General features: G+C 71.8%; 56 protein-coding genes, 1 tRNA gene and 1 pseudogene. 47 read left to right on the forward strand and 11 right to left on the reverse strand.

Annotated features, from left to right (window positions below; genetic code table 11):
* Positions 1–295: 295 nt before the first annotated feature.
* The 7 genes from TBIS_RS02035 (at position 296) to TBIS_RS02065 (ending at position 6,750) form a co-directional block, all read left to right on the forward strand.
* Positions 296–1,483, forward strand: coding sequence for a branched-chain amino acid ABC transporter substrate-binding protein (locus tag TBIS_RS02035; RefSeq protein WP_241019829.1), 1,188 nt, complete (start codon positions 296–298; stop codon positions 1,481–1,483).
* Between the two features lie 118 nt (positions 1,484–1,601).
* Positions 1,602–2,495 carry a branched-chain amino acid ABC transporter permease gene (locus TBIS_RS02040; RefSeq protein ID WP_013130666.1) on the forward strand — a complete coding sequence of 298 codons (894 nt, stop codon included), beginning with the start codon at positions 1,602–1,604 and terminating at the stop codon, positions 2,493–2,495.
* Positions 2,492–3,475 carry a branched-chain amino acid ABC transporter permease gene (locus TBIS_RS02045; protein WP_013130667.1) on the forward strand — a complete coding sequence of 328 codons (984 nt, stop codon included), beginning with the start codon at positions 2,492–2,494 and terminating at the stop codon, positions 3,473–3,475. Before TBIS_RS02040 ends, TBIS_RS02045 begins: the two co-directional genes overlap by 4 nt.
* Positions 3,472–4,293, forward strand: a complete 822-nt coding sequence (locus TBIS_RS02050; protein WP_013130668.1) for an ABC transporter ATP-binding protein — start codon at positions 3,472–3,474, stop codon at positions 4,291–4,293. The genes TBIS_RS02045 and TBIS_RS02050 overlap by 4 nt, the downstream gene beginning before the upstream one ends.
* The gene (locus tag TBIS_RS02055; protein WP_013130669.1) at positions 4,280–4,993 is read left to right on the forward strand and encodes an ABC transporter ATP-binding protein; all 714 of its coding nucleotides are present in this window, start codon (positions 4,280–4,282) and stop codon (positions 4,991–4,993) included. Before TBIS_RS02050 ends, TBIS_RS02055 begins: the two co-directional genes overlap by 14 nt.
* A 305-nt stretch (positions 4,994–5,298) precedes the next feature.
* Positions 5,299–6,306 (forward strand): sporulation protein, encoded by a 1,008-nt coding sequence (locus TBIS_RS02060; protein ID WP_013130670.1) that lies wholly within the window; start codon positions 5,299–5,301, stop codon positions 6,304–6,306.
* Positions 6,307–6,375: 69 nt separating this feature from the next.
* On the forward strand, positions 6,376–6,750 hold the full coding sequence (locus TBIS_RS02065) for a CBS domain-containing protein (protein WP_013130671.1): 375 nt from the start codon (positions 6,376–6,378) through the stop codon (positions 6,748–6,750).
* A 606-nt stretch (positions 6,751–7,356) separates the two neighbouring features.
* Here the strand turns inward: TBIS_RS02065 and TBIS_RS02070 are convergent.
* Entirely contained in the window at positions 7,357–7,995 is a 639-nt protein-coding gene (locus tag TBIS_RS02070) for a TetR/AcrR family transcriptional regulator (protein ID WP_013130673.1), read from the reverse strand.
* 139 nt (positions 7,996–8,134) lie between these two features.
* Here TBIS_RS02070 and TBIS_RS02075 point away from each other — a divergent pair, with 139 nt between their 5' ends.
* The 20 genes and pseudogenes from TBIS_RS02075 (at position 8,135) to TBIS_RS02165 (ending at position 31,011) form a co-directional block, all read left to right on the forward strand.
* Positions 8,135–8,890 carry an enoyl-CoA hydratase/isomerase family protein gene (locus tag TBIS_RS02075; RefSeq protein ID WP_013130674.1) on the forward strand — a complete coding sequence of 252 codons (756 nt, stop codon included), beginning with the start codon at positions 8,135–8,137 and terminating at the stop codon, positions 8,888–8,890.
* A gap of 20 nt (positions 8,891–8,910) precedes the next feature.
* Positions 8,911–11,322: an NHL repeat-containing protein gene (locus TBIS_RS02080; protein ID WP_013130675.1), complete on the forward strand. Its 2,412-nt coding sequence runs from the start codon at positions 8,911–8,913 to the stop codon at positions 11,320–11,322.
* 12 nt (positions 11,323–11,334) lie between these two features.
* Positions 11,335–13,197: an AMP-binding protein gene (locus TBIS_RS02085; RefSeq protein ID WP_013130676.1), complete on the forward strand. Its 1,863-nt coding sequence runs from the start codon at positions 11,335–11,337 to the stop codon at positions 13,195–13,197.
* Complete coding sequence (locus tag TBIS_RS02090) at positions 13,194–13,583, forward strand: hotdog family protein (RefSeq protein ID WP_013130677.1); 390 nt, start codon at positions 13,194–13,196, stop codon at positions 13,581–13,583. Before TBIS_RS02085 ends, TBIS_RS02090 begins: the two co-directional genes overlap by 4 nt.
* A 189-nt stretch (positions 13,584–13,772) precedes the next feature.
* Positions 13,773–14,954: a substrate-binding domain-containing protein gene (locus TBIS_RS02095; RefSeq protein ID WP_013130678.1), complete on the forward strand. Its 1,182-nt coding sequence runs from the start codon at positions 13,773–13,775 to the stop codon at positions 14,952–14,954.
* Positions 14,951–15,703: an ABC transporter ATP-binding protein gene (locus tag TBIS_RS02100; RefSeq protein WP_013130679.1), complete on the forward strand. Its 753-nt coding sequence runs from the start codon at positions 14,951–14,953 to the stop codon at positions 15,701–15,703. The genes TBIS_RS02095 and TBIS_RS02100 overlap by 4 nt, the downstream gene beginning before the upstream one ends.
* Positions 15,700–16,422, forward strand: a complete 723-nt coding sequence (locus TBIS_RS02105) for an ABC transporter ATP-binding protein (RefSeq protein ID WP_013130680.1) — start codon at positions 15,700–15,702, stop codon at positions 16,420–16,422. The genes TBIS_RS02100 and TBIS_RS02105 overlap by 4 nt, the downstream gene beginning before the upstream one ends.
* Positions 16,419–17,285 (forward strand): branched-chain amino acid ABC transporter permease, encoded by an 867-nt coding sequence (locus tag TBIS_RS02110; protein WP_013130681.1) that lies wholly within the window; start codon positions 16,419–16,421, stop codon positions 17,283–17,285. The genes TBIS_RS02105 and TBIS_RS02110 overlap by 4 nt, the downstream gene beginning before the upstream one ends.
* A complete protein-coding gene (locus TBIS_RS02115; RefSeq protein WP_013130682.1) occupies positions 17,282–18,340 on the forward strand; it encodes a branched-chain amino acid ABC transporter permease in 1,059 nt (352 codons plus the stop codon). Before TBIS_RS02110 ends, TBIS_RS02115 begins: the two co-directional genes overlap by 4 nt.
* Positions 18,337–19,353 carry a 3-oxoacyl-ACP synthase gene (locus tag TBIS_RS02120; RefSeq protein ID WP_013130683.1) on the forward strand — a complete coding sequence of 339 codons (1,017 nt, stop codon included), beginning with the start codon at positions 18,337–18,339 and terminating at the stop codon, positions 19,351–19,353. The genes TBIS_RS02115 and TBIS_RS02120 overlap by 4 nt, the downstream gene beginning before the upstream one ends.
* A 526-nt stretch (positions 19,354–19,879) precedes the next feature.
* Positions 19,880–20,308, forward strand: a complete 429-nt coding sequence (locus TBIS_RS02125; RefSeq protein ID WP_013130684.1) for an archease — start codon at positions 19,880–19,882, stop codon at positions 20,306–20,308.
* Between the two features lie 169 nt (positions 20,309–20,477).
* Entirely contained in the window at positions 20,478–20,969 is a 492-nt protein-coding gene (locus TBIS_RS02130; protein WP_013130685.1) for an SRPBCC family protein, read from the forward strand.
* Between the two features lie 122 nt (positions 20,970–21,091).
* Positions 21,092–21,269: pseudogene (locus TBIS_RS18455) on the forward strand (MerR family DNA-binding transcriptional regulator); the annotation flags it as partial.
* Positions 21,270–21,937: 668 nt separating this feature from the next.
* Positions 21,938–23,284 carry a purine-cytosine permease family protein gene (locus TBIS_RS02135; RefSeq protein ID WP_013130687.1) on the forward strand — a complete coding sequence of 449 codons (1,347 nt, stop codon included), beginning with the start codon at positions 21,938–21,940 and terminating at the stop codon, positions 23,282–23,284.
* 26 nt (positions 23,285–23,310) lie between these two features.
* Positions 23,311–24,870 (forward strand): hydantoinase/oxoprolinase N-terminal domain-containing protein, encoded by a 1,560-nt coding sequence (locus TBIS_RS02140; protein ID WP_013130688.1) that lies wholly within the window; start codon positions 23,311–23,313, stop codon positions 24,868–24,870.
* The gene (locus tag TBIS_RS02145; protein ID WP_013130689.1) at positions 24,863–25,951 is read left to right on the forward strand and encodes a DUF917 domain-containing protein; all 1,089 of its coding nucleotides are present in this window, start codon (positions 24,863–24,865) and stop codon (positions 25,949–25,951) included. Before TBIS_RS02140 ends, TBIS_RS02145 begins: the two co-directional genes overlap by 8 nt.
* A complete protein-coding gene (locus TBIS_RS02150; protein ID WP_013130690.1) occupies positions 25,948–27,051 on the forward strand; it encodes a DUF917 domain-containing protein in 1,104 nt (367 codons plus the stop codon). The genes TBIS_RS02145 and TBIS_RS02150 overlap by 4 nt, the downstream gene beginning before the upstream one ends.
* Before the next feature lie 4 nt (positions 27,052–27,055).
* On the forward strand, positions 27,056–28,120 hold the full coding sequence (locus TBIS_RS02155) for a DUF917 domain-containing protein (protein ID WP_013130691.1): 1,065 nt from the start codon (positions 27,056–27,058) through the stop codon (positions 28,118–28,120).
* The gene (locus TBIS_RS02160) at positions 28,117–29,661 is read left to right on the forward strand and encodes a helix-turn-helix domain-containing protein (RefSeq protein ID WP_013130692.1); all 1,545 of its coding nucleotides are present in this window, start codon (positions 28,117–28,119) and stop codon (positions 29,659–29,661) included. Before TBIS_RS02155 ends, TBIS_RS02160 begins: the two co-directional genes overlap by 4 nt.
* 336 nt (positions 29,662–29,997) lie before the next feature.
* Positions 29,998–31,011, forward strand: a complete 1,014-nt coding sequence (locus TBIS_RS02165; protein ID WP_013130693.1) for a class I SAM-dependent methyltransferase — start codon at positions 29,998–30,000, stop codon at positions 31,009–31,011.
* Here TBIS_RS02165 and TBIS_RS02170 read toward each other — a convergent pair.
* Positions 30,956–32,137, reverse strand: coding sequence for a thiolase family protein (locus tag TBIS_RS02170; protein WP_013130694.1), 1,182 nt, complete (start codon positions 32,135–32,137; stop codon positions 30,956–30,958). The two genes, TBIS_RS02165 and TBIS_RS02170, sit on opposite strands and share 56 nt — an antisense overlap.
* A gap of 737 nt (positions 32,138–32,874) precedes the next feature.
* Complete coding sequence (locus tag TBIS_RS02175; RefSeq protein ID WP_013130696.1) at positions 32,875–33,246, reverse strand: ArsR/SmtB family transcription factor; 372 nt, start codon at positions 33,244–33,246, stop codon at positions 32,875–32,877.
* A 393-nt stretch (positions 33,247–33,639) separates the two neighbouring features.
* Here TBIS_RS02175 and TBIS_RS02180 point away from each other — a divergent pair, with 393 nt between their 5' ends.
* Positions 33,640–34,893 (forward strand): metal-dependent hydrolase family protein, encoded by a 1,254-nt coding sequence (locus TBIS_RS02180; RefSeq protein ID WP_013130697.1) that lies wholly within the window; start codon positions 33,640–33,642, stop codon positions 34,891–34,893.
* Positions 34,894–35,150: 257 nt separating this feature from the next.
* Here TBIS_RS02180 and TBIS_RS02185 read toward each other — a convergent pair whose 3' ends face one another.
* From TBIS_RS02185 to TBIS_RS02195, 3 genes are all read right to left on the reverse strand, one after another.
* A complete protein-coding gene (locus TBIS_RS02185) occupies positions 35,151–36,155 on the reverse strand; it encodes a glycoside hydrolase family 11 protein (RefSeq protein ID WP_013130698.1) in 1,005 nt (334 codons plus the stop codon).
* A 576-nt stretch (positions 36,156–36,731) separates the two neighbouring features.
* Positions 36,732–37,076, reverse strand: a complete 345-nt coding sequence (locus TBIS_RS02190) for a DUF6980 family protein (protein ID WP_206207067.1) — start codon at positions 37,074–37,076, stop codon at positions 36,732–36,734.
* Between the two features lie 123 nt (positions 37,077–37,199).
* Positions 37,200–37,886 (reverse strand): TioE family transcriptional regulator, encoded by a 687-nt coding sequence (locus tag TBIS_RS02195; protein WP_013130700.1) that lies wholly within the window; start codon positions 37,884–37,886, stop codon positions 37,200–37,202.
* A gap of 90 nt (positions 37,887–37,976) precedes the next feature.
* Between TBIS_RS02195 and TBIS_RS02200 the strand changes: the two genes are divergently transcribed.
* Both TBIS_RS02200 and TBIS_RS02205 read left to right on the forward strand, forming a co-directional pair.
* A complete protein-coding gene (locus tag TBIS_RS02200) occupies positions 37,977–39,152 on the forward strand; it encodes an erythromycin esterase family protein (protein ID WP_013130701.1) in 1,176 nt (391 codons plus the stop codon).
* Positions 39,153–39,340: 188 nt separating this feature from the next.
* Complete coding sequence (locus tag TBIS_RS02205; RefSeq protein ID WP_013130702.1) at positions 39,341–39,928, forward strand: hypothetical protein; 588 nt, start codon at positions 39,341–39,343, stop codon at positions 39,926–39,928.
* 30 nt (positions 39,929–39,958) lie between these two features.
* Here the strand turns inward: TBIS_RS02205 and TBIS_RS02210 are convergent, their stop codons facing one another.
* A complete protein-coding gene (locus TBIS_RS02210; protein WP_013130703.1) occupies positions 39,959–40,273 on the reverse strand; it encodes a DMT family transporter in 315 nt (104 codons plus the stop codon).
* 98 nt (positions 40,274–40,371) lie between these two features.
* Here TBIS_RS02210 and TBIS_RS02215 point away from each other — a divergent pair, with 98 nt between their 5' ends.
* The 4 genes from TBIS_RS02215 (at position 40,372) to TBIS_RS02230 (ending at position 42,835) form a co-directional block, all read left to right on the forward strand.
* The gene (locus tag TBIS_RS02215) at positions 40,372–40,836 is read left to right on the forward strand and encodes a nuclear transport factor 2 family protein (RefSeq protein ID WP_242384298.1); all 465 of its coding nucleotides are present in this window, start codon (positions 40,372–40,374) and stop codon (positions 40,834–40,836) included.
* 217 nt (positions 40,837–41,053) lie between these two features.
* Positions 41,054–41,455, forward strand: a complete 402-nt coding sequence (locus TBIS_RS02220) for an ArsR/SmtB family transcription factor (RefSeq protein ID WP_242384299.1) — start codon at positions 41,054–41,056, stop codon at positions 41,453–41,455.
* Positions 41,452–42,174: a cation diffusion facilitator family transporter gene (locus TBIS_RS02225; RefSeq protein WP_013130706.1), complete on the forward strand. Its 723-nt coding sequence runs from the start codon at positions 41,452–41,454 to the stop codon at positions 42,172–42,174. The genes TBIS_RS02220 and TBIS_RS02225 overlap by 4 nt, the downstream gene beginning before the upstream one ends.
* Positions 42,175–42,208: 34 nt before the next feature.
* Entirely contained in the window at positions 42,209–42,835 is a 627-nt protein-coding gene (locus tag TBIS_RS02230) for a methyltransferase family protein (RefSeq protein WP_013130707.1), read from the forward strand.
* 221 nt (positions 42,836–43,056) lie between these two features.
* Here the strand turns inward: TBIS_RS02230 and TBIS_RS02235 are convergent, their stop codons facing one another.
* Both TBIS_RS02235 and TBIS_RS02240 read right to left on the reverse strand, forming a co-directional pair.
* Entirely contained in the window at positions 43,057–44,187 is a 1,131-nt protein-coding gene (locus TBIS_RS02235) for a pectinesterase family protein (protein WP_013130708.1), read from the reverse strand.
* Positions 44,188–44,441: 254 nt separating this feature from the next.
* Positions 44,442–44,515 (reverse strand) — tRNA-Gly (locus TBIS_RS02240).
* Positions 44,516–44,796: 281 nt separating this feature from the next.
* On the opposite strand from TBIS_RS02240, the gene dcd reads away from it, so the two are divergent.
* The 3 genes from dcd to TBIS_RS02255 all read left to right on the forward strand — a co-directional run bounded on the left by dcd (position 44,797) and on the right by TBIS_RS02255 (position 47,137).
* Positions 44,797–45,372, forward strand: coding sequence for a dCTP deaminase (gene dcd, locus TBIS_RS02245; RefSeq protein ID WP_013130709.1), 576 nt, complete (start codon positions 44,797–44,799; stop codon positions 45,370–45,372).
* A 145-nt stretch (positions 45,373–45,517) separates the two neighbouring features.
* On the forward strand, positions 45,518–46,135 hold the full coding sequence (locus TBIS_RS02250; protein WP_013130710.1) for a DUF47 domain-containing protein: 618 nt from the start codon (positions 45,518–45,520) through the stop codon (positions 46,133–46,135).
* Positions 46,136–47,137: an inorganic phosphate transporter gene (locus tag TBIS_RS02255; protein ID WP_013130711.1), complete on the forward strand. Its 1,002-nt coding sequence runs from the start codon at positions 46,136–46,138 to the stop codon at positions 47,135–47,137.
* A 1-nt stretch (position 47,138) separates the two neighbouring features.
* Here TBIS_RS02255 and mshD read toward each other — a convergent pair whose 3' ends face one another.
* Positions 47,139–48,026 (reverse strand): mycothiol synthase, encoded by an 888-nt coding sequence (mshD, locus tag TBIS_RS02260; protein ID WP_013130712.1) that lies wholly within the window; start codon positions 48,024–48,026, stop codon positions 47,139–47,141.
* A 130-nt stretch (positions 48,027–48,156) separates the two neighbouring features.
* Here mshD and TBIS_RS02265 point away from each other — a divergent pair, with 130 nt between their 5' ends.
* Positions 48,157–49,893, forward strand: coding sequence for a bifunctional metallophosphatase/5'-nucleotidase (locus TBIS_RS02265; protein ID WP_013130713.1), 1,737 nt, complete (start codon positions 48,157–48,159; stop codon positions 49,891–49,893).
* Between the two features lie 141 nt (positions 49,894–50,034).
* Here the strand turns inward: TBIS_RS02265 and TBIS_RS02270 are convergent, their stop codons facing one another.
* Complete coding sequence (locus tag TBIS_RS02270) at positions 50,035–50,790, reverse strand: response regulator transcription factor (RefSeq protein WP_013130714.1); 756 nt, start codon at positions 50,788–50,790, stop codon at positions 50,035–50,037.
* 226 nt (positions 50,791–51,016) lie between these two features.
* Here TBIS_RS02270 and TBIS_RS02275 point away from each other — a divergent pair, with 226 nt between their 5' ends.
* The 9 genes from TBIS_RS02275 (at position 51,017) to TBIS_RS02310 (ending at position 55,862) form a co-directional block, all read left to right on the forward strand.
* Positions 51,017–51,265, forward strand: coding sequence for a MoaD/ThiS family protein (locus TBIS_RS02275; protein ID WP_013130715.1), 249 nt, complete (start codon positions 51,017–51,019; stop codon positions 51,263–51,265).
* A 131-nt stretch (positions 51,266–51,396) separates the two neighbouring features.
* Positions 51,397–52,077 carry an LmeA family phospholipid-binding protein gene (locus TBIS_RS02280; RefSeq protein ID WP_013130716.1) on the forward strand — a complete coding sequence of 227 codons (681 nt, stop codon included), beginning with the start codon at positions 51,397–51,399 and terminating at the stop codon, positions 52,075–52,077.
* Positions 52,061–52,639 carry a sigma-70 family RNA polymerase sigma factor gene (locus TBIS_RS02285; RefSeq protein ID WP_013130717.1) on the forward strand — a complete coding sequence of 193 codons (579 nt, stop codon included), beginning with the start codon at positions 52,061–52,063 and terminating at the stop codon, positions 52,637–52,639. The genes TBIS_RS02280 and TBIS_RS02285 overlap by 17 nt, the downstream gene beginning before the upstream one ends.
* The gene (locus TBIS_RS02290) at positions 52,636–53,412 is read left to right on the forward strand and encodes a zf-HC2 domain-containing protein (protein WP_083785198.1); all 777 of its coding nucleotides are present in this window, start codon (positions 52,636–52,638) and stop codon (positions 53,410–53,412) included. Before TBIS_RS02285 ends, TBIS_RS02290 begins: the two co-directional genes overlap by 4 nt.
* 187 nt (positions 53,413–53,599) lie before the next feature.
* Positions 53,600–54,124, forward strand: coding sequence for a TlpA family protein disulfide reductase (locus TBIS_RS02295; RefSeq protein WP_241019835.1), 525 nt, complete (start codon positions 53,600–53,602; stop codon positions 54,122–54,124).
* A 26-nt stretch (positions 54,125–54,150) separates the two neighbouring features.
* A complete protein-coding gene (locus TBIS_RS20145; RefSeq protein ID WP_338113495.1) occupies positions 54,151–54,240 on the forward strand; it encodes a putative leader peptide in 90 nt (29 codons plus the stop codon).
* A 76-nt stretch (positions 54,241–54,316) separates the two neighbouring features.
* Positions 54,317–54,727, forward strand: coding sequence for a DUF4395 domain-containing protein (locus TBIS_RS02300; RefSeq protein ID WP_013130720.1), 411 nt, complete (start codon positions 54,317–54,319; stop codon positions 54,725–54,727).
* Positions 54,724–55,563: a sulfurtransferase gene (locus TBIS_RS02305; RefSeq protein ID WP_013130721.1), complete on the forward strand. Its 840-nt coding sequence runs from the start codon at positions 54,724–54,726 to the stop codon at positions 55,561–55,563. Before TBIS_RS02300 ends, TBIS_RS02305 begins: the two co-directional genes overlap by 4 nt.
* Positions 55,563–55,862 (forward strand): DUF1416 domain-containing protein, encoded by a 300-nt coding sequence (locus tag TBIS_RS02310; RefSeq protein WP_013130722.1) that lies wholly within the window; start codon positions 55,563–55,565, stop codon positions 55,860–55,862. Before TBIS_RS02305 ends, TBIS_RS02310 begins: the two co-directional genes overlap by 1 nt.
* Positions 55,863–55,986: the final 124 nt, after the last annotated feature.

The raw sequence follows: 55,986 nt of genomic DNA on the forward strand, positions 1-55,986 counted from the left end.
GGCCGCCCGGACGCGGGTCTCAGCCGGCGATCAGGCCGGGTGCCGTACCCGGAGAGCGCGGGGAATGACGATCGGCGCTCACCCGGAATCGGCCGGCATCCGATCACAACAACGCCGGTAAGGAAATCCGACGATGCCGTTTCGGATTTCGCTTCCTGAGGAGTTCCTGAGCGTGGCTCGTGTCCTGGTCAGCGGGATCTACCAGCACGCTAACGGTTAGATTGCGAGTCTTGACGCGTTGCCGCAGTGACTTATGCAATGGCACGGCCACGAGCAAACAAAAGCACACTTCGCAATGGAGTACCACAAAATGGTCAAGGTACGTAAAGTTGCCATCTTCTCGCTGGCCGTGGCCGTGACCATGCTGTCGGCCGGGTGCAGCCAAGGGCTGCTCGGCAGCGGCGGCGACTCGGGATCGGCGGCGGAGCAGGGCCCGATCGTCCTCGGCATGCTGATCCCGCAGTCGGGCAGCGAGGCCGCGGTGGGCCCGTACATGCAGAACGCCGCCCAGATGGCCGTGGACGAGATCAACGAGCAGGGCGGGGTGCTCGGCCGCAAGCTGGAGCTGAAGGTCGCCGATGACGCGTGCGACCCGCAGACCGCGGTGGCCGGTGCGAACAAGCTCGTCACCGAGGGCATCGCGGTCTCGGTGGGCGGCTACTGCTCCGGGGCCACGCTGCCCACGCTGCCGGTCTTCGGCAAGGCGAACATCCCGATGATCATCCCGGCGGCCAACTCGCAGGAGCTCGTGGACCAGCGCCTCAAGCACGTCTTCCTCATCAACGGCACCGGGGCGCAGCAGGCGGCCGCCGCGGTGAAGTGGATCACCAAGCGCGGGGCCAAGAACGTCGCGCTGGTGCACGACAACACCAGCTACTCCAAGGACATCGCGGTCCGCACCCAGCAGATCCTCGACGAGCCCGGCGGCCCCGAGACCGCGATCGTCGAGGCGGTGACCCCCAAGGAGAGCGACTACAGCGCCAACGTCACCAACATCCTGGCCAAGAAGCCGGACTTCGTGTACTGGACCGGCTACTTCCAGGAGGGCGGCCTGCTCACCCGGCAGCTCCGCCAGGCCGGCTACAAGGGCGACATCATGGTCGCGGATGGCGCGGTCTCCGAGAAGCTCGTGGAGATCGCCGGCGGCGAGCACGCCGAGGGCGTGTACGCCACGATGACCTACACCCCCGACACCATCGAGGGCGCCGAGGGCTGGATCGAGAACTACAAGAAGAAGTTCGGCACCGCCCCCGGCCCGTACTCGAACCAGGCCTACGACGCGGTGCGGCTGGCCGCCGAGGCGATCAAGCGCGCCGGGTCGACCGACGGTGACAAGATCATCGCCGCGCTGGAGGGCATCGACGGGTTCCCCATGTTCTCCGGACCGCTGAAGTTCACCCCCGAGCACACCCTCGCCACCGGGGGCTTCCAGATCCTGGTCGTCAAGTCGGGCACGTTCGTCCTGCAGGACTCGCTTCAATGATCGGCAGGGTTGATCGACCGGTGACGGCCGGCGCCCTGCGCCCCGGGGACCGCTCCGCTCCCCCGGTGGATGACCGTTCCGGCGGGGTCCGCCGCCCCGGAGCACCGGGGGAGCCGAGATGACGCAGCTGATCTGGAACGGGCTGTTCGTCGGCTCGTTCTACGCCCTGGTGGCGCTCGGCTACAGCATGGTCTACGGGATCATCAAGCTGCTGAACTTCGCCCACGGCGACATCTACATGCTCGGCGCGTTCGCCGGCTTCGCCATCCTCGGCGCGACCGGCGGCGTCTCGCCGGACATGCAGCTCCCCCTGCTGCTCGGGGTGCTGGTCGTCACCATGGGCTTCACCGGGATGTGCGGGGTGCTGCTCGAGCGCATCGCCTACCGCCGGCTGCGCTCCGCCCCCCGCCTCTCCCTCCTCATCACCGCGGTCGGCGCATCGTTCTCCCTCGAGTACGGCGTCCGCGTCATCGCCGGGCCGGATCCCCAGGTCTACCCGGTACGGCTCGGCGGCACCACGATCCACGTGCTCGGCGCGTCGATCACGGTGCAGCAGATCGTGCTGATGGTCGTGGCCGTCGCCCTGATGGTGGCGCTCAACCTCCTCGTCACGCGGTCGCGCGAGGGCCGCGCCATGCGGGCCATCGCGCTCGACCCGCGGACCAGCGCGCTGATGGGCATCAACGTCAACGCCGTGATCGCCCGGACGTTCTTCCTCGGCTCGGCGCTCGCCGGCGCGGCCGGGGTGATGGCCGGGGCGTACTACGGAAAGATCGACTTCATGATGGGGTTCCTCATCGGGCTCAAGGCGTTCACCGCCGCGGTCATCGGGGGCATCGGGAACATCCCGGGCACCATGCTCGGCGGGCTGCTGCTCGGGATGCTCGAGTCCTTCGGCACCTACTGGCTCGGTGGGGAATGGCGTGACGTGTTCGCCTTCGGCGTGCTCATCCTGTTCCTGACCGTGCGGCCGACGGGCCTGCTCGGCGAGCGTGTGACGGAGCGGGTATGAGCGTGCAGACCCCGACATCCACCCCCACCCGCAGGAGGCGCAAGGGCACGGCGCTCGGCCGGGCCATCACGCGGACCTTCGACAACCGGTGGGCGGGCCTCGCCGCCCTGGCCATCGCCCTGCTCGCCCCCTTCGTGATCGCCACGCCGTACGCCCTCTCGGTCATGACCAGCGCGGCGATCTTCGTCATGCTGGCGGCCGGGCTGAACATCGTGGTCGGCTACTGCGGCCTGCTCGACCTGGGGTACGCCGCGTTCTTCGCGGTCGGCGCCTACACGAGCGGGGTGCTCAGCACCCGGTTCGACCTGCCGCTGCTGGCGACCCTGCCCGCGGTCATCGTCGTGACGATCATCGCGGGCATCGTGATCGGCGCGCCCACGCTGCGGCTGCGGAGCGACTACCTCGCCATCGTCACCCTCGGGTTCGGCGAGATCATCCGCATCACCGCCAACAACCTGGAGATCACCGGCGGGCCGTCGGGGATCTACGGCATCCCCGGGCTCACCGACAACGCGGTGGTCTTCTACTACCTGACCGTGGTGGTCGTCGCGGTGGCGGTCGCCGGCGCGGCCCGGCTCGGCCGCTCCCGGCTGGGGCGGGCCTGGCGGTTCATCCGGGAGGACGAGGACGCCGCCGAGGCCATGGGCGTGCACACCTACCGGGTCAAGCTCGCCGCCTACATCGCCGGCGCGATCTGGGGCGGCCTCGCCGGGGTGCTGTTCGCCGCCCACCTCTCCGCGATCTCCCCGGGGAGCTTCACCTTCCTGCAGTCGGCCCTCGTGCTCATGGCCGTGGTGCTCGGCGGGATGGGCTCCACCCCGGGCGTGGTCCTCGGCGCCATCGTGATCAGCCTCCTGCCGGAGGTGCTGCGCGACTTCGCCGACTACCGGTACTTCGCCTTCGGCGTGCTGCTGATCATCTTCATGCTGGTCCGCCCGCAAGGCCTGTGGCCCCACCGCTCCAGGGAGGCGTCGGCATGACCCTGCTGTCGGTCGAGAACCTCAGGCTCTCCTTCGGCGGCCTCCTCGCCATCGACGACCTGTCGTTCTCGGTGGGCGAGGCGGAGATCGTCTCGGTGATCGGGCCGAACGGCGCCGGGAAGACGTCCGCGTTCAACTGCGTGACCGGGTTCTACAAGCCGACCGCCGGGCGGATCCTGTTCCGTGGCCGCGACATCACCGGCCTGCGGCCGTCGAAGATCGCCGGGCTCGGGGTGGCGCGGACGTTCCAGAACCTCCGGCTGTTCGGCGAGATGTCCGTGCTCGACAACGTGCGCGCGGGCGCCCATCTGTGGCTCAAGCAGAGCGTCTTCGACGCGCTGCTCCACACCCCGCGGTACCGCCGGAGCGAGCGCGAGTGCACCGAGCAGGCGCACCACTGGCTCGACTTCGTCGGCCTGCGCGGCGACCGGTACGGCCCGGCCCGGGCCCTGCCGTACGGCGAGCAGCGCCGGGTGGAGATCGCCCGGGCGCTCGCCCGCAAGCCGGATCTGCTGCTCCTCGACGAGCCGGGCGCCGGCCTCAACCACGGCGAGAAGGCCGAGATGCGGGACCTGATCCGCAGGATCCGCCATGACCTCGGCATCGCCATCGTGCTGATCGAGCACGACATGGGACTGGTCATGGAGGTGTCCGAGCGGGTGGTCGTGCTGAACTTCGGACGCAAGATCGCGGACGGCAGGCCGGAGGAGGTGCGCCGCGACCCCGCGGTCATCGAGGCCTACCTCGGCAAGGACGAGGACGAGACCCCGGCGGGGGAGCAGATGGAGGTCGGCGGGGGGCACGATGCCGGCGCTTGAGATCGACTCGCTCCACGTCCACTACGGCGGGGTGCACGCCCTGCGCGGGCTCTCCCTCACCGTCGAGGAGGGGGAGATCGTCGCCCTGCTCGGCAACAACGGCGCGGGCAAGACCACCACGCTCTCCGCGGTCTCCGGGCTGGTACGGCCCAGCGCCGGCCGGATCGTCTTCCAGGGCCGGGACGTGACCCGGGCCAGGCCGGAGGAGATCGTCAAGGCCGGGCTGGTCCACGTGCCCGAAGGGCGCCGGGTGTTCAGCACGCTCACCGTGCACGAGAACCTCCAGCTCGGCGGCTACCTCGTCCGCGACCACGCCGAGCTCCGCCGGCGGATCGACCGGGTGTACACCCTGCTGCCCCGGCTCGCGGAGCGGCGCGACCAGCAGGCCGGCACGCTCTCCGGCGGCGAGCAGCAGATGCTCGCCATCGGCCGGGCGCTGGTCACCGGCCCCCGGCTCCTGCTCCTGGACGAGCCGTCGATGGGCCTGGCCCCGCTGGTGGTCGCCTCGGTCATGGAGCTGGTCCGGGAGGTGAACTCCCAGGGCGTGTCCGTGCTCCTCGTCGAGCAGAACGCCAAGGCGGCGCTGAAGATCGCCCACCGCGGCTACGTGATCGAGAACGGCGAGTGCGTGCTCGGCGGATCGGCCGCGGAGCTGCGGGGCGATCAGCGGGTGGTCGCGGCATACCTCGGCGGAGCCTGATCGGGCGGCGGATCCCGCGGCCGGGGTCCGCCGCCTTCTCCTCCCGGCCCATGGGCGCCCGCCTTCTCCTCCCGGTCCACGGGCACCCGCCATCGCCACCCGGGCCAGGAGCGCCCGCCATCCCCCGCCGGGCTCTGGCCCGGCCTGAGATGGCCGCCCGGCGGGGGTGGTTCCCGGCGAAGCACCGCCTTTCCCGCGAATCCCCGCTTTCTCCCGTTCGTCCTCTCGGCCGGTGCGCGGAACCGTACCGTACGCCGTGATCGTTTCCGCTTAGACCGACAACTTCGCGATCAACGGGAGAGACCGTGGTCTTCAAACGGATGCTGGGAGCCCTCGGCGTCGGTGCCCCATCGGTGGACACCGTGCTCGCCAACCCGCGGGTCCAGCCCGGCGGGACGCTGACCGGTGAGGTCCGGCTCAAGGGCGGCGACTTCGACGCGGAGATCGAGCACATCACGCTGAGCCTGGTCGCCCAGGTCGAGATCGAGCACGGCGACCGCGAGCGCCGCGGGGTCGGCGAGTTCTACCGCTACCAGGTCTCCGGCCCCACCGTCCTGCGCAAGGGCGAGAACCGGGTGCTCCCCTTCCAGATGTCGGTGCCCTGGGAGACGCCGATCACCGAGGTCGACGGGCAGCACCTGACCGGCATGGCGGTCGGCGTGCGCACCGAGCTCGCCATCGCCAAGGCGGTCGACAAGGGCGACCTCGACCCGATCGCGGTCATGCCGCTCCCGTCCCAGCGGGCCGTGCTCGATGCCTTCCCGCGGCTGGGCTTCGCCTTCAAGGGCGCCGACCTGGAGGCGGGGCACATCTACGGCGTGCAGCAGATGCTGCCGTTCTACCAGGAGATCGAGTTCTACGCGCCGCCCCAGTACGCCGGAGTGGTGAGCGAGGTGGAGCTCACCTTCGTCACCAACCCCGGCGGCATGGACGTCGTGCTCGAGGTCGACGGCCGCCGCCTCGGCGACGCGATCGGCCGGTTCACCGTCAGCCACGACGAGGCGCTGCGCACCGACTGGGTCGCGGAGATCGACCGCTGGGTCGCCTCCCTCGGCCAGTATGGGGCGCCCGCCCCCGGGTACGGCGCCTATGGGGACCCGCACGGGTACGGCCCTTACGGGCACCCCGACCCGCACGCGTACGGCCCGCACGGGCACCCGTACCCGCCGCACCACAGCAGCGGACCGGGCTGGGGCACGGTCGCCGCGGCCGGGGCCGCCGGCCTCATCGGCGGCATGATCGCCGGTGAGGTGGTCGAGGAGATCGTCGAGGAGATCTTCGAAGACGACGGAGGCGACGGGGGAGACTGGTGAGTGCCAGCGACCGGGCGCCCCGCTGACGGGCGTCCGGCTCATCCGGCCGCATGAGCATTGGAGAGAGCGATGCGTATCGGCAATGTGTACCGTCCGGACGTCTTCGGCTGCTGGGTCGACGAGCGGCTGCCGGACGTGGCGCGGCGCATGGCGGAGAAGGACGTCGGCGCCCTGGCCGTGCTCGACGGCAACGAGGTCGTCGGGGTCATCACCGAGCGGGACCTGGTCCGGGCGCTCGCCGAGTCGCCGGACGTCTACTCGGCCCGGGTCTCCGAGTTCGCGACCACGGATGTGGAGACGGCGGACGTGGAGGACGACTCCCGCGAGGTCGCCGAGCGGATGCTGGAGGCCGGGTTCCGCCACATGCCGGTGACCCAGAACGGGGAGATGGTCGGCATGGTGTCGATGCGCGATCTGCTCGCCCTGGAGACGTGGTCCGGCTGACCCCGTCCGGGCACGTCCATCACGTCCATCGCGGACACCGAGACATCCCGCGCGTCCAGCGCGGACGGCAGTGGGCTCGCCGGGCCGCCGCCGGACGGGCCGGCGGCTCGGCCCCCACCGAGCCGATCACATGACGGCCGATCGCCCATGACGGGCGAGTGAGAACGCATCCCCGCGCCGCCGGGCTCTCCGCTCCGCACCGCGGCGGGGCCGCTCCCGCCGCCGGGCCGCCGGACAGATTCCGGTCCGGTGCTCGAGGCGCTGATCCGCCCGCGCCCGGTTTCCGGCGTGTGCGCTGTCCGTGAGCTGCAGGGCGAGGGTGAGCACGAGCGAGCCGAGGAAGGGATTCATCTGCCCCCTGCCGCCGCACCGGGCCGATCTCAGATCCCCGCCGGTGCCGGGTTCATCGGGATCCCCGCCGCTGCTCCGGGTTCACCCGGGATTCCGGCCCGGCACGCTCCGCCCCTGGATCAGCCCTCATCGCGTGCGCCCTCGGGTGACGCCTTGCCGGTGCGCCCTCGGATGGCGCGGCCCGTGATCGGGATGCGCCTCACCTCATCCGGGGCCATGGGCACTCGTCGCGCGGCGTCCGGCCCGCGGGCGGTGTCACGCGGTGGCGCCGAGGCCGCGGGTGATGAACCGGTGCATCTCCTCGAACACGTCCTCCGGGACCTGCCGCGGCGGCTGCTTGTCGTCCCACAGGATCCAGCGCATGCCGATGAGCTCGCCGATCCCCATCAGGGCGTAGGCCAGGACCTCCGGGTCGGCGCGGACGATCTCGCCGTCGTCCATCGCCTGGCGCAGGCCCTCCATGTACCCCTCGGCGATCTTGGCGTAGTGGCGGCGCATCGCGTCAGGGGAGACGAACTCGGCCTGGCGGATGATCCGGTAGAGGGCGGGGTGCTCGGCGGTGAACCGGAAGTACCCGGCGAAGCCGAGCCGCTCGCGCTCGGCGCGGGTGCGGCCCTTCTTCGCCGCCTCCGACATGGCGTGCCGTACCCGGCGGTTGAGGTCGGCGACCAGCTCGTCGAAGATCTGCTGCTTGCTCTCGAAGTAGATGTAGAAGGTGCCCTGGGATACCCCCGCCGCCTCGGTGATCTTCACGATGGAGGCCTCGTAGTAGCCGAGCTCGGCGAAGACCTGCTCCGCGGCGTCCAGCAGCTTGCGCCTGGTGCGTTCCCCCCGCTTGGAGAGCGGGGCTCCGCGCGCGTTGGTGGGGACCTCGGCCTCAGGGGTCGCGGTCAAGCTGGACCTCCCTCGCGTCTGCGCTGGTGAGCCAAGCCAAAGATAACAGATGAATCACCACTCATATTGCTCTTGACCTTCGCATGCCCCGGCCCTAATTTGCGAGGTGAATCACGTCTCAACTTTCGGAGGTGCGCGGGTGCAGGGGCTCATCCTCACCCAGGTCGACGGGCCGGTGGCGACGATCGTCCTCAACCGTCCCGAACGGCACAACAGCCTCGTCCCCGAGCTGCTCAGGGACCTGCTCACCGCACTGGAGAAGGTCGCGGACGCCCGCGCCGTGGTGCTCGCGGCCGAGGGGCGCTCCTTCTCCACCGGCGGAGACGTCCGCGCCTTCGCCGAGCGCGACGGCGACGCGCTCCGCGACTACGCCAACGAGCTCGTCGGTCTGCTGGGCGAGACCATGCTCGCCATCATGCGCCTGCCCGCCCCGGTCATCGCCGCCGTGCACGGCATGGTGACCGGTGGCTCGCTCGGCCTGCTCCTCGCCTCGGACATCGTGCTCATCCACCCCTCCGTGACCATCGCGCCCTGGTACACCACGGTCGGCTTCGCCCCGGACGGCGGCTGGACCGCGCTGCTGCCGTACCGCATCGGGGCGTCCCGCGCGGCCGTGGTCCAGTACACGAACACCCCGATCGACGCGGAGACCGCGGTCGCCTGGGGGCTCGCCACCAGGGTCGAGTCCGACGTACGGCGGGCCGCCGCGGAGCTCGCCCGGACCATCGCCGGCCAGCGCCCGGGTGCGGTCCGGGCGACCAAGCGCCTGATCAACGGCGACCTCGACGCGATCGCCGCCCGCCTCGACGCCGAACGCGAGGCGTTCGTCCGGCAGATCACCACCCCCGAGGCCCGCGAGGGCATGACCGCCTTCCTGTCCAGAGCCGCCCGATGAGCACCGTCCGGAGGGGTCCCATGAGAAAGCGCCCGGCCGCGGCGTTCGCCGCGGCGCTCTTACTCGCGGTGGCGGCGGGCCTGGTCCGGCCCGCCGCCGAGGCCGGCGCGGCCACCGTGCTCACCTTCGCCGACGAGGACCGCTCGTCCGAGCTGACCGGGCACGTCGTCCACCAGCGGTACCAGTTCAACACGCCCACCACGGTCACCTACGACCGGGACACCATCACCGGCAACCCCGCCGCGGCCCGGGTCTACGTGGCCGACATGGGCAACCACGTGATCCGCGTCTTCGACCTCAACGGCAAGCAGATCGGCCGGCTCGACGACGCGGACACCCAGCTGGCCCCGGACAGCCCGGCGAGCTCGGTGCCGCAGATCACCGCGCCGCTCGGCATCTACTTCCTCTCCAAGAGCGAGGCCGTCGACGACCGGCTGGCCGGGCTCTACATCAACGACGTCGGCGTGCACAAGCTGCACTTCTTCCGCACCGACCCGTCCAACCCGGACCGGTTCTACTACGTGACCTCCTTCGGCCAGGAGGGCCACGGCGGCGGCGCCGACCTGAAGCTGCCGCGGAACATGACGGTCACCCCGGACGGCCTGCTGTACGTCTCCGACGAGTTCAACCACCGGATCAAGGGCTTCCGGATCGACCCGGACACCTGGACCGCGACCCTCGTCACCACGGTCGGCTCCCAGGGCGGCCCCATCATCCCCGGCACGGACAAGGACTACGGCACCGACTCCACCCACTACGACGACTACGCGGGCGAGCCGCTCAAGCGGGACGGCTTCCGCATCCCGCAGGGCATGACCTACTGGCGGACGCCGGACGGCTCCCGCACCTACCTCTACGTCGCCGACAACGGCAACAACCGCGTCAAGATCTTCGAGGTCGCGGCGAGCGGCACGCTCACCCTCGTCGACATCCTCGGCCGGTTCACGCGGAACGGCACCGCCGACCACCTCAAGCGCCCCCGCGGCGTCCGGGTCGACGTGAACGGCAACCTCTACGTCGCCGACACCTACGGCGGCCGGATCATCCGCTTCCCGAACCTCGGCACCAACACCGCCAAGTACCGCACCTCGCTCAGCGCGGACGCCGCCGCCTCCTGGGTGTACGGCCGGCTCGGCATCCACCAGGTGGAGATGCGCACCCCCGCCACCGCGCTCACCGAGGACGAGGCGTTCCAGCTCCCCAACGACGTGGTCCCGGTGGAGACCCCGAGCGGCGCCCGGTACACCGAGAACATCTGGTCGTGGGGCGTCTACTACCCCGGCGCGCGGGTGCTGCTGGTGAGCGACACCGGCAACCACCGGATCAAGAAGTGCTGGGAGCACCCCACCCAGAACACGATCCTCCGTTGCTCGGTCTCGGCCGGCGTCGGCGGGGTCACCGCCCACGAGTTCTGGGGCCACCCGCGCACGCTCGCCGGCCAGCTCCACGCGGTGGGCGGCATGGACCTGCTGCCCGGGCAGGGGAGCGACCCCGACACCCTGCTCGTCAGCGACACCCCCAACACCGTCATCTACCGCTACGGGCTCGACGGGTCGTACAAGGGCAAGTTCACCGGCGGCTCGATCTCGTACGGGGTCACCGGGCTGAGCGTCTACCCGGTCTCCGGGAGCCACCACGTCGGCGTGCTCGTCGCCGCCGACGCGACCCTGCCCTACCCGTACACCGGGGACAGCTCGCTGCGCATCTACAACCGCGCCGGCGGCTCCGTCAACGTCTTCAACCTCACCACCCGCACCTCCGGCGCCTCGAAGATCAGCTACACCGGCGGGAACTTCCCGGTGGCGATCGACATCGTGCCGGAGGGCGGCTCGTACGGGGTGTTCATCAGCACCTCCGGCAACCGGCTCTACCGGTTCACCCTGAGCGGCTCCTCGCTCACGCTCAACTGGGTGACCGGCGGCCCCGACCCCAGCAAGGGGTCCGACTCCGGCTCGACCTGGAACCTCGGCCCGAACTTCTACGGCGAGGGCGCGGCCGGCACGTTCGACCAGATCCAGGACGTCACCGCCGGCGGCGGCCGGGTCTACGCGGTGGACCGGCGCAACCAGCGGATCCAGGTCTTCAACGCCTCCACCGGCGCCTACATCGCCAAGATCGGCAAGGGTGGCGGCACCTACGACCACCCGGCGTCGATCACCCCCGACGAGTTCTTCCTCCCGCACGGCGTGCGGCTCGACGGCGGCCTGCTGGTCGGCGACGGGTTCAACATGATCGTCCGCGACTACGACGACCCGACCGGGCTGACGCCCGACTCCTCCGGCCGGCTGCCGGTGACCATGCGCGGCTACTGGGTCGACCCGCACCTCGGCACCCGCAAGGGCGGCCTGTTCGCCACCCAGCACGTGCTGCGCGCCGGGCCGTACGTGTTCGTGGACTCCCTGATCTCGAATCGCATCACCCGGATCTCATAGGAGCCGAAAGACATGAAAGTGCCCGATCTGCTCGGCAAGGGCGCCGAGCTGAGCCCCGATTCGACCGCCCTGGTCGACACGCTCAGCGGGCGTGAGTTCGACTACGCCACGGCCTCGGAACGCGCCGGCCGAGCGGCTCGCTACCTCTCCGAAGGGCTCGGGGTGCGGCCGGGTGACCGGGTGGCGGTGCTCTCCGGGAACCGGGTCGAGCTGATGGAGCTGCTCTTCGCCTGCGGGCGGCTCGGCGCGCTCCTGGTCCCGCTCAACTGGCGGCTGTCGGCGGACGAGCTCGCCGGCATCATGGCCGACTGCACCCCCACCGTGCTGATCAGCGACGACACCCACGCGGAGAAGGCGCTGCGGCTCGACGGCAACGCCGTACGGTTCGGCGCGGACTACGAGCGGGCGCTCGCCGAGGCCGACCCGATCTGGGGCCCCACCGAGTGGCCGGACGAGAAGGACCCGTGGTACCTGCTCTACACCTCCGGCACCACGGGCCGGCCCAAGGGGGTCATCCAGACGTACGGCATGGCCGTGGTCAACCACCTCAACATCGGCGTCGCCATCGGCCTGACCTCCGTGGACACCACGCTCAACGTGCTGCCGATGTTCCACACCGGCGGCATCAACCTCTACACCATGCCCACGCTGATCGTCCGGGGCACGGCGATCATCCAGCACGAGTTCGACGCCGCGCTCGCCCTGCGGCTGCTGTCGGAGCGGGCCACGGTGTTCTTCGGCGTGCCCACCGTGTACCAGATGCTCTACGACCACCCGGACTTCGCCACCACCGACCTGTCCCGGGTGCGGTCGTGGTCCTCCGGCGGGGCGAGCATGCCGGTGCCGCTGCTGCACAAGCTCGCCGAGAAGGGCGTCGTGGTACGGCAGGGCATGGGCATGACCGAGACCGGGCCCACCATCTTCCTCATCGACGAGGCCCACGCCCTGTCCAAGGCGGGCTCGGTCGGCAAGCCGCAGGCGTTCACCGAGGTCAAGCTCGTCGACCGGAACGGCGACCCCGCCGACGAGGGGGAGATGCTGGTCCGCGGGCCGGGCGTCACCCCCGGGTACTGGAACCAGCCCGAGGCCACCCGGGCCGCGTTCACCGAGGACGGCTGGCTGCGCACCGGCGACGTGGCCCGCCGGGACGAGGACGGCTACTACACGATCGTCGACCGGGTCAAGGACATGTACATCTCCGGTGGGGAGAACGTCTACCCGGCCGAGGTCGAGAAGGTGCTGCTCACCCACCCGGCGGTGGCCGAGGCCGCGGTCGTCGGGGTGCCGGACGACCGGTGGGGCGAGGTCGGCAAGGCCTACCTCGTGGTCCGCGCGGGCATGACGGTCGATGCCGACGAGATCCGGGCGTTCTGCAAGGAGCGGCTCGCCGGGTACAAGGTGCCCAAGCACGTCGAGGTGATCGAGGCGCTGCCGCGGAACGCCACCGGGAAGGTCCTCAAGGACCGGCTCAGGGTGGTCACCTGGAGCGAGGAGTTCACCGTCACCCAGAAGGACTTCGACCGGTTCGCCGCGCTCAGCGGGGACGACAACCCCATCCACGTCGACCCCGAGTACGCCAAGACCACCCGGTTCGGCGGCACGGTCGCGCACGGGATGCTGATCTTCACCCTGATCCGCGCCGCCGTGCGCCGCCACCACCCGGGCGCCGAACTGACCGAGCAGTTCCTGAAGTTCCCCGCGCCCACCCCGGCCGGGGAGCGGGTCACCATCACCGCGCGGGAGTCGGCGGCCGGGCCCGACCGGATCACCTGCGACATCACCGTGACCCGGACCGACGGCACGACCGTGTGCGAGGCCGTCACCACCATCCGCAGGCCCGCGGCCGGCGGCGACCGTGAGCAGGAGGACGCATGAGCGACTGGTGGGAGCAGGCGGTGGGGCGGTCCGCCACCCTGGAGCGGACCTTCACCGCGGAGGATCTCGCCGAGTACCGCAGCCTCAGCGGCGACACCACCGAGGACCCCGCGGGCGGGGAGAGCGTGCCCGAGCCGCTGATCGCCGGGCTGTTCTCCACGCTGCTCGGCACCGACCTGCCGGGCAACGGGACCATGTACCTCAAGCAGGAGATGCGGTTCCTCGGCCGGGCCAAGCCGGGCGAGACCGTGCGCGCCGAGGTGACCGTCACCGCGGTCCGCCCGGAGAAGGCGCTGGTCGACCTGGACACGGTCGCCAAGGTCGGGGATCGCGTGGTGTGCGAGGGCAAGGCGCTCGTCATGGCCCCGCAGTACGGCCACCGCTGACCCCGTCCCCGTTCCCTCGGCCGGCCTCAGCCGTCCCCCTGAGCCGGCCGGTGGGTGGTCTCCCCGAAGGCCGGCCTCAGTCGTCCCCCTGAGGCCGGCCCCCTGGGTCGTCTCACCGAAGGCCGGTTCCGTCGCGTCCCCATGGCCGGCCCTCGGCTCGTCCCCGAACCCTCGAAGAGGAGAGTTCTCATGAAACGATACGGCGTCGCCCTTTCGGCGCTGCTCGCCCTCACCCTCACCGCGTGCGGATCATCCGGCGGCGAGGACACCTCCGCCTCCGGCTCGTCCGGCGGCGGATCGCCGGTCAAGGTCGGCGTGCTCACCTCCACCAGCGGCCTGGTCGCCGGGTACGGCAAGCAGTTCATCGAAGGCTTCAAGGCCGGGCTCGACCACGCCACCAAGGGCACCGGCGAGGTGGCCGGCCGGAAGATCGAGGTGACCTACCACGACGACGCCGGTGACCCGGCGAAGGCGACCGCCGAGGCCACCGACCTGATCGGCAAGGGCTACAAGATCCTCACCGGCACGGTCTCCTCGGGCGTGGCCATGCAGCTCGCCCCGCTCGCCGGGCAGAACAAGGTGCTCTACATCGCGGGCGCGGCCGCGGCCGACGGGGTGACCGGCAGCAACGCGTACACGTTCCGCTCCGGCCGGCAGACCTGGCAGGACGTGAAGGCCGCCGAAGGGCTCGCCGGCGGCGTGCAGGGCAAGAAGGTGATGGTCTTCGCGCAGGACTACGCCTTCGGCCAGGCGAACGTGGACGCGGTCAAGGCCGTGCTCGGCGAGGCGGGCGGCGCGACCGTCACCCCGGTGCTGGTGCCGCTCAAGACCACCGACTTCACCCCGTTCGCCCGGCAGATCGTGGACGCCAAGCCCGACCTGGTCTTCGTCGCCTGGGCGGGTGACACCGCGCCGAACATGTGGCGCACCCTCGCCCAGCAGGGGGTCTTCGACGTCACCAAGGTGGTGACCACCCTGGCCGACCGGGCCACGTTCGGCTCGTTCGGCCCCGCCGGCGACAAGATCGACTTCGTCGCGCACTACTTCGCCGAGGCGACCGACAACGAGCCCGCCAAGGCGCTGGCCTCCGCGCTCGGCACCACCGCGGACATCTTCCACACCGACGGGTTCACCGCCGCCCAGATGGTGGTCCGCGCGATCGAGCAGGGCGGCGACGACGTGGAAAAGATGATCACCGCGCTGGAGGGCTGGACGTTCACCTCGCCCAAGGGCGAGATGACCATCCGCGCCGAGGACCACGCGCTGCTCCAGCCGATGTTCCACGCCACCTTGGAGGGCGAGAAGCCGCGGGCGGTCGCCACGCTCGGCCCCGAGCAGGTGGCCCCGCCGGCCAACCCCATCAAGCGATGAGCGCCATCCTCGAAACCCACGGCCTCGGCGTCGCCATCGGCGGGGTGCGGATCCTCAGCGACGTCTCCCTGTCGGTGCGGCGCGGCGAGATCATGGCGGTCCTGGGGCCGAACGGGGCGGGCAAGACCACCCTGTTCAACCTGCTCACCGGGCTGCGCAGGCCGAGCGCCGGGCGCATCGTCCTCAACGGCACGGACATCACCGGTGCGCCGGTGTTCCGCCGCGCCCGGCTCGGCCTGGTCCGGAGCTTCCAGATCACCAGCCTGTTCCCGTCGCTGACGGTCCTGGAGAACGCCCGGCTCGCCGCGCAGGTCCACCTCGGCGGCAGCCTGGCGCTGTGGCGGCGGGTGCGACCCACCGACGCCGCCGTGGCCATGGCCCGGGCCGCGCTGGAGACGGTCGGCATCGCCGAGTACGCGGACGAGCCGGCCGGCTCCCTCTCCCACGGGGCCAAGCGCAAGCTGGAGGTCGCGCTCGCCATCGTCGGGAAGCCCGCCGTGCTGCTCCTCGACGAGCCCACGGCCGGGATGAGCGCGGAGGACGTGCCCGAGCTGACCGAGGTGATCCGGCGGGTCCGGGACCGGCACGGCACGACGATCCTCCTCGTCGAGCACCGCATGGACGTCGCGATCGGCCTCGCCGACCGGATGGCCGTCATGCACCACGGAACCCTGCTCGCCTGCGACACCCCCGACGCCGTGATGGCCGACCCGCTCGTGCAATCCGCGTACCTCGGGGAGGCACTGTGACCAAGGCAACCGAGGGCACGATGCTCTCCGTCCGGGGCCTCCACGTCCACCTCGGCGAGTCGCACGTGCTCCAGGGCGTCTCGTTCGACGTGCGGGCCGGCGGCGTCACCGCGCTGCTCGGCCGGAACGGCGCCGGCAAGACCACCACCATGCGCGGCCTGCTCGGGCTGGTGCCCCGCCGCGGCGAGGTGATCCTCGACGGCGAGGACATCTCCCGCCTCCCCACCCACGAGGTGGTCCGGCGGGGCATCGGCTACGTCCCGGAGAACCGGGAGGTCTTCGCCGGCCTCACCGTGCAGGAGAACCTGCTCCTGGCCGAGCGCCCCGGCAGCCCGCACCACTACGACCTGGTCTACGAGCTCTTCCCCCGGCTCAAGGAGCGCCTCAAGCAGCGGGCCGGGACCATGTCCGGCGGCGAGCAGCAGATGCTCGCCCTCGCCCGGGCGCTGCTCAACGACAACCGGCTCCTGCTCATCGACGAGCCCAGCCAAGGGCTGGCGCCGTACCTGGTGGCCGAGCTCACCGAGGCGCTCGCCCGGGCCGCCGAGCTCGTGACCATCGTCCTCGTTGAGCAGAACCTCCGCATGGTCCAGCGCCTGGCCAGGGACGCCGTGGTCCTGGACCAGGGCCGCGTCGTCTGGTCCGGCGGGGCGGCCGACCTGCTCGGCGACGGCGAGCTGACCCGCCAGTACCTCGGAGTGGGGGTGGCGAAGGCGTGAGCACCTTCATCCTGCTGACCGTCACCGGGCTCGGCCTGGCCGCGCTCTACTTCCTCGTCGCCTCGGGGCTGTCGCTCATCTACGGCCTCATGGACGTGCTGAACTTCGCCCACGGCGCCTTCCTCACCCTGGGCGCGTACACCGCCTGGGTGGTGGTGGACGCCACCGGCAGCCTCCTCCTCGGGGTGGCGGTGGCGATCGCCGTCGGCGCCGTGCTCGCGGTGCTCATGGAGACCGCGCTGCTGCGGCGGATGTACGGCTCGCACGTCCCCCAGGTGCTGCTCACCGTCGGCCTGCTGCTCGCGATCACCGCGCTGATCCGGTCGATCTTCGGGACCGACGCCCTGCAGCTCGCCACGCCGGAGTGGATGAACGAGGTCACCGAGATCCTCGGCGCGCCCATCCCGAATAACCGGTTCGTGCTCATCGTCACGGCCGTCCTGGTGTACCTGGCGATGTCCGCCTTCCTGGCCAAGACCCGCTATGGGCTGATCATCCGGGCCGGGGTGGAGAACCGCGCCATGGTCACCGCGCTCGGGATCGACGTCCGGCGCGCGTTCACCCTGGTCTTCGCGATCGGCGGGGCGCTCGCCGCGCTCGCCGGCGCGCTCGCGGGCGTGATCAACAACGCGGTCTCGCCGGAGCAGGGCATGAGCCTGCTGATCTTCGCGTTCATCGTGGTGATCATCGGCGGCCTGGGGTCGTTCCGCGGCTCCGCGCTCGCCGCCGTCCTCGTCGGCCTGCTCCAGCAGTACGCCAACTTCTACGGGGCCGTCGGCGCCGGCGACCTGATCGTCGTCCTCATGCTCGCCGCGATCCTGCTCGTCCGCCCGCAGGGCCTGCTCGGGAGGGCCGCCTCGTGACCGACCAGATGATCCGCACCCGCCCGGCCGTCGAGCCCCGCACCCGGCGCGGCCCGCGCGCCTGGGCCAAGCCCGTGGTGCTGGCCGCCCTGCCGCTGCTCGCCGCGGCCCTGCCGTACCTGGACGTCCAGGTGCCGCTGCTCTTCGACGGGCCGCTCGGCAGCCCCGGCGTGCTCCACGTGCTCTCCCTGATGTGCGTGATGGCCGCGGTCGCGGTCACCTACGACCTGCTGTTCGGGTTCACCGGGCTGCTCTCCTTCGGCCACGGCCTGTACGTCGCCCTCGGCATGTACACCACCGGGATCGTGCTCACCCACACCGACCTCGGCTTCGCCGGGGCCGTCGCCTGGGTGGCCGTGCTCGGCCTGGTCGTGCCGCTCGTGCTCGGCGCCATCTGCCTCCGGGTCGGCGGCATCGCCTTCGCCATGGCGACGCTCGCCTTCGGCCAGGCCGGGGCCATCTTCGTGGTCCGCGACCCGCTCCGGATCACCGGCGGCGAGCTCGGCCTCGCCCTGCCGTACGAGAAGCTCCCGGAGCCGCTCGTCGGGGTGATCAACGCCGGGAACCGGTACTGGCTCGCCCTCGCCCTCCTCGTCGTCACCTACGCCGTGGTGCGCTGGGCGCTCGCCTCGCGGCCCGGCCGGGTGTGGCGGGCCATCCGGGACAACGAGACCCGGGTGCTCGTGCTGGGGCTGCGGCCGTACGCGTTCAAGCTGATGGCCTTCGTGCTCTCGTCGTTCCTGGCGTCCCTCGCCGGCCTGGTCTACGCGCTGATCGCCGGCGGCGCCCACGCCGAGGTGACCGAGGCGACCTTCACCCTCGGCCTGCTCGTCATGGTGGTGCTCGGTGGCAGCGGCCACCCGTACGGCGCGCTCATCGGCGGTCTCGTCTACACCTACCTCAACCACCGCCTGGGCCAGCTCTCCACCACCCTCGGCGGGCCGCTCAGCGAGCCGCTGTTCATCCTCGGCGTGCTCTTCGTCGTCCTGATCCTGTTCCTGCCCGGCGGCATCGTCTCCCTCGTCCGCCGTACCGAGTCCAAAGGAGGAGCGTGACCGTCTGCATCGCCGGTACCTCGAGCTACCTGCCCAGCCGCTGGATGACCGCGGCCGAGATCTCGGCCGCGAGCGGGGTGCCGGAGGACGTGATCATCGAGAGGTTCGGGCTGCGCGGCAAGCACATCGCGGCACCCGATGAGCACGTGACCGACATGGCGGCCCGGGTGGGCGCGCAGGTGCTCGCCGAGACCGGGACCGACCCCGCCGACGTGGACGCGGTGGTGTACTTCGGCTCCACGTGGAAGGAGCACCCCGTCTGGCACGCCGCTCCCAAGATCGCTCACATGCTCGGCACGCACCGCGCGTTCGCCCTCGAGCTCGACTACGTCTCCTGCGGCACCCCGGTGGCGATGCGGGTCTGCCGGGACATGATGCTCGCCGAGCCGCACCTCAACCGCGTGCTCGCCGTCGCGGCCAGCCGGGAGTCGTACCTGCTCGACTACACCAACGTGCGCTCCCGGTTCGCGTTCAACTTCGGCGACGGCGCCGCCGGGGTGCTCTTCACCCGCGACCAGGGCGTGGCCGAGGTCTACGAGACCGAGATGATCACCGATGGGAGCTTCGCCCACCAGGTGCGGGTGCCCGCCGGGGGCAGCGTCGAGCCCGCCAGCGAGGAGACCGTCCGCAAGGGGCGGCACAAGCTCGACGTGTACGACCCGGCGTCGATGAAGGAGGGCCTCGACCGGGTGTCGCTGCCCAACTTCGTGCGGGCCGCCGAGGGGGCGCTCAAGCGCTCCGGGCTCGGGCTCGGCGACGTCGACCACCTGTGCGTGCTGCACATGAAGCGGTCGATGCACCTCGGGCTGCTCGACGCCCTGGGGATCCCCGCCGACCGGGCGCTCTACCTCGACGACACCGGGCACATGAGCGGGGTGGACCCGCTGCTCGCCCTCGACCGGGCCGCCCGGGCGGGCCGGCTCTCCGAGGGCGACATCGTGCTCCTGCTCGCCGCGGGCACCGGGTACACCTGGGCCGCGACCGCGCTCCGCTGGATCGGACCCCGGTCCTGACCGGCCGCGGGTCCTCACCGGCCCCGGACGTCCCGGCCTGACCGGCTCCGGCGTCCCGGGGATGTCGTCGGTGGCGGTGACGCCGCCACCGGATGCGCCCGGCCCGGCCGCCCATGGGCGCCGGCGTCCGGTGGCGCCGCGCTCGGCGGCCGGGCTTGCCCGCCATAGGAGAGACCAGGTCACCGCCCACACCCACACGCGAGGGCCCTCACCCCGGAAAACCCGGGGTGAGGGCCCTCGGCCGTGATCGCCCGGCGGCTCCCGGTGCCGGTTCCGTCGCCCGCGCCGCGGCATCGACCTGGCCTCGGCGAGGTCGCCGTCTGCGCACGCACGCTCCTCGGGTCTCAAGCCCGGCCGTCGTGGCGGGCGGAGGGGGATGAGACAGACCCGACGGTGACAGCGGTGCGTTACGCGCACTAGGGCATGAATAGCCCTATATGTGAATTACTACTTACGAATATTTACAACTCAGGAATACGGGCAGAAATCACCATGGTGCCGTAGAGCGGAGTGCTGGTGAAGGGCCATGGTGAGCAGCGGTTATCGGGCGATCCCGCGCGCGGCCGGCCTCGTGGTCGAGGCATGGGGGGACAGCCGGGAGGAGTGCCTCGCCGAGGCGGTGCGGGCGGTGGTGGACAGCTTCGCCGAGATCGGCGATGCCGTACCGGACGGCAGCGTCGAGTTCGCCCTGGCCGTGCGGGACGACGACGCGCTGCTCCTCACCGTGCTCGACGAGGTCATCGACCAGATCCAGGTGGAGGAGCGCGTGCCGGTCGACGTGTCGATCGACGAGGGGACGGGCATCGCCATGGGGGAGTTCGAGATCCGGCTCGCCACCGTCCCGCTGGAGGCGGTGCGCGAGGTGGGCGCGCTCCCCGAGGCGGTCCAGCCCGCCGGGTCGTGGTTCCGCCGGGAGTCGGGGGTGTGGCGGGCGCACGCCCTGATCGAGGTTTAGTGTTGGATTTCCGTAAATCGGCCTTTGGGTATGCCCGGCGGGTGGGCTGCCGCGGTCTTTCGTCGCGGTGCCGGGAGATTTCCGGCTGAATCACCGCAATTCTCTTGACGCGCGGCCGCGTCGCGGGGAGCATCGCGCGGAACGCAGCCGAGCGCACGAGGAGCCCGCCATGGCGGTCACGCTGTTTCACCGGGGCCCGTCCCTTGCGGCCCTGCACGACGAGTACGCCGCCCGCGGGCGGATCGACCACGAGGCTCCCGTGCGCTCCTCGTCCGGCACCGTGGTGGCGGCACCGGCGGAGCGGGTCTGGGCGATCATGGCCGATGTCGCCTCCTGGCCGTCGTGGGCGTCGAACCTGCAGGTTCTCGAGCTCGGCGAGGTACGGCCGGGGGAGACGTTCCGGTGGCGGCTCGGCCCGGTCACCATCCGCTCCCGGTTCGCCCGGGTCGATCCCGGGCGGGAGCTCACCTGGACCGGGACCTTCTTCTGGTACCGGGCGGTGGACCGGCACGTGCTCGAGCCGCCCGGCGACGGCACGACCCGGGTAACGATCGAGGAGTCGCTCGCCATGCCCCTGCTGCCCCTCCTGTACGGCGAGGCCCGGCTCCGCGCCAACCACGAACGGTGGCTCGCCGAGCTGAAGGCCGTGGCGGAGGCCTGAGCCGGCCGGGCCGTACCGGCGCATGAAGCGCGGCCGGGCGGGAAGCGGGTACGCCGTAGCGGTGGGCGCGACCCCGCGGGGTTGACCCTGACACAGTGTGAGGCCCTAGACCGGACGGCGTCATGTTCAACATCGGAGAATTCGCCCGCCTTGGCCGGGTGTCCGTGCGGATGCTGCGGCACTACGACGCGCTCGGCCTGCTCCGGCCCGCCCGGGTCGACCCCGTCACCGGGTACCGCTACTACGAGGCCCGGCAGCTCTCCCGGCTCAACCGGCTGCTCGCCCTCAAGGACCTCGGCCTCGCTGGACGGCGCGGCACCGCTGACGAGCGCGGCCGGCCCGGCACAACCGCCCATCCCGATGCCGGTGACCACCCGATAAGGGGGACGCTGACCTCCGGCGTGCCGGGTGTTTCCGGCTGTCGCTCAGGGTGGATTTCGCGGACCAGGCCTCGCCATGCGGTCGCGAACGGCATCCCCTCTGGGCGGCGATGTGCGGGCCGATCACGGTGTCCGCGCTGACCAGAAAAGAATGAATTTCACAGGTCGAGGCTGTGAGCACGGTGATGCGGCACGACCGATCGATATCTGCCCGGGCGATCCCGGACCTTCCACCGAACGTGTGCTCGTCTACGCGCGATCGGTAAAGGGCAGAACTGATTTCGGAGACCGTACTCCGGTTCAGCCTGATCGGCATCGAGTGAATGCCTAGACGACGGCTCGGCCGCGCGGGCCACGGATCGTGCATCCGATCGGCCGGCGCGGCCACGCCGGAGAGTCATGCCGTGGCCTGATCAGCGCCATCCCATGCGGATCTTCAGCGTTCACTCCGCTGTGCATCCGGCATAAGCGGAGCGGGCCAACTGTGCGCATCGCACCGTGACGGGGGACTTGTCCGGTTTCTACCCTCTGTGGCCATCAGCACGTCCGGCCTGGTCACAGGCACTCCGGCCCCCCACGGAGGATTCCATGGCATCAGCTCTCGGCAACGACGACTACGCGATATCCCGTGTGCCGCTGCAGGCCCGCTACTCGTGGTGGTCCGTGGCCGTCCAGCGGTTCGGCCAGCTCTCCGCGCTCAGCCAGTTCCTGCTCGGCGCCACCCTCGGCTTCGGCATGACCTTCTGGGAGTCCTTCTGGGCGATCACCTTCGGCGCGGTCATCCTCGAAGTCGTGGCGATCGCGCTGGGCGTGATCGGCATGCGGGAGGGCATGTCGACCTCCATGCTCGCCCGGTGGTGCGGGTTCGGCCAGGCCGGCTCCGCGCTGATCGGGCTGGCGATCGGGATCAGCCTCGTCGGCTGGTTCGGCATCCAGTCCGGGGTGTCGGCGGAGGGCCTGTACCAGCTGCTCCCCGTGATGCCCGTGTGGGCGTGGTCGCTGGTGTTCGGCCTCGCGGTCACCGCCATCGTGGTGAAGGGCTTCCACTCGATGGCGTGGACCGCCTACCTGACCGTTCCCGCGTTCATGCTGCTGGTCGCCTGGTCGATCGGCAGCGAGCTGGCGAACCACTCGCTGGCGGATCTCGTCGCGTCCGCGCCCGCCGGGCCGCGGCTGTCCCTGCTCGAGGGCACCACCCTGGTCGCGGGCGGGTTCATCGTGGGCGCGGTGATCACCCCGGACATGACCCGGTACAACCGGTCGGTGGGTGACGTCATCAAGCAGACCCTGGTGGGGATCACGCTCGGGGAGTACGTGATCGGCCTGGCCGGTGTGCTGCTCGCCCACGCGGTGAAGTCGGCGAACATCGTCACCATCGTCACCTCGACGGTCGGCTTGATCGGTGTCCTCGTCATCGTCACCGGCACGCTGAAGATCAACGACTGGAACCTGTACTCCTCCGGCCTCGGCGTGGTGAACTTCATCGGCACCGTCTTCGGCCGGCAGGCGAACCGCGCGGTGGTCACCCTATGCGTCGGGGTGGTGGGCAGCGTGCTGGCCGCCGCGGGGATCCTGGAGCGGTTCACCGACTTCCTCACCCTGCTCGGGGTCACCTTCCCGCCGATCGCCGGGATCATGATCGCCGAGTACTTCGTGGTGCGGACCTGGCGCCGGCAGCTCACCGCCACGAACAAGGCCGGCACCATGCCGGCCGAGGCCCCGCGCTGGGTCCCGGCGACCCTGGTGATCTGGCTGATCGCCAGCGCGATCGGCAAGTTCGTGACCTGGGGTCTGCCCAGCATCAACTCCCTGGTGGCCGCCTTCGCGCTCTACGTGATCGCCGGCTGGCTCGGCCTGATCCGCGGGTACGGCACCGCGCACACCGAGTCCGTGGAATCCGGCGCGGCCCAGACCTCGGCGCCGTCGGCCTCCTGAACCGTCGGCCTCCTGAAAGGACTGACATGCGCATCGGAATCGACGTCGGCGGAACCAACACCGACGCCGTGCTCATGGACGGGCAGCGGGTCCTGGCCGCGGTGAAGACCGCGACCACCCGCGACGTGACCAGCGGGATCAACACCGCCCTCGCCGAGCTGAAGCGGCAACGGGCCTTCGACCCGGTGGCGATCCAGGCGGTGATGATCGGGACCACCCACTTCATCAACGCGCTGGTCGAGGCCGAGCGGCTCGCCCCGACCGCGGCGATCCGGCTCGGCCTGCCGGCCACGGCCTCGCTGCCCCCCATGGTGGACTGGCCGGAGCGCCTGGTGCGCGCCATCTCCGGCCGGTACTACCTCTGCCATGGCGGCCACGAGTTCGACGGCCGGCACATCTCCGAGCTCCGCGAGGACGAGATCCGCCGGGTGGCGGAGGACCTGCGGCGGCACGGCATCCGCAGTTTGGCGATCTCCAGCGTGTTCTCCCCGGTGAACGCCGAGTTCGAGCAGCGGGCGGCGGAGATCCTCAGCGAGGAGCTCCCGGACGTCGCGATCTCGCTGTCGTCCGAGATCGGCCGCATGGGCCTGCTGGAGCGGGAGAACGCGACCATCATCAACGCCTCGCTCCGCGAGCTCGCCTCGCAGATCGTCGACGGGCTGGCCGGCTCCCTGGAGAAGGCGGGCATCACCGCGCCGCTCTACCTCAGCCAGAACGACGGCACGCTCATGGACGTCGAGTTCGCCCGCCGCTACCCGGTCGCCACCTTCGCCTCCGGCCCGACCAACTCGATGCGCGGGGCCGCGTTCCTCTCCGGGGTGGAGACCTGCGCGGTGGTGGACGTGGGCGGCACCACCAGCGACATCGGGGTGCTCCGGCACGGCTTCCCCCGGGAGGCCACCACCGAGGTGAGCGTGGCCGGGATCCGCACCAACTTCCGGATGCCCGACGTGCTGAGCCTTGGCATCGGCGGTGGCAGCCGGGTCCGCTCCGGCGACGACGGGGTGACCGTGGGCCCGGACTCGGTCGGGTACCGCCTCACCGAGGAGGCGCTGGTCTTCGGCGGGTCCACGCTCACCGCCACCGACGTGGCCGTGGCGGCCGGCCGGGCCGAGATCGGCGACCCGTCCCTGGTCCGCGGGCTCGACAGGTCCCTGGTGGAGGCGGCGCTCCGCCGGATCGCCAAGGACGTCGAGGACGCGATCGAGCGCATCCGCACCTCGCCCGAGCCGCTCCCGGTGATCGCGGTCGGCGGCGGGTCGATCGTGCTGCCGGACGAGATCGGCGACTCCGGGCCGATCCACCGGCCCGATCACTTCGCCGTGGCCAACGCCATCGGCGCGGCCATCGCCCAGATCGGCGGCGAGGTCGACCGGATCTACCCGGTGGAGCCGGGGCGGCGGCAGGCCGTGCTCGACGAGGCCAAGCAGGAGGCGGTGGACCGGGCGATCGCCTCCGGGGCCCGGCCGGGCAGCGTCCGGATCGTCGAGGTCGACGAGGTCCCGCTCGCCTACCTGCCGGGCAACGCGACCCGGATCCGCGTCAAGGCGGTCGGCGAGCTGCAGCTGGAGGCGGCCGATGCCTGAGCGGCTCATCACCGAGGCGGACCTCGACGACATCGCGGTCGGCGCGGCGATCCTCGGCACCGGCGGCGGGGGAGACCCGCACATCGGCCGGCTCCTCGCCCACGCCGCGGTCCGCGCGCACGGCCCGGTCCGGCTGGTCGGCCTCGACACCGTGCCCGATGACGCGGTCACCATGGTGGTCGCGATGATGGGCGCCCCCACGGTGATGCTGGAGAAGGTGCCCTCGGCCGAGCAGGCGTCCCGGGCCGTGGAGGCGCTCGCCGCCTACCTCGGCCGCACCCCCACCCACCTGGCGTGCGCGGAGGCCGGCGGGGTGAACGCGCTCGTCCCGGTGGTCGCCGCGGCCCAGCTCGGGCTGCCGCTGATCGACGCCGACGGCATGGGCCGCGCCTTCCCCGAGCTGCAGATGGTGATGCCCACCCTGTACGGCATCGGCGCCACCCCGATGTCGATCGCCGACGAGAAGGGCAACAGCGGGGTCTTCGCCACCATCGACAACCACTGGGCGGAGCGGCTCGCCCGCTCGGCCACGATCGACATGGGCTGCTCCGCGATGATCAGCCTGTTCCCGATGAACGGCGAGCAGGCGCGCAAGGCCCTGGTCCCCGGCACCCTCTCCCTCTGCGCCGAGCTGGGCCGGCTGGTCCGCGAGGAGCGGGCCGCGCACCGGGACCCGGTCGCGGCCGTCACCGAGCGGCTCGGCGGGGTGGAGCTGTTCCACGGCAAGGTGGTGGACGTCAGCCGCCGGACCGAGGGCGGGTTCGCCCGCGGCGAGGCCGTCCTCGACGGGCTGGGCGGCTGCACCGGGGAGCGGATGGAGCTGCGGTTCCAGAACGAGAACCTGGTCGCGGAGCGCGACGGCACCGTGGTGGCGTCCGTGCCCGACCTGATCTGCGTGCTCGACGCCGAGGCCGGCACCGCGATCACCACCGAAACCCTCCGGTACGGCCAGCGGGTGCGGGTGATCGCCGCGCCGTGCGACCCGCGCTGGCACACCCCGGAGGGGATCGAGCTGGTCGGCCCACGGTACTTCGGTTACGACCACGACCCGGTCCGGGTCGGAATGGGAGTGGGGGCATGAGCTACACGCTCGAGCGGGAGGACCTCGCCGACCTCGCCCGCGGCGCCGCGCTGCTCGGCACCGGGGGCGGCGGCGACCCGTACATCGGCCGGCTCCTCGTCGAGCAGGCGCTCCGCGAGGGAGACGGGAAGATCACCGTGCTCGACCCGTCCGATCTGCGGGACGACGACCTGGTCATCCCGACCGCGCAGATGGGCGCCCCTACCGTGGTGGTGGAGAAGATCCCCCACGGTGACGAGCCGGTCGCCGCGCTCCGGGCGCTGGAGGAGCGGCTGGGCCGCCGGGCCGACGCGACCATGCCGATCGAGTGCGGCGGGATCAACTCGATGATTCCGCTGCTCGTCGCGGCGCGGACCGGGCTGCCGGTGGTGGACGCGGACGGCATGGGCCGCGCCTTCCCCGAGCTGCAGATGGAGACCTTCTCCGTGTACGGCGTGCCGGGGTCGCCGCTCGCGATCGGCGGGGAGAACGGCGAGACCGTGATCATCGACACGGGGGCGGACAACAAGCGCATGGAGTGGCTCGCCCGCGGGGTCACCATCCGGCTCGGCGGGGTCGCGCACATCGCCGAGTACGCGATGAGCGGTGCGGAGGTCCGGCGGACCGCGGTGCCGAACACCCTCACCCTGGGCCTGCGGATCGGCCGGGCGCTGCGCACCGCCCGCGAGCGGCACGGCGACTTCATCGAGGCGCTCGCCGGCGCCCTCGAGGGCAGCGGCTACGACAACATCCGGGTGCTGTTCCGCGGCAAGGTGGTGGACGTCGAGCGGAGGACCGTGGGCGGGTTCGCCCGCGGGCACGCCACGTTCGCCGCGTTCGACGGGCCGGAGCGGCTCGAGCTGACCTTCCAGAACGAGAACCTGGTCGCCCGGGTGGACGGCGAGGTCCGCTGCGTGGTCCCCGACCTGATCTGCGTCCTGGAGGCCGAGACCGGGGAGCCGATCACCACCGAAGGGCTGCGCTACGGCCAGCGGGCCGTGGTCGTGGGGATCAGCACCCCCGAGCTGATGCGCACCCCGGAGGCGCTCGCCGTGTTCGGGCCGCGCGCATTCGGTCTCGACGTGGAGTTCGAGCCGGTGGAGCGGCTTGTGTCACCCTGAACGCATGCCGTACCACCTGGGGGAACGGGACGTCGACCACCTGGCGCGGGGCGTCACCCTGCTCGGCTCGGGCGGCGGCGGGCAGACCGACACGGCGGGCCGCCTGCTCCGGCGGACCCTCGCCGGTGACCGGGTCGCGCTGCTGCGCCGGGACGAGCTGCCCGGCGGCGACATCGTCCCGGTCGGGATCGTCGGCGCGGTCTCCGCGTTCACCGAGCGGCTCCCCGCGGGCGGGGAGTGGGGGCCGGTGGTCGCGGCGGTAACCGAGCGCACCGGGGTCCGCCCGGCCGGGCTGATGTCGATCGAGGCGGGCGGGGTCAACGGCATCCTCGTGTTCGTCGCCGCCCGGGAGCTCGGCCTCCCGGTGATCGACGCCGACCTGATGGGCCGGGCCCTGCCCCGCCTCGACCAGACGTCCACGGCCGCGGCGGGGGAGCCGCTCACCCCGCTCGCCATCGGCGACGCCACCGGCCGGCTGCTCATCCTCGACGGCCTGTCACCCACGGCCGCGGAGCGGATCGTCCGCTCCGCGCTGAGCGAGTTCGGCGGGTGGGCGGCGGTGGCGCTGCGCCCGCTCCCGGCCGGCCGGCTCGACCGGGTGGCGATCCCCGGGTCGTTCGCCCGCGCCCTCCGGCTCGGCGCCTGCCACGCGGCGTGGCACCGGGCCGCGGACCCGTACGCGATGGCCGCCGCGCTGGGCGCGCGGGTGCTGGTCCTCGGCCGGGTGGTCGAGGTGGTCCGGCACCGCGCCGGGACCGGGTTCGGTCGCGGTTCGGTGATCATCCGGGCGACCGGCGGGCGCACGCTCGTCCGCCTGGAGATGGAGAACGAGTACCTGCTCGCCCTCGCCGACGGGCGGCCGGTCGCCTCCACCCCGGACATCCTGTGCGTGCTCGACCGGGCCACCGGGGTGGCGATCTCCTGTGACTCGGTGCGCGGCGGGGCCGAGGTGGTGGTGCTCCACCTGCCCGGCCCCGCGTTCTGGTGGCGGCCGGAGGCCGTGGGGGCGGTGGCGCCGCGCGCGTTCGGGCTCGACATCGACCCGGTCGGGCCGGAGGACCGGCGATGAGGCGCGGCGCGCCCACCCTCCGGGAGCTGCTCGGCCACCCCCGGCTCGCCGCGGCCGTCCCGCTCGCCGGGGAGGACGACCTGGACCGGCCGGTCACCGGGGTCACGTTGATCGACCCCGCGGACACCTCCCCGGTGCAGGCCGGGGACATCGCGCTCTGCCCCGCCGTACCGCCCGGGTTCCTCAGCGGCTGGCGGCTCGACGCCACCCTCCGCCGCCTCCACGACCAGCGGGCGGCCGCGCTCGCCGTGCCCGTGGGGGAGAACGGCGCCCTGCTCGACTCCACCCGGCAGCTCGCCCGGCACCTCCACCTGCCGGTCCTCGGCCTCCGTACGGCGCCGCTGCGCTGGGCGGGCGAGGCGATCGCCCTGGTGCACGCGCCCGAGGTGGACGCGGCCGAGGTGCTGCGCCGGGCGCACCGGGCGCTCACCCGGGAGCCGATGAGCCCGCAGGAGGTCGCCCGCGCGCTGAGCGGGATCCTCGACCGGCCGGTGGGGGTGTTCTCCCCGGACGGCACCCCGACCGGGGTCACCCCGGAGCCGTCGCCCCGGTTCAACCCGCGGGCCACGGTCGCGCAGATCGTCACCGAGCACGGCCGGACCACGGTCGCCGTCCCGGTGCCCGGGACCACGGTCGGCGCCGTGGACCTGTGGCTGGCCGCCGCCCTCGGCCAGGCCCCCGCCTACTGGGCGGCCGCCGTCCGGGACGTGCTGCAGGCCGGCGCCCTGGCCGTCCAGCGCTGGCAGGCGGTCCGCCGGGTGGTGCTGGAACGGGACGCCCGGTTGCGCGCCGGGCTCTTCAGCGACCTGCTCGAGGGCCGGCTCGGGACCGGCGACGTGCCGCGGGAGCGCGCCAGCGAGATCGGCTGGCGGCTGGACGGCTGGCACGTGGCGTTCCACATCGCCGCCCTGGGGCAGGTCGACCTGCTCCGGCACACGGACGCGGTGAGCGCCGCCATCGCCGCCGAGGGGATCGACGCGGCCGTGGTGGAGCGCGGTGACGGCTGGTCCGGGTGGACCACCACCCGGGACGAGCCGGACCAGGACGCCGACCGGGAGCTGCTCGCCGCGCTCCGGCGCGTCCGGCGCCGGCTCGCCACCCGGTTCGACTGCGCGATCGGCGTCGGCCGCGCGTACCTCGGCCCGGCCGGGCTCACCCGGAGCCTCGCCGAGGCGTGGGACGCGGCCCGGCTCGCCCGGGGCCGGCCCCAGGCCGGGCGGCTGGCGCACATCGACCGGCTCGGGCTGGCCCAGCTGCTGGTGGCGTGGGCGAGCACCGAGACGTTCGCGCCGACCGCGGCCCGGCTGCTCAAACCCCTGGAGTCGCAGCCGGGCGACCTGATCGCCACGCTCACCGCCTACCTCGACGCCGGGGGATCGGTGGCCGAGACCGCGGCGGTCCTCGGCGTGCACCGCAACACGGTCACCGCCCGGCTGCGCCGGATCGAGGAGCTGCTCACCGTGGACCTGGCCAACCCGGACGACCGGCTCGCCCTGCACCTGGCCTGCCGGGTCACCCAGGGCCGGCAGTCCGGCGGGTGAGGCGGCCGGGCGGTTCTCCCGTACGGCACCGCGGGCGGTGGGGTGGCGCTCCGCCGGGATGCCGCCGCGACGGGAGCCACCCGGCGTCCGGCCTCGGCGGGCCGGGACCGGTCGCCGCCGGGGCGCGTGCGCGGGTGATGCCGCGGGCCCGTCCCGGCGGACGTCATATCGGCGCCGCGGGCCCGGCGTCACGGGTCCGGCCGGGCACGCCGGGCGGCATCGCGGAAGTGCCGGAGGCGGCGGGTACACCGCGGGAGCGTAAGGAGAAGGGCGAGGTTTCCTCGATCGTCCGTGCACGCCCGGGTGGTGGACGGTAGCGCTCCGTAACGTGGAGCCATGACCCGGACCCCCTATGTGGCGCGCCACCGGTCGCGCCTCGGCTACCGGCTGGCCTACGCGCTGCGCCACCCCGGCAAGGTCTGGCCGTACCTGAGACGGCTGACCCGTGACGCGCGGCTGCGGCTCACCACGCGGGACCACATCTCCTACTACCGCGCGGTGATGCGCGCCGACATCAAGGAGATGGGACCCGACGCCGCGATCGGCAGCCACAGCCGCCGGAGCTGGCTCCGGGTCGGCAAGATGCAGTTCGACTACCTCATCGCCCACGGGCTCTCCCCGCAGGACCGGGTGCTCGACATCGGCTGCGGCAACCTGCGGCTCGGCTGGCGGCTCATCCACTACCTGGAGCCCGGGCACTACTACGGGATCGACATCTCCCCGGAGATCCTGCTCGCCGCCGCCGACACCGTCGCCTGGTACGGCCTGCAGGCCAAGCTGCCCTACCTGGCCCTGGTGGACGACCTCACCTTCGCCGCGCTGCCGGACGCGTACTTCACCGTGGTGCACGCGCACAGCGTGTTCTCGCACAGCCCCATCGAGGTGATCGACGAGTGCCTGCGCCACGTGGGCCGGATCCTCCACCCCGATGGCTTCTTCGACTTCACCTTCGACCGCACGGAGAAGGAAGAGCACCACGTGCTGCGGGAGGACTTCTACTACCGCACCGAGACCCTGGTGGAGCTCGCCGCGCGGTACGGGCTGCGAGCCGAGTTCATGGCGGACTGGGAGCGGTACCGGCACAAGCAGTCCCGGATCCGCGTCCGGCACGCGCGCCGCCGGGCCGTCGGCCGTGGCGAGGGCGGCAGACGCCCCGGCGGGCGGGCGGTGAGGTCACCGGTGAGCCGGCCGGCGGTCACCGGGCGGGCGCGGGAGGCCGCCGTGGGCGGGCGCGGGAGGCCGCCGTCCCGCAGCCGGTCGGCCGCTCTCCCGGGCATCCCGCGCAGGCGGGTGATCAGACCCGCCGGAAGAGGGCGGCGAGGGCCTGGCCGCCGCCGATGCACATGGTGACCACGCCGAGCTCCTTGTCGTGGCGGACCAGGTGCTTGGCGACCCGGAGGGTGAGGATCGCCCCGGTCGCCCCGACCGGGTGGCCGAGGGCGATCGCCCCGCCGTACGGGTTGGTCTTCTCCGGGTCGAGCCCGGCGTCGCGGATCACCGCGACCGCCTGGGCGGCGAACGCCTCGTTCACCTCGAAGACGTCGATGTCCTTGGGGCCGGTGCCGGTCCGCTCGAACAGCTTGCGGAGGGCGAGCACGGGGGCGTAGCCCATCAGCTCGGGCTCCATCGCGGCGGTGACCACGGCCTCGAGGCTCACCAGCGCGCGCAGCCCGCGCTCGGCGGCGACCGACTCCCGGGTGAGCACCAGCGCGGCCGCGCCGTCGTTGATGCCCGAGGCGTTGCCCGCGGTGACCGTGCCGTTCTCCTCGAAGACCGGCTTCAGCCGGGCGAGGGCCTCCAGGGTGGTGTCCGGCCGCGGGTGCTCGTCCGCCTCGACCGTGTACGGCTTGCGGCCCTTCACCTCGACCGGGGTGATCTCCTCGGCGAACGCGGCCTTCGCCTCCGGGCTTGCCGCGCGGCGCTGGGAGCGGAGCGCGAACTCGTCCTGCTCCTGCCGGGACACCCCGTACTTGCGGGCGACGGCCTCGGCGGTGCGGCCCATGTGGATGTTGTGGAACGGGTCGGTGAGCATCATCACCGTGCCGTCGTAGAGGGTGCGGTCGCCGAGCTTGTAGCCGGAGCGGGCGCCGAAGTCGTAGAACGGCATCCGGCTCATCGACTCGTCGCCGCCGGCCACCGCGAAGTCGATGTCACCCCAGCGGAGCTGCATGGCCGCCGACCACACCGCCTGCAGGCCGCTGCCGCAGAGCCGGTTGACCGTGTACGCGGGGGTGCCGACCGGCAGGCCGGCCGCGACCGCCACCCGCCGGGCGTTGTAGGCGTCCGGGCCCACCTGGCCGATGCAGCCCATCACCACCTCGCCGACGTCCGAGCCGTCCACGCCGGCGCGGCGCAGCGCCTCCCGCACCGCGATGGCGCCGAGCTCGTGCGCAGGCACGTCCTTCAGCGCTCCACCGAAGCTGCCGACCGGAGTCCGCGCCCCGTCGATCACCAGGATCTTCTCGCCAGATTCCATCGCCGAACCCCTCATCTCCTTCAGCCCGCGAGGTGGCCGTGCCGTACGGCCGGCCCGGGTGGGCCGTGCGCCCGACCGACGTGAACCATGGGGAATTACTTTGACATCCTATTAATTAGTAGGACGTCAAAGTAAAGAGCGCCAGGGCCATGCCGGCGCCGGCCTCCCAGCCGCGGTGCCGATAACAAGGTGCACCCCGGCAGTATCCGCCGCCGGTCCCCGCCGGGATCGACCGGGGTTCGGTTTCGCGCGCGCTCGTGTTCCCCTGCCCGGTGGCCACTCCGCGGGCGGCCATCCGGTTTCCCATGGCGGTTCTCTTCAGGGCTCGATCGTCCGGTCCGGTGCGGCGAGTCTTCGCGACCGGGGATCCGGTACGCATGCCCGGTGATCCGGGTTTCGCACTCGGCACGGTTCCGGTGCCCCGGCGCTCCGGACTCGTGGCCGCCGACGATGCGCTGGGCCCGGTCCGGGTGCCGGGCGGCGACGTGCGCCCACGCCTTGATCAGCATGTCGTGGTCCTTGGCGTAGGAGACGGCCGCCGTCGCCGGCCGGGCACGAGCGCGGGCCGGCGTCGTGCCCGGCGCCTCGGCCGGGCGTCCGGGCACAACGCTCCCGGCGGGCGCGGCTCTCGCCGATCGCTCTTCCGGATGGATCGGCCGTGGCGGCGGAACGCCGCCGGAGGCCCGAGCGGGGTGGGCGTCGGGCCCCGGGGGATCAGCGCGCCGCGGGGGAGGCGCTCACGCGGTCCCGGCCTGCACCGCGGGCGCCGGGCCGATCACGGCGGCGAGCTTGGCCAGCACCTCGGGGTTGGCCCGGTAATACACCCAGGTGCCCCGGCGATCGCCCTCGATGAGCCCGGCCTGCCGGAGCACCTTCAGGTGGTGGCTGATCGTCGGCGGGGTGACGTCGAAGGCGACGGTCAGGTCGCACACGCACACCTCCCCGCCCTCGTGGCTGGCGATCAGCGACAGCAGGCGGAGCCGTACCGGGTCCGCGAGCGCCTTGAAGAGCGGCGCGATCTCGGCCGCCTCGTCCTCCGAGAGCGGCTTGCAGGTCAGCGGTGCGCACCAGGTCGCCGCGCCCGCCGCTAACCGGTCCTGTATCGACATATCGCTGACTCGTCTCCCATCTCTGTCATGCTCTGCGTCGTCGTTCGACGCTCGTGTGATCGGTCGCCCGGGTGCCCCCGCCCCGGGCATGAGAGGTCCATCTCCGCGCTCCGTCCACCCGGCGCCCCGCCTGAAGGGCGGTGGAGTCCCGGTCCACGCCGCCCGCGCCACGCCGTACGGCCGCCTGGCCCGCCGAGCCGTGCCAGGCCGCGCCGGGCTCCGCTGGAGACCGCCCGCCCTCGCCGCCCGGGGAACCTGATAGGCCTCGCCTGCGATCACGCAGGGCGATCCGCCGATCACCGAACAAGATCGTGACCAGCGGGCCGGGCACCGGCATGATGCGGGCATGAGAGATCCGTGGACCCCCATGAGAAAGGGACCGGAGGTGCGGCGGTGAGCGCCTTCGTCCTCGAGAACGCCAACCTCCTCGACCTGGAGAGCGGCGAGTTCCGGCCCGCCACCAGCGTGCGCGTGGAGGGCGACCGCATCGTCGAGGTCTCCGAGCCCGGCGCCACCCTCACCGCGCCGGACGACGTGCCCCGCCTGGCCGCCGGTGGCCGCACGCTCCTGCCCGGGCTCATCGACGCCCACGTCCACGCCGCCATCACCACGATGGACTTCGCGGCCTTGGGCCGCCGGGCGTACACCCGCATCGGCATCGAGGCCAAGGCGATCCTCGAGCGCATGCTGCGGCGGGGCTTCACCACCGTGCGCGACGCGGGCGGCCTCGACGCCGGGCTCAAGGAGGCGCTCCAGCTCGGCCTCATCAGCGGCCCCCGGGTGTTCCGCTCGGGCCGGGTGCTCTCCCAGACCGGCGGGCATGGCGACACCATCCCCCCGAACCCGGCGGCCGAGCCGCACCTGTGCGCCTGCTCGATCCACTCCACCGGCTTCGCCCACATCGCCGACGGGCCCGACGCCGTACGGCGGGCCGTCCGGGAGGAGCTGAAGGGCGGCGCCGACCAGATCAAGGTGATGGCCGGCGGCGGGGTGGCCAGCCCCAGCGACCCGATCGACATGGTGCAGTACAGCGAGGAGGAGATCCGGGTCGCGGTGGAGGAGGCCGCCCGCCGGCGCACCTACGCCTTCGCCCACGCCTACGTCCCCGACGCCATCGTCCAGGCGGTGCGGGCCGGTGTCCGCTCGATCGAGCACGGCAACCTCATCGACGCCGAGGCCGCCCGGGTCATGGCCGAGCACGGCTGCTACCTCGTCCCCACCCTCGTCACGTACGACCAGCTCGTCGAGCTCGGGCGGCAGCTCAGCCTGCCGCCCGAGAGCATGGCCAAGCTCGACGCGGTGGTGAACGCCGGCAAGAGCGCCATCGAGACCGCGCTCGCCGCCGGGGTGCGGATCGGGTTCGGCACCGACCTGCTCGGCGAGACCCACGACGCCCAGTCGAAGGAGTTCCTGCTGCGCGCGGAGGTGCAACCGCCGCTCGACGTGCTCCGCTCCGCCACCCTCGTCAACGCCGAGCTCCTCGGCAAGACCGGCGAGCTCGGGGTGATCGCGCCCGGCGCCTACGCCGACCTGCTCCTGGTGGACGGCGATCCCCTCGCCGACATCTCCGTCCTCACCGGCCAGGGCGAGCGCCTCGACCTCATCGTCCGGGGCGGCGAGATCGTGGTGAACCGGCTGCCGGGGTGAGCGGGCAGCTCCGCGGAGCCGGATCCCCAGCGCGTGGCACGCCTCGGGCGGTCGTCCTCGCGCCGCTCGCGCTTCGCACCTCCTTCCGCATGTCACTCGGGCCGGCACCTCGTCGAGGCGATCACCGCCGGCGGGGAGAGGTCACCGCGTCCGCGGGCAGATGGCGCGACGCGGTCGCCGGGTGATCGCCGGACGGCAGCGCGTGGCGCGGCGGTCGGCGGACCGCCGCGCCACGGTGCGGTGGACGGGCTGAACCGTCAGGCCACCCGGCAGGTCACGCTCGGCCAGCTCCAGTTGCCGTTGTGCATGATCGTGAAACCGAACGTGTTCCCGCTGCCGTTGGGCCTCATGGTCATCACGTTGCCTGTGTAATCCCAGGTCGGATTGCCGTTCCAGGTGGCGATGATCTTCTGCGGCGGGGTCACGGTGACCGTGACGACCCAGTTGTCGGTGCCGGTGACCTGGACCGACAGGTTGAACCGGTCGGCCCACACCTGGCCCGGGATGATCGTGGCCTGGCAGCCACCGCCGCCACCGCCACCGCCGCCACCGGGCGGAGGCGTGGTGCCGCCACCGCCGCCGGTGCCCAGGGTGACGTTGGAGTTGCCGCTGCTCTGGTAGCCCTCGGTGGCCATGATCATGTAGTCGAAGCTGCCGAGCTGCATCCCCGCGCGGGCCCAGGCGTCGAAGTGGTTGCCGGTGGTGATGGTGCCGCTGGTCCGCTTCGACTGCCGGACGCTCCAGAACTGCTTGAAGGTCCGGGTGCCCTCGATGGAGGGGGCGTTGTACCGGGTCGTCTCGTAGATGTCGTAGGTGCCGCCGTCGGTGGTGACGGTGCCCTTGTAGGTGCCCGTCGGCCGGTAGGTGCCCCAGCTCTCGACGATGTAGTACTCGACGAGCGGGTTACGGGTCCACCCGTACAGCGCCAGGTAGGCGTTGCCGGACGGGTTGAAGCTGGCCGAGTAGGTCACCGTCCGGCGGCCGCCGGTGGCCCAGCCCTTACCCGCGACGAAGTTCCCGGTGTTCCACCACGAGGTGCTGTAGTTCCCGCCCGATCCGAGGGTCATCGAGACCGTGCCGGGGGCATCGGTCCAGAAGGAGTAGAAGTAGCCGTCGTGGTAGCCGGTCTGGTTCGAGCTGATCGTCTGGGCGTGGGCGGTGCCGACCGACATCGTCAGCCCGGTGATCACCGCCACGGCTAAGGCGCAGATCCGGCCGATGAACCTACGGCCGCGCCCGTGGCCTCTCGGGGACCTGAACATGAGCGCTGCTTCCCTCCTCGTGAGGTTGCGGAGGTGCGTTGGCGTGCGTGCCACGCGTCCGGGGCCGGCGGTCGCGTGCTCCGCGACCGGCCGGCCGAACCGCGGCACCGGATCGGTGTGGCGTCAGTGTTCGATCGGCCCCGACAGGCCGTCAACGAACGTGTCAGCTCGTGAAGATCTTCGGAACCGTCGTCCCTGGTCATCGGGGATATGTGACCGATCTCGCGTGCGGATTGCCATGAAAATTTCGGAAACATATCGAAACAGATGGGTGTGGGCGATGTCCACCCGTTGAGCGAGATCGGCGCTGAGCAGGGCGAGGCGCGCCACACCCGCTCTCGGAAGGGATCGGCCGGTCGAAACCGGTGGCGGTCCACCGCCCGGGTACGCCGAGCCGACCACCTCGGGATGAGCACTCCACCCTTGGGCAAAGCACTGTGGATCACGGGCCAGACCGGTCGGCACCCGCATCGGCCGGAGCCGATCTCTCGGCCGGCCGCCATGTCCGCCCACTACCCCTAGGGGGATGGGGAACCGGGGCGTCCGAGGTGCTGACTCAAGGTCCCTCGGTCCCGGTCAGCTGTGGAGCCAGCGGTCGTCCTGGTACTCGGGAGGGATCTCGTCCGTCCAGGGGTCGATGCCGCGTTGCTCCAGCTCCGCGAACCAGCGGTCCCGCCGGGACTCGGGCAGGCGGCTTCCGCACCACGGGCAGTAGTGGATCTCAATGAACGAGCGCCCGCCGTCGCGGACGATCAGGCCGTACTCCTGGAACCTGGCATCGAAGATCACGACGGCGTCCGGGCAGTCGAACGGGTCGTCATGCTCGGCGCAGCGCCACGCCACCCGGCGGGTCATCTCGGCACAGCAGTGCTCGCGCATGCGCACCAGGGTCTCGCAGCGCGCGCTCCGCGTGCCGCGCACAGCGCGCATCCCGGGCGCGCCGGCTCCGCGCCGCCATCCGCCCGGGCGGAGCCGCCGGGGCAGGGGAGCGAGCGCGCCGCCGATCCGGACCCGTGGCCCGCGAGGGCCGGGCCGTCCCGCCGGTCAGCCCTGCCGGGCGCGCAGGAAGGCCTCGAGGTCGGCGGCGCCAGTGAGCATGGCCCGTCCCCGGGCGGCCAGCCGCTCCCGCCAGGAGCGGATCGCCGATTCCAGCGGCTCCACGCCCCCGGCCGCCCGCACCTGGGCGATCAGCGGGGCGATCTGCGCCAGCAGGTAACCGCCCCGCCGTAGCTGGTGCACCAACCGGGCGTCCCGGACGTCGGCCGCGCCGTACACCCGGTAGCCGGTGCGCGGATCGCGGCGCGGCCGGACCAGCCCGGCCTTCTCCCATTTGCGCAGCGTGGCGGGCCGTACGCCGAGCCGCCGGGCGAGCGCGCCGATGTGCACCCCGCCCGGCTCCGGCGGCGGGGCGGGCGCGAGGTCGCGCAGCGCGGCCTCGACCGCCTCGAGCGTGCGGCGGTCCTCCAGCAGCCGCGCGTGGCTCTCGTCGATGAGCCGCAGCGCCTCGTCGACCGCGCCCCGGTTCACCGCCTGCATGATCGCCGTCGCCATGGCGTGCCCGTGCCCGGCCACCAGGGAGAGGAACGCCCGCAGCGCCGCGGCGTGCACCGGGGTGTAGACGCGGTAGCCCGCGGCGGTGCGCCCGGCGGGCGGGAGGATGCCCGCGCTCTCGTAGTTCCGCACCGCCTGCGTGGACAGGCCGTGCTCGCGCGCCAGGTCCACCGGCCTCATGGCTGCCCCGACGGTTGAAGGTTCACCGTATGAATCGCCTGGAAAGGCGCGAAAAGTTTACATTGAAGGTTCAACGATACCGTAAAAGGTATGGAAATCAGGGACGCGGCCCGGCCGCTCGACGGCGCGGCCGTATCGGCCTTCCTGCGCTCACTGCCCGCCCGGCCAGACCTGCTCGGCCTGGGCGAGGCCATGCACTTCGTGACCGAGCTGGGCGAGGCGCGTAACGCGATCTTCCGGCACCTGGTCGAGCACGAGGGCTTCCGCGCGTTCGCCATCGAGAGCGACTGCCTCAAGGCCCTCCTGGTCGACGAGTACGTCACCACCGGCGCCGGCGACCTCGACGAGGTCATGGAGCGCGGCTTCAGCCACGGCTTCGGCGCCTTCCCCGCCAACCGCGAGCTGGTGCGCTGGATGCGGGAGCACAACGAACGGCACGGCGACCGGCTCAGGTTCTTCGGGATCGACGGCCCGCTGGAGTACTGGGCGGCGAGCCCGCGGGAGGCGCTCGCCGGCCTGTACGCGCTGGTCGACGGCCCGCCGTGCTCCTGGGAGACGATCGACGAGCTGCTCGGCCCCGACGCGCGGTGGTCGGACGAGGCCACGGTGCTGGACCCCTCCCGGTCGATCGGCCAGAGCGACGACGCCCGGCGGCTGCGGCTGATCACCGACGACCTGATCACGCTGCTGGAGACCCAGGCGCCGCGGCTGAGCCCGGCCGACCGGGAGCGCGCGGAGCTGTACGCGCGGACCGCCGTCGGCCTGCTGCGCTACCACCACTGGATGGCCGACACCTCCCCGGCTCGGGTGTCCCGGCTGTCGGCGGTGCGGGACGCGCTGATGGCCGCCAATCTGCGCGCGATCGCCGCCCACGGCCCGGTCCTGGTCTTCTCCCACAACCTGCACCTGCAGCGGAGCGGGAGCACGATGACCTTCGGTGACCAGGAGCTGGCGTGGTGGAGCGCGGGCGCGCTCGTCTCCGCGCACCTGGGCGACCGGTACGCGTTCATCGCCTCGGCCCTGGGCGCGCTCGGTGACGATGGCCCCCCGCCGGGCACCCTCGAGGGCGCGCTCGCCACCCTCCCCTGGGAGCGCGCGCTCGCCGATGCCCGCGCCCTCGCCGCGGCGGTCCCGGGCGCCGCCCCGCGCACGTCACCGCACTACGCCTACTTCCCCCTCGACCCCGCCCAGATCGGCACGGCCGACGGCGTCCTCTTCCTCGGCAGGGTGCGCGTCCCGGACTGGCCGCGCGGTCCGCGCGAATGACGGCTCTTCCCGATGGTTTCCGGCTCCGCCGCCGATCGTCTCCTTCTTGGGTCAGCGGAGAAATCGAGTTGATCGACATAGGCGGCGAAGGCCACGATTCGGTGCAGGCCGTCCTGGACGCGCGTGCGGTGAGCACACGGGGATCCGCCGGTCGGGCCGGCGAGTGCCGAGCAGGAAGGCGAGCGGAAGTGGTCGACACGGCATTGGCGACCGATCCCGCGGCGATCGAACGCGCGGTGCGCGACGAACCGGTGGGCACGACGTGGCCGTGGAACAGCGGCCCGAAGGCCATCGAGGCGTTCCTGCACCGGGTGGTCGACGCGATGAACGGCATGCGGGAGCTGTGCGTCGTGGAGGCCGAGTTCGGGCATTACGGCTCCGGATACGCGTCCTTCGTCGACGTCTTCCTCACCAAGCGGGACGGGTCGCTGCGCGAGACCTTTGCGGACGGCTGGACGAGGTTCACGGGATGGACCCTGGCCCTGTGCCGGCTCGCGCCGTTCGCGGTGCTCTTCGGCAACAGCCGCGTGTGGTATGGGCCGCGCCCCGGGACCCGGTCCTCCAGCATTCCCCACCGGGACCGGTTGCCGGAGGACACCGTGCCGGCCTCGCGGACGGAGCTCTGGGAGCTCGCGGAGCTGCTCGAGGGGTACGGCTTCGCCTTCCTCGATCCGGAGATCCTCATGCTGCCCATCGATCCCACGCTCGAGATCGACACCACGCTCGGCGAACGCCCGTATCGCGTGTGGGACGCCTGGTTCCACTGGGCGGACTAGCGGCTCACCCGGGGGTCCGGGCGGCCGGGGTCAGTGGAGCAGCTTCAGCCCGACGACCCCGCTGATGATCAGTGCCAGGCAGATCAGCCGCCCGGCCGTGGCCGGCTCGCCCAACACGACCATCCCGTACACGGCGGTGCCGACCGCCCCGATGCCCACCCACACGGCGTACGCGGTGCCGACCGGGATCGAGCGCAGGGCGTAGCCGAGGCCGAGCATGCTCGCCGCGAGGGAGAGCACGAACAGCGCGGTGGGTAACGGCCGGGTCAGGCCCTTGGACTCGGCGAGCGCCACGGCCCACGCCGTTTCGAGCATGCCGGAGACGATCAGGACGACCCACGCCATGGCTCAGGGACCTCCACGAGACGGCCATCTCCCGCCTCATCTTCTCCCGCCGGGTACGACGCACTCGTACCGGCCCGTCCGGCATGAATGATCGCGTGTTGTCCGTTGTCTCCGGCTCCGGGCTGACGGTCATGGTCCGGGAGCCGCCGGGGAATAGGTTGATCGACATGGGTGGCGAGCACGACGATCCGGTGCAGGCGGCGATCACGGGGGAGATGCGCCTGCTCGAGTGGGAGGTCCGCTCGTCCGCGGTGCTCCTGGGCGAGCTCCTCGACCCGGAGTTCACCGAGATCGGGGCGTCGGGGCGCCTCTGGGACCGGCATTCGCTGATCAACGCGCTGACCCAGGAGTCCGATGCGCCGCCGTACCGGATCACGGTGAGCGAGATGAAGGGCAGGCTGCTCGCCCCCGGGATCGTCCACCTCACCTACGTCTCGGACGAGAACGGCCGGCGGGCCCGGCGCAGCTCCATCTGGCGGCGCTCCGAACAGGGGTGGCGGCTCTACTTCCACCAGGGGACGCTGCTCCCGCCGCAGGAGCCGATGCCCGCCGACCTGGGCTGACCGCCGGCGCGCGGCGGAGGCGCCCCCTGCCGGCCGTACCGGGGCGGACGTGCCGGGATCACCGGCCCGGCCGTACCGGCGGGCGTCGATCCGGGAAGGCGAAGGCTGGCCGGGGCGGGAGCCGGCCGCGGTCGTGCTCTGCCCGGCGGCCGCTCACCCAGCCCGGCCCCGGACCGCGCCTTGTTCGAACACGAATCCGAGATATCATCACGATATTATGATTGATTCCGAGACTGGAATGATCTCCCGGGAAGCGCTGGCACCCGCCGCCGCGCTGTTCCGGTCGCTGGCCGACCCGGTGCGGCTGTCGATCGTGCAGCGGCTGGCGCGCGGCGAGGCCCGGGTCGTGGATCTCACCCGCGAGCTGGCGCTGCCGCAGTCCACGGTCTCCAAGCACCTGGCCTGCCTGCGCGACTGCCGGCTGGTGGACTACCGGGCCGAGGGCCGGCAGTCCTTCTACTTCATCGCCACCCCGGAGCTGCTCGACCTGCTGCGCTCGGCCGAGGCCCTGCTCGCCGCGACCGACCAGGCGGTGGCGCTGTGTCCCACGTACGGCACGGCCTGCGCGGGCTCCCGGCCCGCGGAGGCCCCGGCGGTGGGGGAGGGGACGGCCGGATGACCGCGCTGACCGTGGGGCCGTCGCCGGAGCGCCGGGCCGTGCTGATGCGCCGGGTGCGGCTGCTCGTGGCGGCGACCATCTCCTACAACGTCATCGAGGCGGTGGTGGCGATCGCCGCCGGGTCCGTGGCCTCCTCCGGCGCGCTGGTGGCGTTCGGGCTGGACTCGGTGATCGAGGTGGCCTCGGCCGCGGCGGTGGCCTGGCAGTTCTCCGCGCGCGACCCGGAGGTGGTGGAGCGCCGGGAGCGGCGGGCGCTGCGGATGATCGCGCTGTCCTTCTTCGCCCTCGCGCTGTACGTCTCCGTGGACTCGGTGGCCGCGCTGCTCGGGGGCGGCGAGGCCGAGCACTCCACGCCGGGGCTGATCCTGGCGGCGCTCTCGCTGGTGATCATGCCGGTGCTGTCGTACGCCCAGCGGCGGGCCGGCCGGGAGCTCGGCTCGGCGAGCGCCGTCGCCGACTCCAAGCAGACCCTGCTCTGCACGTACCTGTCGGCCGTGCTGCTGGCCGGGCTGGCGGTGAACAGCCTGTTCGGCTGGGCGTGGGCCGACCCGGTCGCGGCGCTGGTCATCGCGGGCGTGGCGGTCAAGGAGGGCCTGGAGGCCTGGCGCGGCGACGCGTGCTGCCAGCCGCCGCTCCATCCCGCGGCGGCCCTGTCCGGGCGGGCGGACGGAGAGCCCGGGTGCTCGGCCTGCGGGCCCGGCTGCGCGTGCTGCTCATGACCCGCGTCCCGCTCGATCGTGGTGAGGTGACCTCATGGCGCTGACCGCGCTGGCCGTCTATCTGGTCTCGCTGGCGCTCGCGTTCGGCGTGCGGACCTGGGTGCAGTGGCGCCGGACCGGCGACACCGGGTTCCGCGGCGGCGGGCTGCGGCCGGGCAGCGTGCAGTGGTGGGCGCGGCTGCTGTTCATCGCTGCCCTGGTCGCGGTGGCGGCCGGCCCGGTGGCCGAGCTGGCCGGCCTGGCCGCGGTGCCCGCGCTGGACGTGCCGGTCGTCCGCGTGTCCGGCCTGATCCTCGCCCTGCTCGGCACGGCCGCCGTGCTGGCCGCGCAGGCGTCCATGGGCGCGTCCTGGCGGATCGGGGTGGACGAGTCCGAGCGCACCGACCTGGTGACCACCGGGGCGTTCGCGATGGTGCGCAACCCGATCTTCACCGCGATGATGATCACCGCCGCGGGCCTGGCCGCCATGGTGCCGAACGTCGTCTCGCTCGCCGCCCTGGCGCTGACCGTGGTGTCGATCGAGGTCCAGGTGCGCGCGGTCGAGGAGCCGTACCTGCTGCGGGTGCACGGCGAGGCGTACGCGCGGTACGCGGCCAGGGTGGGCCGGTTCCTGCCCGGCCTGGGGCGCCTGCGCCGGTCCGGGGCGCCCGCCGGGCGCTGACCTGGGCGGGAGCAGGACCGGAAGTCGCAGGTCTCCGCCCCAGGCGGCCGAGGTGATCTTGCACCGACCGGCGGCGCGGCCGTACGGCCGGCCGGTGGCGGAGGGGCGTTCCCGGCGGTGACCGTCGACGTCGCCGCCCGCCGGAGCGCCGACGCGAGTGGTCAGTGCGGGCGGGGGAGCAGGCCAGGAGCTCGAGCAGGGCCCGGCCCTGGTCGCGAGCGTCAGTGTGGGCGGGGGAGCAGGGCCGGACGGGGGTGCCAGTCGCCGAGGTACTTCCTGGGGGTGTGCTCCGCGGCCTGTTGGGGGGTGAGCTGCGGCCGGTTCTCGGGCACGGGGATCGCAGCGCCCGGTCCCTTGTTGTGGAACTCGCCGAACCGTGCGTCCCGCCAGTGATACCCCGAGCTCATGTCCACGTACGGCGTGGCGGCGTCGATCGACGGGCCCATCCAGGTTTCGCGTACGACCAGAGACGGGACGGCGGTCGGGTCGCTGCTGGGCCGCCAGGGCCGGGCCAGGCCGAAGGACGCATCCGCCGCCGGCCCGTTGATCACGCAGTGCACCGCCAGGAAGCCGTGCGGGTTGGCGGCGGCCGTGCTCGGTGCGAACACGAAGCCGTACGGACGGAACGTCACGTCTCTCGCCAAGGTGGTCAGCTCGCATCGCTCGAAGACGGCGGTCGCGCGGCCGAAGACGAAGTCGACGTCCCCTTCGATGTAGCACTCGCGGTAGTACTGCCGGGCGAAGGTCGCCACATTGCGGGTGTCGGCGTACAGCGTGTCCTGATGGCCGAGGAAGCGGCACCGCTCGAAGTAGGAGCGGTCGCCCATGACCTTCGCCGCCACCGCCTGCGTGTCCGTGATCTCCGGATGGTCGGCCCGCAGCCAGTCGTTGGCGAACGTGACATGGGCGGCGGTGAAGCCGTCGGCCTGGATCGTGGCGGTGGCACTGCCACTGGTTCCGTACGTGCCGCCGTCCGGCTTGGGCGTGCCGGCCGCGTTGTCGTAGACGATCACCACGTCGCGTGCGTCGCCGGTGGCGCCGAGGAAGCACAGTCCGGTCTTGGCCTGCGGCACGAGGACGGTCTCCCGGTAGGTCCCGGCGGCGATCACCAAGGTCCAGCCCTCGGCCGGCGAGTCCGGGGTCGCGTCGACGGCGGCCTGCACGGTGGTGTAGTCACCCCGGCCCTGGCTGTCCACGTACAGCGTGCGGTCGTTCAGGCGGTGGCGGGGCGAGCCGTACCGGCCGAAGGGAGGCACGTGGGCGGCGCGCGCGGGTGACGCGAGGGCGAGACCCAGGATCCCGGCGGCACCGGCCAGCACCTGTCGTCGGCCGATCAGGGGGGTGTGCGACATCACGGCTCCGGTTGGTCACATATATGAACAGATTCCGTAGATGCGAACACCAGCACGGTAAATTTCGCCCTCAGCGGTGTCAATGACGGATGGGAATCGGTCCGGGGGCGGCCGCCGATCGTCAGGCCCTGCGCTCGCCGCCGACCGGTGCGGCGGGGTGGCCCGCTACACCACCGCGCACCTTCCACGGGTCGTGGGCAAGGACGTAGAAATGATCAAGGCCCGGGCCGGGAGTCCCGGCCCGGGCCTTCGGCTGGAGCGGGTGACGGGAATCGAACCCGCGTTGTCAGCTTGGGAAGCTGATGTTCTGCCATTGAACTACACCCGCGTGGGGCGACCGTGAGGTCGCTCCGTCCCCATACTGTAGCGGAAACCTCGGGCGCGTGGTGCACGTCGTCATCGCGGAATGCGGCGGACGAGCGCGTCCCAGCGACCGGTGGACGCTGGGTGAGGGTTCCGGCACCGCATGTCACGGTACGTGCCAATCGGCCGTTCTACCGCCAAACTTGGGCAATCGTGAGGGAAACCCGCATACTATCGGGCACCGCGGAGAAGCCACCCAGGGGGACACCCTGGGCGGATTGCGGGCGGCCGATTAGCCTTGCATTCGTGCTCCTATCCGACCGCGATCTGCGCGCCGAGATCGAATCGGGGCGGATCAAGATCGACCCGTGGGACCCCGAGATGTTGCAGCCGTCGAGCATCGACGTGCGGCTCGACCGGTATTTCCGGGTTTTCGAGAACCACCGGTACCCGCACATCGACCCGGCGGTGGAGCAGCCCGATCTGACCCGGCTGGTGGAACCGGTCGGTGACGAACCCTTCATCCTGCATCCCGGCGAGTTCGTGCTCGCGAGCACATACGAGGTGATCAGCCTCCCCGACGACGTGGCGGCGCGCCTCGAGGGCAAGTCGAGCCTGGGCCGGCTCGGCCTGCTCACGCACTCCACCGCCGGCTTCATCGACCCCGGCTTCGAAGGGCACGTGACGTTGGAGCTCTCCAACGTGGCCACGCTGCCGATCAAGCTCTGGCCGGGCATGAAGATCGGCCAGCTCTGCATGTTCCGGCTCAGCTCGCCCGCCGAGTACCCGTACGGCTCACCGAGGTACGGCTCGCGCTACCAGGGGCAGCGCGGGCCGACGCCGAGCCGGTCCTACCTGAACTTTCACCGGACCAAGGTCTGAGTGGAACCGATCATGACGGGGGCCGCGTCAGCCTGGCATGTCCGGGTAAGACCGTTACAGGCGGGTTGCCGTGGGCTGAACTTCGTAATTCAGGTGGTTACCCGTACCCTTTCTGCGGACTGTCCCCCGCACCCTGGAGAACAACGTGCGACTGCGTCTCACACCACGTGAGGACAGCTACTACGACTTGTTCGCGCACGCGGCCAACAACATCGTCACTGCCTCGCGTGTCCTCGTCGAGATCATCAGCGACGGCTCCGACCGGGAGGCGCTGGCGGAGAAGATGCGTGCCTGCGAGCACGCGGGTGACGAGCACACCCACGCGATCATGAATCGCCTCAATGAGAGTTTCATCACGCCCTTCGACCGCGAGGACATCTACCGCCTCGCGTCGAACCTCGACGACGTGATGGACTTCATGGAGGCGGCGGCCGACCTCATCGTGCTCTACCAGATCGACCGGCTGCCCAGGGATGTCATCCAGCAGGTCGAGGTGCTCGAGCGGGCCGCCGAGCTCACCGCCGACGCCATGCCGCGCCTGCGCTCGATGCAGCACCTCAACGGGTACTGGATCGAGATCAACCGGCTCGAGAACCAGGCGGACCAGATCTACCGCCGGCTGCTGGCGAAGCTCTTCAGCGGGGAGTACGACGCGCTCACGGTCATGAAGATGCGTGAGGTGATCGAGCAGCTGGAGCTCGCCGCCGACGCGTTCGAGCACGTGGCGAACACGATCGAGTCGATCGCTGTCAAGGAAAGCTAAGTGGAGCTCGCACTCGTCATCGGCGTCATCGTCATCGCCCTGATCTTCGACTACACCAACGGTTTCCATGACGCCGCCAACGCGATCGCGACCTCGGTCTCGACCCGCGCGCTCACCCCGCGTACGGCGCTGATCATGGCAGCGGTGATGAACTTCATCGGGGCGCACCTCGGCACCTCGGTCGCCCAGACGGTCGGCAAGGGCATCATCGCCCCGCCGGACGGGCAGCAAGGCCTGCTCATCGTGGGCGGGGCGCTGATCGGTGCGATCCTGTGGAACCTCATCACCTGGTACTTCGGCCTGCCCTCCTCCAGCAGCCACGCCCTGATCGGCGGCCTGGTCGGCTCGGCGCTCGCGGCCGGCGCCGGCGTCTCCTGGAGCGGCGTGGTGGAGAAGGTCGTGATCCCCATGATCCTGTCGCCCGTGATCGGCTTCACCCTGGGCGCGCTGATCATGATCGCGATCTTGTGGATCTTCCGGCGCTCGAACCCGCACCGGACCGGCAAGGGCTTCCGGTACGCCCAGACCGTCTCGGCCGCGGCGATGGCGCTCGGGCACGGCCTGCAGGACGCGCAGAAGACGATGGGCGTGATCTTCCTCGCCCTCGTGGTCGGGGGGTACGTGGCGCCCACCGACCCGATCCCCGAGTGGGTGATCACCATCGCGGCCGCGGCGATCTCGCTCGGCACGTACGCCGGGGGCTGGCGCATCATGCGCACGCTCGGCCGGCGCATCATCCACCTGAACGCCCCGGCCGGCTTCGCCGCCGAGATGGCGGCCGCCTCCGTGCTGTACGGCGCGGCCATGGGGTTCGGCGCCCCGATCTCCACCACCCACACCATCACCACCGCGATCATGGGGGTGGGGGCGACCCGGCGCCTGTCGGCGGTCCGCTGGGGCGTCGCCGGCAACATCGTCACCGCCTGGGTCCTGACGATCCCCGCCGCCGCCGTCGTCGCCGCCCTCTCCTACGGCCTGCTGCACCTGATCTTCCGCGTGTGACTCACCGCCGGTACATGACGTCCACGGTCCACCTGGTGAACCCGAGCGACTCGTAGAGCCTGACCGCCGCCGTGTTCGCCTCGTCCACGTAGAGCATCACCTGGTCCAGGCCGCGCGAGCGCAGATGGGCCAGGCCGGCGAGGGTGAGCGCCCGGCCGAGGCCGGTTCCCCGCTCCTCCGGGTCCACCCCCACCACGTACACCTCCCCGATCGGCCCGTCTGCGCCTTCCGCCTGCGCGTGGACCTTGGTCCAGTGGAAGCCCACGAGCGTGCCCGCACGCTCCGCGAGGAAGAACCCGGCCGGGTCGAACCAGGGCTCCTGCTGCCGCCGTTTGAGGTCCTCCAAGGTCCAGGAGCCCTGCTCGGGGTGGTCGGCGAAGGCCCGGGCGTTCAGGGCCAGCCACGCCTCCTCGTCCCGCCCCGGCTCGAAGGTGCGCAGCCGTACGCCCTCCGGGAGCTCTGGGGCGGGCAGCGGCGTGGTGAGCGGGCGGCGCATCCGCCACAGCGCCCGCGCCCGGGTCATGCCGAAGCCCGCGGCGAGCCGTGCCGCCGCCGGAAGGTCGCCGTGCGCCCACAGCCGCACGCCCTTGCCGCCGGTGTCGAGGACGGCCGCGAGCAGCCGGCCGCCGAGCCCGCGGCCGCGGAAGCCCGGGTGGACGACGAGCTCCCCGCTCGGGGGATCGGACGGCTCCAGGTACGCGAACCCGGCCAGCTCATCACCGTCGTAGAGGAGCAGGAACCGGGCCCCGGACGGCCCGCCGTACCGCAGGGCGAGCAGCGTCTGCTCGTTGAGAGGGCGCACGCCGTCCGCTTCCGCGGCGGCCTCGGCGAGGGCGAGCACGGCCTCTTGATCGCCAGGAGTCTCCCGGATCTCCACGCGCACCGTCATGTTTCGCACCTTAGGCGATCGACCCGTCACGTGGCGCACAGCGGGGCACGTACGATCTGACTGATTCTTGGTGAAAAAACGTTACCGTTTTTGTCATGCGTTGCTTAGATCACCGTTTTACCTTCGGGGCATGACCAAAGCCTTTCTCACCCGGCTGGCGGTCGCCGGCACCGCCGTGGCGGGCGTCCTCGCCCTCGCCGCGCTCCCCGCGGGTGCCGACCCCGCACCGCAGAGCGCGTCCAAGGGCCGCGGAAACGGCGGCTCCAAACCGGACCACTCCGTGCCGGTACGCCTGCTCACCATCAACGACCTGCACGGGAACCTCGAACCCCCGACCGGCTCGAGCGGCCGCATCGTGGACGAGACCGGGCAGACCGTCGACGCCGGGGGCGCCGCCTACCTCGCCGCCCACCTGAAGCGGCTCCGCGACCGGAACACCCTCGTCGTCGCCGCCGGTGACCTCATCGGCGCCTCCCCGCTCATCTCCGCCGCCTACCACGACGAGCCGACCGTCTCCCTGCTCGACAAGCTCGGCCTGGCGACCTCCGCGGCGGGCAACCACGAGTTCGACGAGGGGTACGCCGAGCTCAAGCGGATCATGGACGGCGGCTGCCACCCCACCGACGGGTGCTCCCCCGCGGGCAAGTGGAAGGGCGCCCGCTTCGACTACCTCGCCGCGAACGTGGTCCGGGAGAAGAACGGCGCCGAGGCCCTGCCGCCGTACGTCATCAAGCAGGTCAACGGGGTGAAGATCGGCTTCATCGGCCTCGTCACCCAGACCACGCCGAGCATCGTCACCTCCTCCGGGATCCAGGGGCTGGAGTTCACCGACGAGGTGGAGGCGGCGAACCGGGTGTCGCGGCTGCTCGCCGCCAAGGGGGTGAAGGCCCAGGTGGTCCTGGTCCACGAGGGTGACCAGGTCGCCACCCCGCAGAGCCCCGACACCTGCCCGGTCGTGCCCGGCCCCGGCTCGCGGATCGCGGCCGGCCTCGACCCCGAGATCGACCTCGTCATCTCCGGCCACTCCCACCAGGCCTACATCTGCAAGATCAAGGACCCGGCGGGCCAGGACCGGTACCACACCCAGGGCTCGTCGTTCGGGCGGATCATCACCCAGATCGACTTCCGCGTCGACCGCAAGACGCGGGACGTCATCCGCTCGTCCGTGTCCGCCGACAACCACGTGGTGACCCGCACCATCACCCCCGACCCCGAGGTCGAGGCGTACGTGCAGACCTGGAAGGAGCGGGTCTCCGTGGTCGCCAACCGGCCGGTGGGGAACATCACCGCCACCATCGCCCGCGACCCGTCCGGGGCCGGGGAGTCCCCGCTCGGCAACCTGATCGCCGACGCCCAGCTCGAGGCGGCCCGGGAGGGCGGCGCCGAGATCGCGCTGATGAACCCCGGCGGTGTCCGCGCCGACCTCACCTACCCGGCCAGCGGGTCCGAGGGCGACGGGGTCGTGACGTACGGCGAGGCCTTCACGGTCCAGCCGTTCAACAACCTCGTGCAGGTGGTCACGCTCACCGGGGAGCAGCTCCGCCGGCTGCTCGAGCAGCAGTGGACCGAGTCCTACACCCGGGTGCTGCAGCCGTCGGCCTCGCTCACCTACACGGCCGACCTGACCAAGCCCATCGGCTCCCGGGTCTCCGACATCAAGATCAACGGCATCCCGGTGACCGACACCCAGCGGATCCGGGTGGCGGCGAACAACTTCCTCATCGGCGGCGGCGACGGCTTCACCGTGTTCACCGAGGGCACGGAGCTGTGGAGCGGGCCGCTCGACATCGACGCGTTCGTCGCCTACCTCAGCGCCCACTCCCCGGTGGACCCGCCGGCCACGGACCGCATCACGTTCATCCGGTGATCCGCCGGTTCATCCGGTGATCCACCGGGCGGAAGAGCACGCGGCCTCCGCCCACGGCCGCTCCGGTCGCAGCTCCCGGGTGGTCCGCCCGCGGGTGGGCCACCCGACCTGCCGGGTGCCGGGCGTGGGCGCGCCCGCCGGTCAGGCGTGCTGCTCCTCGGGATTCTTCTCCCGGGCGGCCTCCCGGGCCTTCTCCCGGGCGACCTTGTTCTGCTGGTCCCCGCCCCGATCGGGGACGAACCGGTAGCCGACGTTCCGCACCGTGCCGATCAGCGACTCGTACTCGCTGCCCAGCTTGGCCCGCAGCCGCCGGACGTGCACGTCCACGGTCCGGGTGCCGCCGAAGTAGTCGTACCCCCAGACCTCCTGCAGGAGCTGGGCCCGGGTGAACACCCGGCCCGGGTGCTGGGCGAGGTACTTCAGCAGCTCGAACTCCTTGAACGTGAGATCGAGCACCCGGCCGCGGATCCGCGCGGTGTACGTGGCCTCGTCGATGCTCAGGTCCCCGCTGCGGATCTCCCCCGGAGCCTTCTCCGCCTCGGAGGTGGAGAGCTTCCCGATGGCCAGCCGGAGCCGGGCCTCGACCTCGGCCGGGCCGGCGCTCTCCAGGACCACGTCGTCCACGCCCCACTCGGCGTTGATCGCGGCGAGGCTGCCCTCGGTCACGATGGCGATGAGCGGGGCGGTGAGCCCGGTGGTCCGCAGCAGGCGGCACAGGCTCTTGGCGTGGATCAGCTCCCGGCGCGCATCGACGAGGATCGCGTCGGCGGGCGGTGCGTCGATGAGCGCGCTGGCCTCTGCCGGGGCCACCCGCACCGGGTGGAGCAGCAGCCCGAGTGCGGGGAGTATCTCGGTGGAGGGCTCGAGCGCGTTGGTCAGCAGGAGCAGGTTGCTCACGCGCGCCTCCTCGAATCCGAACGTTCCGTCTGCGCCCGCCTTGCGACCGCCGGCGCAAACACATAAGGACCCGGGGGCGCCGTTGCCCAGGTCCCTTCTGTCGTAGGTTAGCTCAGCGGATCTGCGCTTCACCTGTGGGTCTTCCGTGTTAAGAGCTCGTAACAGGCGGATGGCTCACGCGATCACGTAATGTGATCGTCAAGGCAAAGGGGGAGGTGACCGGCGAATGGCGAGCGGGACGGTCCGCTACTGGGCCGCGGCGAAGGACGCCGCCGGCGTCGCCGAGGAGCCCTTCGAGGCTGAGACCCTCGGGGAGCTGATCCGCCGGATCTCCGGCAATCCGGAGCTGGAGCGCGTGTTGCGGCGATCGTCGTTTCTCGTGAACGGGGCGCCCGCGGGCACCCGTGACCCCGGCACCATCCGCCTGCCGGAGGGCGCGGTCGTCGAGGTCCTCCCGCCCTTCGCCGGCGGGTGAGGCCGCGCGGCACGGCACACCGGCGTGGGCGGCGGACCGGCGCCGGCCCGGGCGTGCCCTCGCCCTTGGCGCACGAAACGGACCGGTGAGGCCCTAGTGTGGGGGCGACGCGTGCTTCCCGGAGGATTCGGATGCGCAAGTTGCTCGTGTCGGTCTTCGTGCTCGCCGCCCTGCTCGTAGGCCTCGACCGGGTCGCCGTGGTGGGCGCCGAGCGGGAGATCGCCCGGCGAGTCCAGGCCGTCTTCGACCTCCCCGACCCGGTCTCCGTGGACATCACGGGCTTTCCGTTCCTCACCCAGGCCCTCTCCGGGCGCCTCGAGGAGATCTCCCTGAGCGCCGGCGAGGTGACCAAGGCCGGGATCACGCTGTCGAGGATCGACGCCACCCTCGAGGGGGTCACCGCCCCGCTCGGCGAGCTGATCGAGGACAGCGCGAACGCCGATGTCCGGGCCGAGCGGATCACCGGCACCGCGGTGATCTCCATGAAGACGATCGCCGAGTTCGCGCCGCCCGGCATCCGGGTGACGGGCACCGGCGGCGACACCGTGAAGGTCTCCGGAAGGGTCACCGCGTTCGGGCAGCGGGTCCCGGTCGACGCCGAGATGAAGATCCACGTGGGGCGGGGGGAGATCCGCCTCACACCGGTCAGCGTCAACGTCGGCGGCGGCATGCAGGTACCGAACGCGGAACGGCTCCTCACCTTCACCGTCCCCATCCCGAACCTCCCGCTGGGGCTCAAGGTCACCCGGGTGACGTCGACCTCCGATGGGCTCGCACTGACCGGGACGGCGACCGATGTCCGATTCCGCTGAACCGGGGCGGGCCGGCGAACCGCCCGGCCCCGCCGTACGTGACAAGGGTGTGGGCACGGGAGCGGGCACCGGCGAGGAGCTCGTGCGGGCGCTCTTCGCCCACCACGCGGGGCCGTTGTACGGCTACGCGCTGCGGCTCACCGGTGATCCGGGCAAGGCGGAGGACGTGGTGCAGGAGACGCTGCTGCGGGCGTGGCGGCACCCCGCCGTCCTGGAGGGGCGCCCGGTGCGGGCATGGCTGTTCACCGTCGCCCGCAACCTCGTGGTCGACCAGCACCGGGCGCGCCAGGCGCGACCCCAGGAGACCGGGGACGAGGCGCTCGCCCGGGTGCCCGCCGACGACGAGCTCGAGCGGGCGGTCGAGTCCTGGGAGATCGCCGAGGCGATCGCGTCGCTGCGCCCGGAGCACCGCGACGTGCTGCTGGAGGTGTACTACCGGGGGAAGTCGGTCAAGGAGGCGGCCGAGGCCCTCGGCATCCCGCCGGGCACGGTGAAATCACGGACCTACTACGCACTCCGGGCGCTCAAGCTCGCCCTGGAGGAACGGGGGCTGGCGCCATGACGTGCGAGGAGACGAGGATGTCGCTCGGCGTCTACGTCCTCGGGGCGCTCGACGCCGACGAGGAGGCCGCGGTCCGGGCCCACCTCGAGGCCTGCGCCGCCTGCCGGGCCGAGGCCGAGGAGCTCTCCGGGCTGACGCCCCTGCTCGCCCGGGTGACCGAGCGGGACATCGAGCAGGTGGGCGAGCCGCCCCGGGCCGTGCTCGACCGGCTGATCACCACGGCCGCGCGGCGCGGCCGCCGCCGGCGCCTGCTGCTCGCGCTCGCCGCCTCGGTCTCCGTGGTCGCCCTCGCCGGTACGGCATGGCTCACCGTCGCCCAGGGCGCCCGGAACGGCGCCGCCGAGAGCGCGGCGGACACGTCCACGGCGCAGACCGCGGACATCAGCGCGGCGGACCGGCCCGAGATCGCTCTGGACCGGGCGTCCACTCCCGGCGATGGGCGGACCACGATGGCCACCGAGGCACGCGGCGCGAACGGCGACATGCGCGTCGCCGTACGGCTCATCCCGCGGGAAGGCGGGACCGAGGTCGTCGCCCGGGTCGCCGGCGTGCCCGCCGGAACGCTGTGCACCCTGCGCGCCATCGGCACCGACGGCACGGTCGCCCCCGTGGGGAGCTGGTCGGTCGCGCCCGGGCTGTACCGCGAGGACAACGTGGTCTTCGAGGGGCGGACCGGCCTGCAGCTCCCCTACATCCAGCGGCTGGAGCTCACCGGGTCGGACGGCGACGTGCTCGTCACCGTGCCCGTACGGCACCGGCCCGGCCCGGGCTGACGCGCGTTCCGCGGCCGATGCTCACGCGGTCATGCGGTGCGGCGGCCGGCTCGGCCCGGGTTCGTCCGCAGGAGAACCGTACCCGGCCGGCGACCGCGGCAGGGCCGGAAGCGGTGACCTCGGCCCGCGAATCCGGCCCGGCCGGGAGGAATGAATCGCCGGCCGCGTAGAGTTTCTCACCGATGTGGTGGGAGTCATCGTCCTCGCGGTCACGCTCGCCGTCGGCGTCGTCATCGGCCTGTTCCTGCGCCATCGGGACGGGAGGATGCGCACGGTGAGCGCTCCGGCATCCGATCAGGCGCCGCAGGAGCGGTCCCCCGGCGAGCCGTCGGCCGGGGCGACCGTGCTGACCAGCGAGGACATCGGCGCCGAGCTGGGGGAGCGGGCCACGCTCGTGCAGTTCTCCACCGCCTTCTGCCAGCCGTGCCGCGCCACCCGGGTGGTCCTCGGCGAGGTGGCCCGGATCGTGCCCGGGGTACGGCACGTGGAGATCGACGCCGAGTCCCGGCTCGACCTGGTCCGGCGGCTCGGCATCATGCGCACGCCGACCGTGCTTGTGCTCGACCGTTCGGGGAATGTTGTCAAGCGTGCCTCGGGCCGGCCTCGGAAGGTCGACGTGATCGCGGCATTGGGGGCGGTGGTGGACGATGACGCACCTCGTCCAGCTGCGGAGACGTCTCACGAGCCGTCTCAGCATTCGGACAAGGTGTGACAGAACACGAGACAACAGGTACTGTCATGGTCATGACTTCCACGACAGAGCTGCTCACCAAGCGCCGCGCGGTCGACTACTGCCGCGTCGCCACTGCGCTCTGTCGCCTGGCCTGAGGGTGATTCCTGCGGCGTCCGCGTTCACGCTCACGTTCACGCCGCCGTCCGATCAACCTTCAGGAGCATCCTCACGATGCAGATCGACCCTCGAGGCCCCCGTTTCAGCGCGGTTATCACCACCCTCGTCCTCGCAGCCGTCCTGGTGACGGGCAGCGCGTGGCTGCTCGCCTTCCAGGCCCTGGTCTTCGTGCTCGGCATCTTCGACGCCTCGCCGTACGGGCTGATCTACAAGAGGCTCGTGCGCCCGCGGCTCGGACCGCCGAGCGAGCTCGAGGACGCGGCACCGCCACGGTTCGCTCAGGGTGTCGGGTCGGTGTTCGCGATCGCAGGTCTGATCGGGTTCGCAACAGGGATCACCCCGCTGGCCTACGGCGCGACAGCAGCGGCATTGCTGGCCGCCTTCCTCAACGCAGCCTTCGGTCTCTGTCTCGGCTGCCAGATGTACCTGATCATTCGCCGTCTTCAACCTGGGAGAGTTCAATGAGCCGCTCTGCCGTTCTGGTGGATGCCGACTGGGTGGAAGCGAACCTCGACACGCCCGGCGTGGTGATCGTCGAGGTCGACGAGGACACGACCGCTTACGACAAGGGCCACATCCGCGGGGCCATCAAGCTCGACTGGAAGAAGGACCTGCAGGACCCGGTCCGCCGCGACTTCATCGACAAGGCCGGCTTCGAGGCCCTGCTGTCGGAGCGCGGCATCGCCAACGACGACACCGTGGTCCTCTACGGCGGCAACAACAACTGGTTCGCCGCCTACGCGTACTGGTACTTCAAGCTCTACGGCCACGAGAAGGTCAAGCTGCTCGACGGCGGCCGGAAGAAGTGGGAGCTGGAGTCCCGCGAGCTGGTCACCGAGGTGCCGCAGCGGCCGCGCACCAACTACAAGGCCAAGGACCAGGACCTGTCCATCCGCGCGTTCCGTGACGACGTCATCAACGCGATCGGCAAGCTGAACCTGGTCGACGTGCGCTCGCCCGACGAGTTCGTCGGCAAGCTGCTCGCCCCGGCCCACCTGCCGCAGGAGCAGGCGCAGCGCCCGGGCCACGTGCCCACGGCCCGCAACATCCCGTGGTCCAAGGCCGTGAACGACGACGGCACCTTCAAGTCGGACGAGGAGCTGCGGAAGATCTACTCCGACGCCGGCGTCGACTTCAGCAAGGACACCATCGCGTACTGCCGGATCGGCGAGCGCTCGGCGCACACCTGGTTCGTGCTGCACGAGCTCCTCGACCTGCCGAACGTGAAGAACTACGACGGTTCCTGGACCGAGTACGGCTCGCTCGTGGGCGTGCCGATCGAGCTTGGGGAGGCCCGCTGATGAGTCAGGGATGCGGAGCTCCGGCGCAGACCGTGACCCTTCCGGTGGGGGTCGATCTGTCGAGCCAGGCCATCATCCAGGGCGTGGTCACCGGCACCGGTGGCACCGCGTACGCCCGCCTGCTCGACCGCACGGGTGAGTTCGCCGGCGAGGTCGTCGTCTCCGATGAGGGGGTGTTCCGCTTCTTCGCCGCCCCCGGCCGGTGGACCGTCCGCATCATCGCGGCGGGCGGCGTCACCCGCGACGTCGAGGTGGAGGCCAAGCTCGGCGAGGTGACCCAGGTCTCCATCGACCTCTGACACACCTCCTTCCTTCCCCGCACGCACGCCGGGCCGGTGCGTTCACCCATGGGCGCGCCGGCCTTCGGCGTTCCCCGGGGCAGGCACGCGGCCGGTCCAGGCCGAGAGCGAGCCGTACGCGTTG

It is taken from the genome of Thermobispora bispora DSM 43833 (assembly GCF_000092645.1).
Lineage (GTDB): Bacteria > Actinomycetota > Actinomycetes > Streptosporangiales > Streptosporangiaceae > Thermobispora > Thermobispora bispora.

Coding starts and splice junctions, on each gene's coding strand:
- TBIS_RS02035 (WP_241019829.1), top strand. CDS start 296: ATGGAGTACCACAAAATGGTCAAGGTACGTAAAGTTGCCATCTTCTCG.
- TBIS_RS02040 (WP_013130666.1), top strand. CDS start 1,602: ATGACGCAGCTGATCTGGAACGGGCTGTTCGTCGGCTCGTTCTACGCC.
- TBIS_RS02045 (WP_013130667.1), top strand. CDS start 2,492: ATGAGCGTGCAGACCCCGACATCCACCCCCACCCGCAGGAGGCGCAAG.
- TBIS_RS02050 (WP_013130668.1), top strand. CDS start 3,472: ATGACCCTGCTGTCGGTCGAGAACCTCAGGCTCTCCTTCGGCGGCCTC.
- TBIS_RS02055 (WP_013130669.1), top strand. CDS start 4,280: ATGCCGGCGCTTGAGATCGACTCGCTCCACGTCCACTACGGCGGGGTG.
- TBIS_RS02065 (WP_013130671.1), top strand. CDS start 6,376: ATGCGTATCGGCAATGTGTACCGTCCGGACGTCTTCGGCTGCTGGGTC.
- TBIS_RS02080 (WP_013130675.1), top strand. CDS start 8,911: ATGAGAAAGCGCCCGGCCGCGGCGTTCGCCGCGGCGCTCTTACTCGCG.
- TBIS_RS02085 (WP_013130676.1), top strand. CDS start 11,335: ATGAAAGTGCCCGATCTGCTCGGCAAGGGCGCCGAGCTGAGCCCCGAT.
- TBIS_RS02090 (WP_013130677.1), top strand. CDS start 13,194: ATGAGCGACTGGTGGGAGCAGGCGGTGGGGCGGTCCGCCACCCTGGAG.
- TBIS_RS02095 (WP_013130678.1), top strand. CDS start 13,773: ATGAAACGATACGGCGTCGCCCTTTCGGCGCTGCTCGCCCTCACCCTC.
- TBIS_RS02100 (WP_013130679.1), top strand. CDS start 14,951: ATGAGCGCCATCCTCGAAACCCACGGCCTCGGCGTCGCCATCGGCGGG.
- TBIS_RS02125 (WP_013130684.1), top strand. CDS start 19,880: ATGGTGAGCAGCGGTTATCGGGCGATCCCGCGCGCGGCCGGCCTCGTG.
- TBIS_RS02130 (WP_013130685.1), top strand. CDS start 20,478: ATGGCGGTCACGCTGTTTCACCGGGGCCCGTCCCTTGCGGCCCTGCAC.
- TBIS_RS02135 (WP_013130687.1), top strand. CDS start 21,938: ATGGCATCAGCTCTCGGCAACGACGACTACGCGATATCCCGTGTGCCG.
- TBIS_RS02140 (WP_013130688.1), top strand. CDS start 23,311: ATGCGCATCGGAATCGACGTCGGCGGAACCAACACCGACGCCGTGCTC.
- TBIS_RS02145 (WP_013130689.1), top strand. CDS start 24,863: ATGCCTGAGCGGCTCATCACCGAGGCGGACCTCGACGACATCGCGGTC.
- TBIS_RS02150 (WP_013130690.1), top strand. CDS start 25,948: ATGAGCTACACGCTCGAGCGGGAGGACCTCGCCGACCTCGCCCGCGGC.
- TBIS_RS02155 (WP_013130691.1), top strand. CDS start 27,056: ATGCCGTACCACCTGGGGGAACGGGACGTCGACCACCTGGCGCGGGGC.
- TBIS_RS02160 (WP_013130692.1), top strand. CDS start 28,117: ATGAGGCGCGGCGCGCCCACCCTCCGGGAGCTGCTCGGCCACCCCCGG.
- TBIS_RS02165 (WP_013130693.1), top strand. CDS start 29,998: ATGACCCGGACCCCCTATGTGGCGCGCCACCGGTCGCGCCTCGGCTAC.
- TBIS_RS02170 (WP_013130694.1), bottom strand. CDS start 32,137: ATGGAATCTGGCGAGAAGATCCTGGTGATCGACGGGGCGCGGACTCCG.
- TBIS_RS02175 (WP_013130696.1), bottom strand. CDS start 33,246: ATGTCGATACAGGACCGGTTAGCGGCGGGCGCGGCGACCTGGTGCGCA.
- TBIS_RS02185 (WP_013130698.1), bottom strand. CDS start 36,155: ATGTTCAGGTCCCCGAGAGGCCACGGGCGCGGCCGTAGGTTCATCGGC.
- TBIS_RS02195 (WP_013130700.1), bottom strand. CDS start 37,886: ATGAGGCCGGTGGACCTGGCGCGCGAGCACGGCCTGTCCACGCAGGCG.
- TBIS_RS02200 (WP_013130701.1), top strand. CDS start 37,977: ATGGAAATCAGGGACGCGGCCCGGCCGCTCGACGGCGCGGCCGTATCG.
- TBIS_RS02210 (WP_013130703.1), bottom strand. CDS start 40,273: ATGGCGTGGGTCGTCCTGATCGTCTCCGGCATGCTCGAAACGGCGTGG.
- TBIS_RS02220 (WP_242384299.1), top strand. CDS start 41,054: ATGATTGATTCCGAGACTGGAATGATCTCCCGGGAAGCGCTGGCACCC.
- TBIS_RS02225 (WP_013130706.1), top strand. CDS start 41,452: ATGACCGCGCTGACCGTGGGGCCGTCGCCGGAGCGCCGGGCCGTGCTG.
- TBIS_RS02230 (WP_013130707.1), top strand. CDS start 42,209: ATGGCGCTGACCGCGCTGGCCGTCTATCTGGTCTCGCTGGCGCTCGCG.
- TBIS_RS02235 (WP_013130708.1), bottom strand. CDS start 44,187: ATGTCGCACACCCCCCTGATCGGCCGACGACAGGTGCTGGCCGGTGCC.
- mshD (WP_013130712.1), bottom strand. CDS start 48,026: ATGACGGTGCGCGTGGAGATCCGGGAGACTCCTGGCGATCAAGAGGCC.
- TBIS_RS02265 (WP_013130713.1), top strand. CDS start 48,157: ATGACCAAAGCCTTTCTCACCCGGCTGGCGGTCGCCGGCACCGCCGTG.
- TBIS_RS02275 (WP_013130715.1), top strand. CDS start 51,017: ATGGCGAGCGGGACGGTCCGCTACTGGGCCGCGGCGAAGGACGCCGCC.
- TBIS_RS02280 (WP_013130716.1), top strand. CDS start 51,397: ATGCGCAAGTTGCTCGTGTCGGTCTTCGTGCTCGCCGCCCTGCTCGTA.
- TBIS_RS02285 (WP_013130717.1), top strand. CDS start 52,061: ATGTCCGATTCCGCTGAACCGGGGCGGGCCGGCGAACCGCCCGGCCCC.
- TBIS_RS02290 (WP_083785198.1), top strand. CDS start 52,636: ATGACGTGCGAGGAGACGAGGATGTCGCTCGGCGTCTACGTCCTCGGG.
- TBIS_RS20145 (WP_338113495.1), top strand. CDS start 54,151: ATGGTCATGACTTCCACGACAGAGCTGCTCACCAAGCGCCGCGCGGTC.
- TBIS_RS02300 (WP_013130720.1), top strand. CDS start 54,317: ATGCAGATCGACCCTCGAGGCCCCCGTTTCAGCGCGGTTATCACCACC.
- TBIS_RS02305 (WP_013130721.1), top strand. CDS start 54,724: ATGAGCCGCTCTGCCGTTCTGGTGGATGCCGACTGGGTGGAAGCGAAC.
- TBIS_RS02310 (WP_013130722.1), top strand. CDS start 55,563: ATGAGTCAGGGATGCGGAGCTCCGGCGCAGACCGTGACCCTTCCGGTG.